The 49,599-nt window shown below is 66.2% G+C and carries 47 protein-coding genes (1 of these 47 cut by a window edge); 20 read left to right on the plus strand and 27 right to left on the minus strand.

Going from position 1 to position 49,599, the window contains the following annotated elements; translation table 11 throughout:
- The 9 genes from E0H73_RS39525 to E0H73_RS39555 form a co-directional block, all read right to left on the minus strand.
- Positions 1 to 241, minus strand: partial view of a hypothetical protein gene (locus E0H73_RS39525; RefSeq protein ID WP_131365393.1) — the 5' end (the start) only. It extends 311 nt beyond the left edge of the window; 241 of the gene's 552 nt are visible here — the first part of the coding sequence; it begins with the start codon at positions 239 to 241; its stop codon lies off the left edge, out of view.
- A gap of 87 nt (positions 242 to 328) precedes the next feature.
- Positions 329 to 1,483 carry a ComEC/Rec2 family competence protein gene (locus E0H73_RS39530; protein ID WP_165556006.1) on the minus strand — a complete coding sequence of 385 codons (1,155 nt, stop codon included), beginning with the start codon at positions 1,481 to 1,483 and terminating at the stop codon, positions 329 to 331.
- Positions 1,480 to 2,043 (minus strand): hypothetical protein, encoded by a 564-nt coding sequence (locus tag E0H73_RS39535; RefSeq protein WP_131365397.1) that lies wholly within the window; start codon positions 2,041 to 2,043, stop codon positions 1,480 to 1,482. The genes E0H73_RS39530 and E0H73_RS39535 overlap by 4 nt, the downstream gene beginning before the upstream one ends.
- A gap of 424 nt (positions 2,044 to 2,467) precedes the next feature.
- Entirely contained in the window at positions 2,468 to 2,986 is a 519-nt protein-coding gene (locus E0H73_RS46240) for an XdhC family protein (RefSeq protein WP_238164572.1), read from the minus strand.
- Complete coding sequence (locus E0H73_RS47615; RefSeq protein WP_238164568.1) at positions 2,890 to 3,096, minus strand: XdhC family protein; 207 nt, start codon at positions 3,094 to 3,096, stop codon at positions 2,890 to 2,892. The genes E0H73_RS46240 and E0H73_RS47615 overlap by 97 nt, the downstream gene beginning before the upstream one ends.
- Before the next feature lie 113 nt (positions 3,097 to 3,209).
- A complete protein-coding gene (locus tag E0H73_RS48505) occupies positions 3,210 to 3,410 on the minus strand; it encodes an XdhC family protein (RefSeq protein ID WP_165556007.1) in 201 nt (66 codons plus the stop codon).
- 6 nt (positions 3,411 to 3,416) lie between these two features.
- Positions 3,417 to 3,893 carry a (2Fe-2S)-binding protein gene (locus tag E0H73_RS39545; protein WP_131365399.1) on the minus strand — a complete coding sequence of 159 codons (477 nt, stop codon included), beginning with the start codon at positions 3,891 to 3,893 and terminating at the stop codon, positions 3,417 to 3,419.
- A 7-nt stretch (positions 3,894 to 3,900) separates the two neighbouring features.
- Positions 3,901 to 6,243 carry a molybdopterin cofactor-binding domain-containing protein gene (locus E0H73_RS39550; RefSeq protein WP_131365401.1) on the minus strand — a complete coding sequence of 781 codons (2,343 nt, stop codon included), beginning with the start codon at positions 6,241 to 6,243 and terminating at the stop codon, positions 3,901 to 3,903.
- Between the two features lie 124 nt (positions 6,244 to 6,367).
- Positions 6,368 to 7,612, minus strand: a complete 1,245-nt coding sequence (locus E0H73_RS39555) for a PucR family transcriptional regulator (RefSeq protein WP_131365403.1) — start codon at positions 7,610 to 7,612, stop codon at positions 6,368 to 6,370.
- Positions 7,613 to 7,723: 111 nt separating this feature from the next.
- Here E0H73_RS39555 and E0H73_RS39560 point away from each other — a divergent pair, with 111 nt between their 5' ends.
- Genes E0H73_RS39560 through E0H73_RS39570 form a run of 3 tightly spaced genes read left to right on the plus strand, consistent with a single transcriptional unit; the run spans position 7,724 to position 8,731 of the window.
- The gene (locus tag E0H73_RS39560) at positions 7,724 to 8,050 is read left to right on the plus strand and encodes a PadR family transcriptional regulator (RefSeq protein ID WP_131365404.1); all 327 of its coding nucleotides are present in this window, start codon (positions 7,724 to 7,726) and stop codon (positions 8,048 to 8,050) included.
- On the plus strand, positions 8,047 to 8,403 hold the full coding sequence (locus E0H73_RS39565; protein WP_131365406.1) for a DUF1048 domain-containing protein: 357 nt from the start codon (positions 8,047 to 8,049) through the stop codon (positions 8,401 to 8,403). The genes E0H73_RS39560 and E0H73_RS39565 overlap by 4 nt, the downstream gene beginning before the upstream one ends.
- A 1-nt stretch (position 8,404) precedes the next feature.
- Positions 8,405 to 8,731 carry a DUF1048 domain-containing protein gene (locus E0H73_RS39570; RefSeq protein WP_131365408.1) on the plus strand — a complete coding sequence of 109 codons (327 nt, stop codon included), beginning with the start codon at positions 8,405 to 8,407 and terminating at the stop codon, positions 8,729 to 8,731.
- A gap of 58 nt (positions 8,732 to 8,789) precedes the next feature.
- On the opposite strand, the gene E0H73_RS39575 is transcribed toward E0H73_RS39570, so the two are convergent.
- The 8 genes from E0H73_RS39575 to E0H73_RS39610 all read right to left on the minus strand — a co-directional run bounded on the left by E0H73_RS39575 (position 8,790) and on the right by E0H73_RS39610 (position 16,349).
- Entirely contained in the window at positions 8,790 to 9,119 is a 330-nt protein-coding gene (locus E0H73_RS39575; protein ID WP_131365410.1) for a histone-like nucleoid-structuring protein Lsr2, read from the minus strand.
- A gap of 77 nt (positions 9,120 to 9,196) precedes the next feature.
- Positions 9,197 to 9,610: a YybH family protein gene (locus tag E0H73_RS39580; RefSeq protein WP_131365412.1), complete on the minus strand. Its 414-nt coding sequence runs from the start codon at positions 9,608 to 9,610 to the stop codon at positions 9,197 to 9,199.
- Between the two features lie 329 nt (positions 9,611 to 9,939).
- Complete coding sequence (locus E0H73_RS39585; RefSeq protein ID WP_131365414.1) at positions 9,940 to 10,314, minus strand: hypothetical protein; 375 nt, start codon at positions 10,312 to 10,314, stop codon at positions 9,940 to 9,942.
- 5 nt (positions 10,315 to 10,319) lie between these two features.
- Entirely contained in the window at positions 10,320 to 10,724 is a 405-nt protein-coding gene (locus tag E0H73_RS39590) for a hypothetical protein (RefSeq protein WP_131365416.1), read from the minus strand.
- Positions 10,725 to 11,770: 1,046 nt separating this feature from the next.
- A complete protein-coding gene (locus E0H73_RS39595) occupies positions 11,771 to 12,211 on the minus strand; it encodes a hypothetical protein (RefSeq protein WP_131365418.1) in 441 nt (146 codons plus the stop codon).
- Between the two features lie 9 nt (positions 12,212 to 12,220).
- Positions 12,221 to 12,892: a hypothetical protein gene (locus E0H73_RS39600; protein WP_131365420.1), complete on the minus strand. Its 672-nt coding sequence runs from the start codon at positions 12,890 to 12,892 to the stop codon at positions 12,221 to 12,223.
- 854 nt (positions 12,893 to 13,746) lie between these two features.
- Positions 13,747 to 14,295, minus strand: a complete 549-nt coding sequence (locus tag E0H73_RS39605; protein ID WP_202867793.1) for a PH domain-containing protein — start codon at positions 14,293 to 14,295, stop codon at positions 13,747 to 13,749.
- A 797-nt stretch (positions 14,296 to 15,092) separates the two neighbouring features.
- On the minus strand, positions 15,093 to 16,349 hold the full coding sequence (locus E0H73_RS39610; RefSeq protein WP_131365422.1) for an MFS transporter: 1,257 nt from the start codon (positions 16,347 to 16,349) through the stop codon (positions 15,093 to 15,095).
- A 56-nt stretch (positions 16,350 to 16,405) separates the two neighbouring features.
- Between E0H73_RS39610 and E0H73_RS39615 the strand changes: the two genes are divergently transcribed.
- Positions 16,406 to 17,365 carry an ArsR/SmtB family transcription factor gene (locus tag E0H73_RS39615; RefSeq protein WP_131365424.1) on the plus strand — a complete coding sequence of 320 codons (960 nt, stop codon included), beginning with the start codon at positions 16,406 to 16,408 and terminating at the stop codon, positions 17,363 to 17,365.
- Between the two features lie 25 nt (positions 17,366 to 17,390).
- Here E0H73_RS39615 and E0H73_RS39620 read toward each other — a convergent pair whose 3' ends face one another.
- Entirely contained in the window at positions 17,391 to 18,095 is a 705-nt protein-coding gene (locus E0H73_RS39620; RefSeq protein ID WP_131365426.1) for an NUDIX hydrolase, read from the minus strand.
- Between the two features lie 68 nt (positions 18,096 to 18,163).
- On the opposite strand from E0H73_RS39620, the gene nadA reads away from it, so the two are divergent.
- Both nadA and nadB read left to right on the plus strand, forming a co-directional pair.
- Positions 18,164 to 19,144 (plus strand): quinolinate synthase NadA, encoded by a 981-nt coding sequence (gene nadA / locus E0H73_RS39625; protein ID WP_131365428.1) that lies wholly within the window; start codon positions 18,164 to 18,166, stop codon positions 19,142 to 19,144.
- Positions 19,141 to 20,652 carry an L-aspartate oxidase gene (gene nadB, locus E0H73_RS39630; RefSeq protein WP_131365430.1) on the plus strand — a complete coding sequence of 504 codons (1,512 nt, stop codon included), beginning with the start codon at positions 19,141 to 19,143 and terminating at the stop codon, positions 20,650 to 20,652. The genes nadA and nadB overlap by 4 nt, the downstream gene beginning before the upstream one ends.
- A 17-nt stretch (positions 20,653 to 20,669) precedes the next feature.
- Here nadB and E0H73_RS39635 read toward each other — a convergent pair whose 3' ends face one another.
- Genes E0H73_RS39635 through E0H73_RS39645 form a run of 3 tightly spaced genes read right to left on the minus strand, consistent with a single transcriptional unit; the run spans position 20,670 to position 24,033 of the window.
- Entirely contained in the window at positions 20,670 to 21,404 is a 735-nt protein-coding gene (locus E0H73_RS39635; RefSeq protein WP_131365432.1) for a succinate dehydrogenase/fumarate reductase iron-sulfur subunit, read from the minus strand.
- Positions 21,401 to 23,329: a fumarate reductase/succinate dehydrogenase flavoprotein subunit gene (locus E0H73_RS39640; RefSeq protein WP_131365434.1), complete on the minus strand. Its 1,929-nt coding sequence runs from the start codon at positions 23,327 to 23,329 to the stop codon at positions 21,401 to 21,403. The genes E0H73_RS39635 and E0H73_RS39640 overlap by 4 nt, the downstream gene beginning before the upstream one ends.
- Before the next feature lie 2 nt (positions 23,330 to 23,331).
- Positions 23,332 to 24,033 carry a succinate dehydrogenase cytochrome b subunit gene (locus E0H73_RS39645; protein ID WP_238164569.1) on the minus strand — a complete coding sequence of 234 codons (702 nt, stop codon included), beginning with the start codon at positions 24,031 to 24,033 and terminating at the stop codon, positions 23,332 to 23,334.
- Positions 24,034 to 24,116: 83 nt separating this feature from the next.
- On the opposite strand from E0H73_RS39645, the gene E0H73_RS39650 reads away from it, so the two are divergent.
- The 7 genes from E0H73_RS39650 to E0H73_RS39680 all read left to right on the plus strand — a co-directional run bounded on the left by E0H73_RS39650 (position 24,117) and on the right by E0H73_RS39680 (position 32,430).
- Positions 24,117 to 25,052 (plus strand): LysR family transcriptional regulator, encoded by a 936-nt coding sequence (locus E0H73_RS39650; RefSeq protein ID WP_131365438.1) that lies wholly within the window; start codon positions 24,117 to 24,119, stop codon positions 25,050 to 25,052.
- Between the two features lie 133 nt (positions 25,053 to 25,185).
- Positions 25,186 to 27,312, plus strand: coding sequence for a Xaa-Pro dipeptidyl-peptidase (locus E0H73_RS39655; RefSeq protein ID WP_165556008.1), 2,127 nt, complete (start codon positions 25,186 to 25,188; stop codon positions 27,310 to 27,312).
- Between the two features lie 567 nt (positions 27,313 to 27,879).
- A complete protein-coding gene (locus tag E0H73_RS39660; protein ID WP_131365442.1) occupies positions 27,880 to 28,443 on the plus strand; it encodes a hypothetical protein in 564 nt (187 codons plus the stop codon).
- Between the two features lie 468 nt (positions 28,444 to 28,911).
- Complete coding sequence (locus E0H73_RS39665) at positions 28,912 to 30,456, plus strand: gluzincin family metallopeptidase (protein ID WP_131365444.1); 1,545 nt, start codon at positions 28,912 to 28,914, stop codon at positions 30,454 to 30,456.
- Positions 30,449 to 31,627, plus strand: a complete 1,179-nt coding sequence (locus tag E0H73_RS39670; RefSeq protein WP_131365446.1) for a ComEC/Rec2 family competence protein — start codon at positions 30,449 to 30,451, stop codon at positions 31,625 to 31,627. Before E0H73_RS39665 ends, E0H73_RS39670 begins: the two co-directional genes overlap by 8 nt.
- A gap of 66 nt (positions 31,628 to 31,693) precedes the next feature.
- Positions 31,694 to 31,930 carry a hypothetical protein gene (locus E0H73_RS39675; RefSeq protein WP_131365448.1) on the plus strand — a complete coding sequence of 79 codons (237 nt, stop codon included), beginning with the start codon at positions 31,694 to 31,696 and terminating at the stop codon, positions 31,928 to 31,930.
- A gap of 218 nt (positions 31,931 to 32,148) precedes the next feature.
- The gene (locus E0H73_RS39680; protein ID WP_131365450.1) at positions 32,149 to 32,430 is read left to right on the plus strand and encodes a hypothetical protein; all 282 of its coding nucleotides are present in this window, start codon (positions 32,149 to 32,151) and stop codon (positions 32,428 to 32,430) included.
- 470 nt (positions 32,431 to 32,900) lie between these two features.
- Here E0H73_RS39680 and E0H73_RS39685 read toward each other — a convergent pair whose 3' ends face one another.
- Complete coding sequence (locus E0H73_RS39685; protein WP_165556009.1) at positions 32,901 to 33,674, minus strand: HD domain-containing protein; 774 nt, start codon at positions 33,672 to 33,674, stop codon at positions 32,901 to 32,903.
- 126 nt (positions 33,675 to 33,800) lie between these two features.
- Between E0H73_RS39685 and E0H73_RS39690 the strand changes: the two genes are divergently transcribed.
- Together E0H73_RS39690 and E0H73_RS39695 are read left to right on the plus strand one after the other, a co-directional pair.
- Positions 33,801 to 34,958, plus strand: a complete 1,158-nt coding sequence (locus E0H73_RS39690; RefSeq protein WP_131365454.1) for a flavin-containing monooxygenase — start codon at positions 33,801 to 33,803, stop codon at positions 34,956 to 34,958.
- A gap of 121 nt (positions 34,959 to 35,079) precedes the next feature.
- A complete protein-coding gene (locus E0H73_RS39695; protein WP_165556010.1) occupies positions 35,080 to 36,693 on the plus strand; it encodes a multicopper oxidase family protein in 1,614 nt (537 codons plus the stop codon).
- 64 nt (positions 36,694 to 36,757) lie between these two features.
- Here the strand turns inward: E0H73_RS39695 and E0H73_RS39700 are convergent, their stop codons facing one another.
- Positions 36,758 to 38,497 carry a GAF domain-containing sensor histidine kinase gene (locus E0H73_RS39700; RefSeq protein WP_131365457.1) on the minus strand — a complete coding sequence of 580 codons (1,740 nt, stop codon included), beginning with the start codon at positions 38,495 to 38,497 and terminating at the stop codon, positions 36,758 to 36,760.
- A 51-nt stretch (positions 38,498 to 38,548) separates the two neighbouring features.
- On the opposite strand from E0H73_RS39700, the gene pta reads away from it, so the two are divergent.
- The 4 genes from pta (at position 38,549) to E0H73_RS39720 (ending at position 42,707) form a co-directional block, all read left to right on the plus strand.
- On the plus strand, positions 38,549 to 40,642 hold the full coding sequence (gene pta, locus E0H73_RS39705; protein WP_131365459.1) for a phosphate acetyltransferase: 2,094 nt from the start codon (positions 38,549 to 38,551) through the stop codon (positions 40,640 to 40,642).
- On the plus strand, positions 40,639 to 41,844 hold the full coding sequence (locus E0H73_RS39710) for an acetate/propionate family kinase (protein WP_131365461.1): 1,206 nt from the start codon (positions 40,639 to 40,641) through the stop codon (positions 41,842 to 41,844). The genes pta and E0H73_RS39710 overlap by 4 nt, the downstream gene beginning before the upstream one ends.
- Positions 41,845 to 41,943: 99 nt before the next feature.
- Positions 41,944 to 42,351, plus strand: a complete 408-nt coding sequence (locus E0H73_RS39715) for a hypothetical protein (protein ID WP_165556011.1) — start codon at positions 41,944 to 41,946, stop codon at positions 42,349 to 42,351.
- Entirely contained in the window at positions 42,348 to 42,707 is a 360-nt protein-coding gene (locus E0H73_RS39720) for a hypothetical protein (RefSeq protein ID WP_131365462.1), read from the plus strand. The genes E0H73_RS39715 and E0H73_RS39720 overlap by 4 nt, the downstream gene beginning before the upstream one ends.
- 29 nt (positions 42,708 to 42,736) lie before the next feature.
- On the opposite strand, the gene E0H73_RS39725 is transcribed toward E0H73_RS39720, so the two are convergent.
- Entirely contained in the window at positions 42,737 to 45,439 is a 2,703-nt protein-coding gene (locus E0H73_RS39725) for a bifunctional acetate--CoA ligase family protein/GNAT family N-acetyltransferase (RefSeq protein ID WP_131365465.1), read from the minus strand.
- A gap of 124 nt (positions 45,440 to 45,563) precedes the next feature.
- On the opposite strand from E0H73_RS39725, the gene E0H73_RS39730 reads away from it, so the two are divergent.
- Positions 45,564 to 47,942 carry a phosphoketolase family protein gene (locus E0H73_RS39730; RefSeq protein WP_202867794.1) on the plus strand — a complete coding sequence of 793 codons (2,379 nt, stop codon included), beginning with the start codon at positions 45,564 to 45,566 and terminating at the stop codon, positions 47,940 to 47,942.
- Between the two features lie 35 nt (positions 47,943 to 47,977).
- Here the strand turns inward: E0H73_RS39730 and E0H73_RS39735 are convergent, their stop codons facing one another.
- Genes E0H73_RS39735 through E0H73_RS48510 form a run of 3 tightly spaced genes read right to left on the minus strand, consistent with a single transcriptional unit; the run spans position 47,978 to position 49,428 of the window.
- On the minus strand, positions 47,978 to 48,217 hold the full coding sequence (locus E0H73_RS39735) for an SHOCT domain-containing protein (RefSeq protein ID WP_131365469.1): 240 nt from the start codon (positions 48,215 to 48,217) through the stop codon (positions 47,978 to 47,980).
- Between the two features lie 30 nt (positions 48,218 to 48,247).
- Positions 48,248 to 49,180 carry a universal stress protein gene (locus tag E0H73_RS39740; protein WP_131365471.1) on the minus strand — a complete coding sequence of 311 codons (933 nt, stop codon included), beginning with the start codon at positions 49,178 to 49,180 and terminating at the stop codon, positions 48,248 to 48,250.
- Positions 49,177 to 49,428: a universal stress protein gene (locus E0H73_RS48510; protein WP_131365473.1), complete on the minus strand. Its 252-nt coding sequence runs from the start codon at positions 49,426 to 49,428 to the stop codon at positions 49,177 to 49,179. The genes E0H73_RS39740 and E0H73_RS48510 overlap by 4 nt, the downstream gene beginning before the upstream one ends.
- Positions 49,429 to 49,599 lie beyond the last annotated feature (171 nt).

Here is a 49,599-nt window from a genome sequence, read left to right on the forward strand (position 1 = left end):
CGCTGGCGGCCAGGTCCTCCTTCGCCTCGTTAGGGAGCCTGCCGACCACCTCCTCTGCAGCGGCCTTCTGCTGTGCGGGCGTGTCCAAGCCCTGCACAACAACCGCCGGCAGCGACTGAATCTCCGAACGCGTCAACGTCCGCGCAGCCTGATCCGCCGCCGCTCGAGCTGTGGAAAGACGACCGCGAGCCACGTCTTGATTGGATGAACCACCCAGGTCCGAATCGATCGCATCGGCCATCTCAGGCCTCCCTATCGGTCACCGAGGCCGCGTTGACGACGTCTCGGATAGTCAGGGCAACCGACACTTCGGCCGGTTGGGTCGGTGTTACTTGGTTGTCCAGCGGCGGGCTGCATTCAGGTCGACCATGTCGGCCGGCCGGTCGCCGAAACGCCAGAGTGAGCGTTTGCCCGTCGGAGAGATGACGACGCAGATTGTGCCGAGTGCCTTGTTGGTGCTGTCCTTCGCGCTGGTGTAGTGAATGCCGAGCTCATGGTCTGCCTTCCGCTTGATCTTCCCGGAGCTCACGGCCTGGAGCGCTTCACGGATCGCCTGCTGCGAAACGGTGTGCGGAAAGTTGTACTTTCCTCCACCTGCGACTGAGGAGACCAGGCTCAGTGCCGGGGCGATCTGTTCGACGAGTTCGAGGCTGAGGCCGTGCTTTGACAGGTGATGAGGGACCTTGAACACATCCGCCTTGAGAGGATCCTTGCCTAGCGCAACGCGCAAGGCCGAGGCCGCCGCAGATTCATCCGGGTGCAGTTCCGGGAAGTCCGTCAGCGCATGGGCCCATGAGACGGTTTGCGCGTCGGCACCGAGCAGAAGTCGCTGCGTTCTCGGCCTGACGAATTCGCGATCGGGAGACTGCTGGACAACGCGGCTGGCCGGGAATTCCAGGCGCATCGCGATCGACGAGTTGTTGATCTCGATGCCATAGGTGTCGAATCGGTTGCGCAGAGATATCGCGGGCGTCAGCGTCATGACCTGCACGTGGCCGATGTAGCGGGTGTACCCGGCTGTCGGCTGTGAGTGCCGCACGCTGTGACCCGCGCTGTCCAGATCCTCGATGACTCGCATCATCTCCGCGTACGCCGCCACCGTGTGGAAGTAGCCCGGCTCCCAGAACTCGCCGATTTGGTCGCCGAACTTGTCCAGGAACTCCGGCATGCCACCGATGTGATCCTGATGTGGGTGAGTAGCCACGACGAGCTCGAACAGTGGTCTGCCGGGCGGTGGCTCCTTCAACAGACCGACGCCCCCCAGCTTTGCGACCAACTGCGGAAGCTTCTTCGTCGTCGCACAATCGACCACGACGGCGTGGCGATGGCCCCCGGGTGTCTCCGGGAGGAGGATCAGTTGCGTGTCACCGTCGCCGACGTTGAGCAAGAAGTAGACCAAGTCATCTTTGTCGATCGACGTCTCGAAGCGAGTCGACGCGTCGAACGATGCCGCGTCCAGCGTCTCAACCAAGGTCTCTGTCATCGCGCCTCCCCCAGGTGCGCACGCCATTCCGCAGGCTCGGTCACTGCGGGAAGTCGACCCTGGTCATGCGATGCCGTTTCAGCGACCGATCCATCAAGTGGCGCCGCCACCGCACCGTAGAACGAGGCTCGTGCTGCGTTCCGTGCGGCCGCCGTGATGTCCACGATCGGACCGATGGGTTTCAGCAGCTGGCGCTGTGCTCGGCTGGCGAGCATCATCGCGAACGCGTCGCCGATCTGCGGCGGCCGCTCGCGCAACTCTGCGGGTACGCGCCGCTCTCGGGCCAGCGTCTGCCAAGCGTTCGTTGACACGGAGACTTCAACGACTCGACCGAGGCGATGCCGCACCCTGCCCAGGTCATCTGTTCGCGGCCATTCAGACAGGACGAACAACAGTTCGCCGGCCGGGGCATCGCGCTCATCGATGACCACGTACGTCAGCGCCGAGACCAAATCCGGAGCGACGTTTTCCAGCACTGCTGGGATCCACGGCGTGTCCCGCAACGGAATCTGAACCGCCCGGCCAGTCTTAGCCGCCGCACGGTTCTCCAGCCAGTTCACAGCTGACCTTCACAACAATGCTCGGCGCACACTTCAGCCGACCTCAATGCCCCCATCGACCCTCCCCAGAGTCGTTGAACGCAGTGTGCACCCACCGACTCGTACGAACAAGAGGCTAGCCAAATGAAACTGATGATGACTTGTGCGGTCGTGTGAATGCGCATGGCCAGCACGAGCTCCCCATCGTTGATCCAGCACTGCGCCGTATCAACTTCCATCTGCGGTGTCGCCTCGAGGCGGCCCCGGACGCACCCACCCACTCTCTTCGGTTGCCCTAGGCAATATGTGCATGAAGTTGTCCATTGCAAATCAATCCTTGTGACCAGCTCAACCACAGGCTTGATTCACTTGTTTGGGCAACCGCACCATTCGCATCGATTGCACGGACCAAAGTCTTCGGCGCCGAGAAGCGAGACCATCAAGGTCAGAGCTCGCCTTTCCCACAGCAACGTCTTGGAGGGACACTTCCTGTCCGCCCTCCCCACGTACGTCTGAGGCCTAGGCCACGCCTGCGTGCTCGCGATGGATTCGGCCCTTGGTGGTTGACAGGGGTTGGCCCGTGGCTGAGGAGCGGGTGGCGATGATTTCGGCTGCGATGGAGATTGCGGTCTCCTCGGGGGTGCGCGCCTAGGTCCAAGCCGGTGGGTGACGACAGGCGGGTGAGCTCGGCCTCGGTCACACCGGCTGCTCGCAGGCGGGACAGGCGATCCTCGTGGGTGCGGCGTGATCCCATCGCACCGATGTAGCCGGCGTCGGTGCGCAGCGCCACCTCCAGCAGCGGTACGTCGAACTTCGGGTCGTGGGTGAGCACGCACAGGACGCTGCGGCGATCCACCAAGCCTTGTTCTACGCCTCCGCGAGGAAACGGTGCGGCCAGCGCACCACGACCTCGTCCGCCTCGGGAAACCGCTGCCGAGTGGCGAACACGCCGCGCGCGTCGCACACCGTCACGTGGTGGCCGAGGAACTTGCCCACCCGAGCCACGGCGACCGCGAAATCGATCGCGCCGAAGACGAACATCCGCGGCGGAGGCGTGAACGCCTGGACGAACACCGCGACCTCGGCCCGCTGGCACTCCCCCCTGCGCTCTGTAGTACCGGATCGCGGTGGCACCTTGGTCGAGCATCGCCACGGCGTCCTCGATGACGGCGGTGTCCAAGCCCGAGTCACCGAGACTCCCGGTGACTCCGTCCGGCCAGACAATCAACCGTTGCCCCAGGCCCTCTCCGGTGGTGACCACAGTCGCCCACCGCCATCGCCGCGCCAGGTTGACGCGGCGCCGAGCGGAACGTGTCGATGACCGTCGCCACGGCGAACCGCCCGCCATCGGCGTACCACGGCCGGATGTGCGGGAGCAGATCACGCACGCTGCCTCACATGTCCTGGGCACCGGCCTTGATGGCCTCGCGGATCCGGGAGTAGGTGCCGCACCGGCAGATGTTGCGCAGTTCGTCGATGTCCGCATCGGTGATCTCGTGGCCCTCCGCGTGGGCCTGCTTCACCTTGGCCACGGCTGCCATGATCTGGCCCGGCTGGCAGTAGCCACACTGGGAGACGTCTTGGTCGAGCCAGGCCTGCTGCATCGGGTGCAGGTCCTTGCCGACGGTCGCCGGCAAGCCTTCGATCGTGGTGATCTCGTCGTCCGGCTCGATGTCCTTCACCTGCACCGAGCACGGATTGAAGGCCTTGCCGTTGATGTGCGAGGTGCACGACTTGCAGACCTCGAGCGCACATCCGTACTTCGGGCCGGTGACGCCGAGCAGGTCGCGCAGAACCCACAGCAGGCGGACGTTGCCCTCGGCCTCGACGCTGATCTGCTTGCCGTTGAGTGTGAAAGTGTGGGTGGCCATGAATTCCTCAGAACGTGTGGTCGAGACCGTCGGTCGGTGACTGCGGGGTGGACGGCTCCAGCGGCAGCGGCTCGAAGCCCAGCGTGCCGTGGTTGATCGGGAAGTACGTCGGCATCGTCCCGGTGGCACGGGCGTAGGCACACGCGACCGCGGCGAAGGCCGGGGCCACCGCCAGCTCACCGGCACCGCTGGGACTGTCGCTGGTGTTGGGCATGATGACCACCTGGACGTCCGGCGGCGTGTTCCACTGCCGGGTGTAGAAGTAGTCGTCCCAACTGCCTTCGAGCGGCATGCCGTTCTTGATGTGCAGGCTCGAGGTCAGCGCGAGCGCGATCGCGTCCTGCAGGCCACCGATCATCTGAGCTTCCAGCCCGCGTGGGTTGATGCAGAACCCGGGATCGACCACGATGACGGCCTTGGTCACGCGCGGGCCGGTTACGCCTTCCTTGATGGGGCGGTTCACAGTCTCCGGCCGGCAGTCGATCTCGACCAGTGTCGCGACCGCACCCCGGTACTCCGCGTGCACCGCGACACCCTGCGCCGTACCTTTCGGCATCGTCTTGCCCCATCGGCCGACCTCAGCCGCCTTGTTCAGCACCGCCAGCAGTCGCTTGTCCTTGAGGAAGTTGCGACGGAACCGCACCGGGTCCTGACCGAACTTCGCGGCCAGCCGGTCGACCACGAGTTCCTCGGCGCACACGACGTTCGGCGAGTAGATGTTGCGCATGCTGCCGGTGTTGAACTTCAGCGGGATCTCGTTCAGCAACTGCGTGGTGACACCGAAGTTGTACGGCGAGGACTGGCTCAGCGCGAAGATCGTCTCGGCGAACGACAGGTTGCCGCCGACCGGCAGATCCGCGGCGAACGCGGTGATCATCTCGCCGAGCCCGTGGCCGAAGTCCGTCTCCACACTGGTGTGCCGCTGCTCGTAGCTGAGCACGTTGCCGGCCAGGTAGTTGACCCGGACGCGCGACGTACACATCGGGTGGACGCGGCCCTGGCGGAAGTTGTCCGTGCGCGACCACGACAGCTTCACCGGCTTGCCCATCTTCTGGGAGATCTCCGCCGCCTCGGCCGCCACATCATGGAACAGGTGGCGGCCGAAGGAGCCGCCGCCCTGGATGACGTGCACCTTCACCGCGTCGATCGGCAGCCCGAGCTGCTTGGCGATGTCCTCCTGGGCGACGATCGGGACCTTGAGGCTGGCCCAGATCTCGGCGCTGTCCGGGGTGACATCGGCGATCGCGCAGTCCGGTTCCAGCGGGCTGTTGCTGGCGAACGCGAAGACGAACTCGGCGTCGATGGTGTTCGACAGCAGCGGCGGCACAGCCATCGGCAACTGAGCCGCACGCAGCTTCGCCAGCACCGTGGCGTCGGACTCGCCGTCCACAGTTCCGGGGCCCCAGGTCGCTTCGACGATCTGGATGGCGTCGATGCATTGGCCGAACGTCTCGCCCCGGATCGCCACACCGTGGGTGATGGGGACGACGTCGGTGATACCGGGCATCGCGCGGATGGCGGCGAGATTGTTCACCGACTTCACGGTGCCGTTGATCGTCGGCGGCCGGGCCACCATGGTCGGCTTCGCGTTCGGGACCTCCATGTCCATCCCGAACTGCTTGCGGCCGGTGACGATGTCGTGAGCGTCGACGCGGTTGTGCGGGCGCCCGAGAACGCTGAACTCGGACTGGGGTTTGAGCTCGGCGGACACCTTGATCGTCCGGGAACTGGCGGCAGCCCGGGTCAGCGACCCGTACGTCGCCGTCCGCCCACTCGGTCCACTGACCAAACCGCCGCGAGTCGTCACCTTGCCGGCCGACACGCCCCAGTGCGCAGCGGCCGTTTCCACCAGGCGCTGCCGAGTGATCGCGGCGGCCGTGCGGACCGGGAGGTACATGCTGCGCATCGAGTTCGAGCCGCCGGTCAGCTGATTCATCAGCAACTCCGGCCGCGCGTCGGCGAGCCCGATGGTGACCTTGTCCATCGGCAGGTCCAGTTCCTCGGCGACGATCATCGCGATCGCCGTGGTCATGCCCTGGCCGACCTCTGCCCTGGGTACGGCGAAGTACGCGGTGCCGTCGTCCTTCAGTTCGACCGAGATCAGACCGGAGGTCGGCGCGGCCGCGAGATTCTGCAGATCGCCGAGGTCGAAGATCTCCTCGGGCTGAGGCAGTGAGGGAACCGCGGCATCCGCCGCCCGGGGATCGGCCGAGCCGGCGATCCAGCTCACCCCGACCGCCAGGGTCGGCGCGGCGAGAATGTACCCGAGGACGCGACGGCGCCCCAGTAGGCCGCGCTCGCCGGCCGGCTGTTCTGTTGACTCGTCCGGCGACCGACGGTGTTCGGCCATGAAGATTCCTCCGTGTTTCGACCAGTGCAGGGAACGCAGTCTGACAGCGCTGAAGGCGCCGCGGCATGGCCAGAACGCCTACGTTTGGGCGGCCCGGACTGTGCACAACGCACAGCCGTGGGGCTCAGCGGCTCTGTGGCGGGAACAGCCTGATGGCGCGGATCGCGAGGCCGAGATCCAGGTGGGAGGCGGCGTCGGTGAGGTCGCGACCGGTGATCTGATGGATCCGGTGCAGCCGATTGATCACCGTGTTCCGGTGGCAGTAGGCCAACTCGGCTGTACGCCGGACGGAACCGCCTGCGGCCACCCACCGCTCGAGCGTGTCGAGCAGCAGCTCACGCTCGGCCGCCGGTACGTCCATGAGCGGCACCAGCCACGTCTGGACGAGTTGCTCGGCCAACTCCGGGGCGCTGAGCAACAATGCCTCGGGAAGCCGTTCGGTCAGCGACGCGACCCCGGTCTCGCCGCTGGGCAGGGTTCGCCGGGCCAGCGTCGCCTGACGGTAGGCGACGTCCACATCGGCAAGTCCTGAGACCACGCCTGACATGCCCGCGGGCGCGCGTACGGCGTCGCGCAACGACCGGAGTACTGCGTCCTGCGATTCCGCGCCCAAGGCAAGCAATCCGACGACCGTGTGCGTTCGCACCTGCCACGCCGAGCCGACGTGGACGCCGGCCAACCGTCGTTTGAGCGACGCGACCGTGCACTCGTCGTCGACCAGGTTGTCGATCGCCACCACGGCATACGGGCCGTTGACCGGTACGTCGAGGACTGTCGCGGCCTCCTGGACGAACGCCCGGTCCTTCGCGCGGCCGTGCAGCAAGCCTTCCCAGAGGGTCGATCTGCGTCGTTCGTCGGCGCGGACGAGTTGGCGTTCCGTGGCGTGATAGGCAGCCGCGACCTGCGACGACGTACTGTCGACGACCTCCCAGACCTTGCTCGCGATATCCAGCAGCGCATCGGAATCGACCACGCCCTGCGCCCGGGCCTCGTCGATCAACGCCTCCCACACGAGCCGACCACCGAGGCGGAACGAGCGCAGTACGTCGTCCAGCGGCATCCGTTGCTCGGCCCGGCGCCGTCCCGTTTCCCGCGCCGCATCGAAGTACTCGTCAGCCGCAGACCCACCGAGCCGGCGGTCGGTGTCGGCGATCATCTGCACGACCCGGGCGACGTTGTCATGACATGAGCGCCAGAGGTCATCCGGCGGAACCGAGTCCAGTTCGCGATAGGCAGGGTTCTGCTCGTAGATGGTCTGCACGAGGGCGTCAGTCACCGGCCGCAGGTGAAGCAGCAGGCTCTCGGCCAGCGCCTCCGCGGTCCGCGGCTCCACCGTCCGCCCGACGTATCGCCGTACCACCTCACTCATAGTCGGCACAGCATCGCACACCGTCGCCACTGCGCCACAGTTCGTGAAGCTACTCGGTGATACCGTATAGTGGTACTCGGTGCTACGGAGTACTGAGAGGAGGAACCCGCGATGGACGACCTGACGGAGATGCTGAAGGGCACGCTGGAGGGCTGCGTGCTCGAGATCATCGGCAGGGAGGAGACCTACGGGTACGCCATCACGCGCCGGCTGAACGAACTCGGCTTCGCCGACGTCATCGAGGGAACCGTCTACACCATCTTGCTGCGACTGGAGAAGAACGGGCTCGTGCAGGTGACGAAGCGACCATCCGAACTGGGGCCGCCGCGCAAGTTCTATGCACTCGGCGACGCGGGGCGCGAAGAACTCGGGCGGTTCTGGGCGAAATGGGAGTACCTCTCATCCCGGATCGACAAACTCAAGGAGGGCGGGAGATGAAGTTCTGGGAGACCATGACCGGCAGCGATCTCACCAGGGAGTACAAGGCGTTCGAAGTCCGGGCCGCGGCCTTGCCGGCCGATTACCGGGCGGGATGGGAACAGATCAAAGCTGACCTCTTGCCCTATGGGAGTTTCACGGGTCGCAATCTGATGCCGATCCTCGACGGCGCTCTCGGGCTGCTCGAGGAAACGGCGGCGGATGGGCAGAGCATTCACGACGTACTGGGAGACGACGTCCAGGGCTTCTGCGCGGCGCTGGCCGGCGGAGAAGGGGCGCGGACCTATCGCGACCGGTGGCGCGAGCAGTTGAACCGGAACGTCGCAAGGAAATTGGGCCAGCTAGGAGGCTGACGTGGGCATCCAAGACATCATCGAAGGCAAGAAGCAGTGGCGAGCGCATCTGGCGCGAGTCAAGGCGCTTCCGCCGGACTACCAGATCGTCTACAAGGAGATGCAGAAGTACTTCTTCAAGGTCGGACCGGTCGAGTTGACCGACGGGAACCTACTCGCGGAGATCGTCGACTTCTTCGAGCAGGGCGTGGCGTCCGGCAAGGGAGTCCTGGAACTCATCGGCACCGACGTCGCGGCCTTCTGCGACGACCTGATCAAGGACTCGCGCACCTATGCGGACATCTACCAAGAGTCCCTCAGCGCGAAACCCGCCAAGGCCGACGACTAGGACCGACAAGCAGGGGGCCGAGGTCGTTCAGTCCGCTCGCCGATAGCCCAAGATCCGTTCAGTTGGCTGCGTCGAATGCGTCGATGACGGCCTTGGGGATGCGCCCGCGATCCGAAACTTGGTAGCCGTTGGCTCGCGCCCATTCCTTGACGGTGCGGGGATCGGCCGCGATCCGGGTCCGGACCGGCCGCGGGCGGGAAGGCTTGACCAGGCGCCCAGCCTCGACGTACGGCCGAAGTGCCTTGCGAAGAGCATTTGCGTTCTTCGCGCCAAGGTCGATCTCGTACGTAATGCCGTCGAGGCAGAACGTGACGGTCTCGCCCTTCCCGACCGGGAGCTCCGCGCCACTGAGATCGTCGGTGAGCCGGACTACGATGCGCTGCGCCATCTCGCTCCTCCAAATGGTGTCCGATCCCACCGTACAACACCGTTGCAGACGGCAACTATCCCGCCGCGCCCAGTGCCTCAGGAGGCGTGTTCGCCCCGCGCAATCTCAGCGAACAGCCCAGAATTGATCCCATGCACGAGCGGGTCAGCATGCCGATGCATCAGCCGCCATCCCGTCTGGTCGCGACGAAACACCAGCGTGATCCGCAACGACCAGTCCTGCTCCGGCACCTCGCCGACTGTCCCAGCTTGCCGCTCAACCGCCACCACCACAGCCAGATCGCCCGACGCATACGTCTTGAAAACCTCGAGCTCAACCTGTCCACCCCGAAAGTTCGCCGCCGTCCATTCCACAGCCTCATCCGACCCATCAAACCCAGACCGAGCACCACCACCGTTCGGCGGCAGCAGCGTGTAATCCTCCGCATGCCTGGCGATCGCCGCATAACCCCGAAGATCCCCATCCAGATAAAGCTGCGCAGCCTCCCCCACCGCACAACCAACCCAGCAATGTCCTCTTCAGTGATCCCATCCGACGTCATATGCCCCTCCCCCATCAACAACCACACCCACCCCCATTGAACCGCAGTTACGCACCCCCGTGCGCCCACCGCACGAGCCAAACCCCTGCACCACAGGGCCTCGCCTGTACCACCAACGAGATCGCCACCTGTTCACCCGACTCGTCAACCACACCCGACACGGCATCCGGCACCTGCTGCACTGGTCACCATGGCGATACCGCCACCGGGCCCGCGAATGCCACGACTGCCGTCAAACAGTCCAACTCGCCTAATCCTGAACCTCGGCCGGGTCGGAGACTAGGTGGTGGCCCGGTCCGCTCTGAGGTGGTGGGCGGTCAGGAGAGGGACGATGGCCGCTGCAGCAACACCCAGCCCGACGACGGTATAGGTGGCGAGTTCGGGCTGGGCGACGAGAAGACCATCGTTCGCGAGGATCCAGAAGGCGAAGAGCCCGATCAGTCCCATCGCGCCGGCCAGCGGGAACATCCGGTCAGGTCTGGGGACGAGGCTGACGATCGCCACAACAACGAGCGGCAGAGCGAGGGCGTAGTAGGGCAGGTAGATGAAGAGGTTCACCCCGAACCGACCGCCGACCCCGAGCTCACCCCAGGCCCGGATGTCCGGCCGAGAGAAAGCCGGAGGCCTGACGCCGGCGACTGGTACGGCGATCAACTGGGCTACCGGCGTGGCGCCTCGTAGATGAGCTTGAACCGGTTGAAATCGTCGGGCCATGGCGCCTCTGCGGGCAGCACCGGGGCCAAGGCCTCGAACACCTTGCGGATCGCGCCCCCCTCGTACTCCGACAACCGCGGCGTCGCCTGCAACACCGCCCCGCCCGACGGCAACTCGATCGCGCTCGCAAACGCTCCACTCCTGCGAACCGCCTCGATACCACCCAACCGCTGCAGAACACCGGCCGACGTGACCGTCACCCACGAATAGCCCCGGACCTGGGAGTCCGACAACGGCAACGTATCGTCCGGGAATGTCGCTCTTACATCCTCGAGCGGCGTGCGCGTCCCGGAAGAAATCGCGTCATCGGCAAGGAACCCGAACACCGCCGGCCAGCGCTCGGCCTGCATGACCAGGAACTCCCGCCACGCCTCAGGCACCTCGCCGGGATCGGGGCGGTCTCGCCCAACCTCCCCACAGCGTAGGTAGCGTCCAGCCGCAGCCACTGCCGCGCTTCCGGGGAACGTTGCCGGTAGGCCGAAATCGTCAGACTCGGAGTTCCGGCATGACCAAACCTGTTCAAGGTCGAGAACTTCACCGACATCTCAACCGACACATCCGCCGCCTGCGACAAGAACCGCTCCCAGTTCTTCGGCGACCACGCACGCAGCGACTTCGACAACCCCCGCTCACCCTGGCCGATCACCAACAACGAACACCACCGCGAACCAATCGGGCCAAACGGTCCACCCTTTGGGTCGCGCAGTCCCTTCGACGGCACACCTTCCACCGGAAGCTCGGCCAGAAACTCGCCCGGCAGCCGCTCCATCGCCCCCGTGAACCACTCCACCACCCGCAGCCCCACCTCGGCCGAGCCACCCGGCAGCAGATAGTCCAGCTCCGCGCGAAACCCACGCGCCGACTTCAACCGCGTCGCCTCATCGGCCGCCGACAACCCACCAGCTAGTCCTGCGCTATCCCCCACGGCGTTCCCTTCCAGATCCCGCACCCCGCGAGCACGCCCACTGCCCGGTCACCCTAAGATCGAGCGCGCACTTCGCATCCTCGCCGGGCAGAGTCCGGGCGCGGTCGCTCTGCTGACCCAATTGGCTGTTGCCGCCTTTCCGCAGATTCGGCGGATTCAGAGGGCTGAGCCCAACGACATCGCAGTAGCTGCTTTCGCTCAGCCTCGAAAGCCATCCTCGAGATCAGCCTGAAAATCCTCTAGCCTCGAGTTCGATTCGATCGACATCGCGAACCGCTTGACCTCAGACGAAGGTATCTCGAAGACGTTCGCGACTATGTAGATTGACTCCACGATCGAGTAGCCGTCGTCTCGCAGGCAAGGAATCACATGCTCCGGCCCACCGAGCGACGCGCGCCTAGATCGAAGATCTCTACACACTCGATCCAGTGCCGCTTGATCCACGCTCACCTCCGGACGAGCAGTCCAGGTTCATAACACAACTCGCCCTACGGCATCCCGCAGCATACCCAGGTCGTCGATCGCCATCGCAGCCTCGTAGAGCCCTTCCAATGCGGCAGAACGCGCATCATCGTCTGCAGCGAAGGCCACTGAGGCGGCAGCCCTCGCACGAGAGAACGCCTCCAAGTGCTCCTCCGCAGTTGCATCACCAGCATCGACTCCGTCCTGAACGTCCCATTGGACGCCATCCAGTTCCTCCACAAGCGAGTTGACGGCCCGACGCTCGGAGCAGTCACCAACCCTGCCCTCAGCCACTGCCGCGGGTAGCGCGAGAACGCGCTCGTCATTCAAACCAGTCCACTCCCGAGTCAGAGCTACAGCCGCGGCAGCAACAGCTCGACGCGTTGCGTCGCTCGCACCGTCGACCATGGCGACGAGTCCCGGATCAACAGTCTCAAGTCGAAGCATCATGGACCTTCTTCACTGAAGTCGCTGCACCGCTGAAAACCCGACCACAAGACTCTCCACCACCTGCGCGCTCATCGAACGCGTACTGCGTGATCTCGATCCGGGATTACGAACTCTCTCCGCCGACGCCGCTGAGTACGCCGGCCCCTTCGAGCAGCTCGTCCAGCACCTCTCGATCCAACCCAGACCACCTTCCAACCTGGCACAGACCGACATGCAGTAGTCGCCAGCCGCTCGGAAACGATCGTCAGCGAGGACCTGCTCGAGCCCGTCGTCGTCCGGAAAGGCGATGTCATCAAAGAGATCGAGCGAAACCTTCTGGATCACCGGGAACAACGCATGCTCGATCCACGAACCCACACTCTTCTCCGGCTCCATCGCAATCGCCAATGGACTGCTCAGACAGACGATCACCGAGTGAAGAAGCTGGGACGCATCAGGTCCCGTCGACGCCGAGGCTTGCTCCCACACCTCCCGGACGTTGTCGCCGGCCCGACCATCGACGATGAAATCGACAGACAGATCGCTCGCCTCATCGAACCACCCGGTCCACCCAGCACTCTCAGAGTCACTCAGCCCAGCCAGCAGACCCGACCCAGCCAACCAAAACACCGCCGCCCTCCGCTGCGGCGGAAGACCATCCACCCGCTCCGCCACGGCATCGATGAGGTCGTCGTAGCCCATCTCGCCTCTCAGGACCCTCGCCCATGGAATACCAAACCCTGGACAATAGCGGTAGCAACGTCCTGTCGTCTGCCGTTGACGTCGTACTCCGTAGCCGTCGGCCGCACTGCGCCTGCCCGATCCTGTGTGCGCAGCCTCAATGAGCGCGACATCGCGGGGTCATACCCGCCAGCCATGCGCTGACCGCAGACGATTCAGCAGACGCGCGGCGTCGCCATCTGGTTCGAGACTGACTGTCGCCACCACCGTCCCATCTGACCCGAAGCGTCGACCAAGGACACGTATCCCGTACTCGTGGAAATCCTCTGCCAGTAAGCGACCGCTCTCGTCGAACTCTCGGGTCCTCCCATGGAGGACTCCTTGAACGTAGTTCGACTCAGCCTTCAGCACTCGTGACGGATACCAATCACGAGCCATGCCTTCCTGCACTCCCCGGCGATAAGTGATCTCCGACCTTCCGAGCACTGCTGAGTCCTCGAACGCAACGCCGGTGAAAGGTTCTCCGTCAAGCGTGCACACCAGATCGGAGTCATACTCCAACTCCGCGTCCCGAACGACTTTCGGCTGATTCACCGGACTAGGTCCCCTGCTCCCTTGTGGATCCGTGCACAGCTAGCAACATCGGCCATCACGGACGCAGCCTGCAAGCTACGAACGAGGCGCGCCGATGAGCCAGCACGGCCACTCGGCTGGACGGCGGAGACGACCAACTCACCCGCCTGAGTTTCCGAAGCGATGAAGTCCTCACTCGGTTGGCCTAACCGTCATGTGCCCTTGCTGGCCTGGTCCGGTGCAGCGACGGCACAGCTGCGGCAGCGACCACCTGACGCCGCTGAAGTCCGAGCAAGTCGTAGTCAGATCCTGCTCAGGAGCTCTGCCTTCTTAGTCTCGAACTCCTCGTCCGTGAGCACGCCAGCGTTCCGCAGCTCTCCCAACTTCGCCAGCTGTTCGTAGACGTCTGGCTTTCCCTCCGCACCTGTCGGAGATGGCGTTTGGTCTGGCACAGGGCTGGACTGCACGCCGTTGGTGAGTCTGGCCCGAACCGCATCGGTGATCGCCTTGCCATCGGTCTTCTGCACATTGACGATCTCCGCTTTGTTGCCAGAGGCGAAGACGATGATCTTGCCCATCAGCATCCCCGAAGACCACTGCACCGAACTGATCTTGCTCAGCGGAAAGTCCTCCGACGTCTTCGACATGACCCCGTCCTTAAGGAAGAACAGTCTCCGGTCGGTCAGGACCACGATTCCGGTGCCAGAGCCATAGGTGCCGCTGGTGATCAGGTCTACACGCTCCCCCTCCCATAGATACTCGGGCAGCTTCTTGATCTCGCGCCTGCTGCCGACCTTGGAGCTCATCTTGGACATGGCAGCGCGAATGTCTGACCGCAGTTCATCACCCATGTCACGGAGCGTAAGCCTAGATCGGCCAGCTAGCTACCGCTCGAACATGTCCGCTCCGACCAGACAATTCGGCGGACCTCTGGCCTGGCCTGTCACCGCAGCGGCGCACAGGTCGTGCACGCGATATCCGCCGACGCATCGGCGGCGAGCCGGTCCGTGGTCCCCCATTAGCAACATTGCTTACTTGAGCGGGTCTTTGTGCGCGTAGTGCATTCGCCGACTGCCACGAGAGAAGCCCAATCAACTGCTGATTTCTGTTGCGTTCGACAGTCGTGTCGGCAGGCCTCGGCACGTGAAGCGCCTCGTACAACACGAAGCGATGAATGTCGATCTGATAGCGGACTGCGCCGCCGCAGCCCTGCGCTGCAGAAGCCGTCGAGTTGCACACAGTCGCCCATCTCCACAACGGCCACCCCGCCTGACGGCTCCGACCCTAGACCACCAGGTCGCGCACGTGGTGCCCGCGACATGGACGAGTCCTCCAGTACGGCCGCGGCCCGGCGACCTAATACAGCAAGCAAAGTCGCGATGGTGGATCCGATGCTGACGCGGAAGGGCCGAAGACCTCCAACCCCACTCCCCGATGCTGAGCCGCGACAACGAGTCCCCTGACGTATCCCGCCGTACCGCCACCACGGGGCGGTCAAGGCGTGCGGCAGCGCGCAGGTCGCCGGCGGCAGCCGGCAAGGGGAAGGACGGCGATGAGCCGGGGGTGGGTGGGAGCGCGCGTAGCAGGCGCGGAAGGAGCGAAGCGACGGAGCGCCTGCGTAGCGCGCGTGGGCTGCTCACCCCGGAGATCACGCCACAGGAGTGCCGCCGACGGGTGCCTGGTATTCGCCCCTGCGCGAGGCAGCGTGATTGGCGACCACCGCGGTTGCAGTTCCGGTCGCAGCGAAGAGTGCGCCGAGTGCGATCCAACCCGGCACGCCGTGGTCGATCGCGGTTGTGGTGACGACGGTTGGGCTGAGCATCTGGGCGAGTGCGTAACCGGTTTGGCTGAGGCCTTGGTAGGCGCCCGCGCGAGCGGGGTCGGCGAGTTCGAAGGCCATGGTCCAGCCGCCGGCCTCGCCCTTTGTTTCGGCAGCGGAGGCGGCGAGTGCGGCGAGGAGCAGAACGGCTGTTGCCGCTGCGGCGCCGAGGCGCCCAGCACTCGCGAAGAGCAGGCAGGCGACGAGCAGGAACAGGCCGGCTCTGCGAACCGACTGCCCGGCGGTGCGCAGGTTCTGTGCGCCGCGGGAGGCGCGGACCTGGAAGAGAGCCACGTAGATGGTGTTGACCAGCAGGAGCGCTGACACGACGACCGTTGGGGCATCGGTGTGGTCCGCGACCCACAGCGGTATCCCGACCGACGTCAGTCCGAACTGGATCGCGAGTACGGCGTTGAGGATTGTCGACACGACGTACGTCCGATCGCGCAACGGAGAGCGTCCACGCACGGATGTCGCGGCGCCACCGCCGGCATCCATGCGATCCGCCAGTCCCGCGACCCTGCGGCGCAGACCGATCAGTGGCAGTGTGCCGAGGAATGTGATCGCGCCGACGAGAACGACCGTCAAGCGGTACGCCGATGTCGTGTCGACCATCAGAGCGAGCCCCGCGAGCAGACTGCCGCCGCCGATGAAGACGTTCATCACCACACGCAGTCTGGCGCGGACAGTGACGCGCTCCGGGCCGACATACCACCGGGCGAGCAGTGTCACCTGGGCGGTGCTCTGCAGGCCACGCGTGGCGGAGACGCAGGCCGCGATCAGGACGAAGCTGACAACGTCGCTCGCGAAGGCATACGCCAGCAGTGAGGCTCCGCTCGCGGCCAGCGTCCATTGCTGGAGCCGATCCGCGCCGTATCGGTCGCTCAGCCGCCCACCGGCGTACGACGCCAGGACGCCAACCCCTCCGGCGACGGTGAGCCCGATGCCGACGGTGGCTGCAGACAGCCCGACTCCGCGGGTGAAGTAGAGCGCGCTGACGGCGAAGAACATGCCACGAGACAACGACAGCGCGGCCACAGCGGAGGCGAGCGCGCGTTCGACGGGATCACGGAGCAGCTCAGGCACTCGACAGTTGTCGCATCCGGAGCCTGGCCGGTACCAACGATGTAGCGTATTGCTTCATGATCGAGTATGAGCTCGCGGGCAACGATCTCGGCGAGGTGCGGTTCGCGATCTCACCGCTGCACGAGTTGGTCCTGTCCCTACGAACCCTGCGCGACCCCGGCCGGTTCCCCTTGCAACTGCCCTGGCTGCGGGCCACCGAATCGGCGCGTACCGGGCTCGACCTGGAGCTGCTCCGCGCCCTGACGAACGAGTCGCTCTGGACGCCGGACTTCCTCACCCCGCGGCCCTACAGTCCGCTGGGCAGGATCGACGACGAGTTCTCGGCTCTGACGGGCACCCCGGCGAGCGTCGTACGCGCAGACCTGGCGGAGGTCCATCCGGGCACGCTGCCGTCGGCGCTTCAGGGGCGGCCGGCCGCCGTACTCGGCCGGGTGCTGGCGGCGCTGCGGGACTACTGGGAGGCCTGTTTCGAGCCGCACTGGGCGCGGATGCGGACAGTCCTCGAGGCCGACGTTGTGTACCGCGGCCGAGTCATGGCGAACGCCGGTCTCGCGGCGATGTTCGCCGGCGTCGACCCTTATGTCCGGCTCGACGGCACCGTCCTCCGGGTACGTCTGCGCAGCGAACTCTCCTATCGGGCCTCGACCGCCGGCCGCGGACTGACGCTCATTCCCTCGCTCTTCAGCCGACGCGGGGCGGTGCCGATCTCCCCCGACGAGCCGCCGTACCTCATCTATCCGGCACGCGGGCTCGGAACGCTCTGGCAGACCGAGACGAGTACGCCGGCAACCGCGCTGGTCGGCCTGATCGGCCGCGTCCGAGCCCGGCTGCTCGGACTCCTCGAGACACCGACGTCGTCGACCGAGCTCGCTGTCCGCCTGGACGTCACACCGACCGCGGTCAACCAACATCTCCGCGCACTGCGCGCTTCCGGCCTCCTCATCTCGGCCCGCCACGGCCGCTCAGTCCTCTACCGCCGCTCAGACCTCGGCGACCGCCTCATCCGCGGGACGTAACCGCAGCTACCAGTGGGAGGCAAGGTCATCGGGGCGGCCGTAGTACGGCGAAAGGGTCTGTCACGGTCAGTTCGCGGGCTACGAACTTGTAGACCGTGGCCGGGCGGCCGCCGGACTGGCCGGGCCGGGCAACACGGTCGGTCGGATCGATCACGTGCCGTCGGGTCAGGACTCGGGTCAGGTTCGTCGCGCCGAGCTCGTAGCCCAGCGCCGCGCTGAACAGGTCGCGCAGTTCCGCAATGGTGAACTCAGGTGGGGCCAGGGCGAAGCCGATGTTCGTGTACGAGAGCTTCGCGCGTAACCGCCCCACCGCCGCGTCGATGAAGAAGTGGTGGTCGAACGCCGTACGCGGCAACTCGTCCACCCGGTGCCACGTCGTGTCCGCCGGCAGATTCGGTTGTACGTCGGAGGGGACCAGCCCGAGGTAGGCAGTCGCGAGGACCCGCGCCCGTGGATCGCGATCGATCGCACTGTGGGTGGCCAACTGCTCCAGATGGGCGACATCACGGACGTCGACCTTCGCCGCGAGATGACCGGTGATCGCCTCTCTGAGCCTCTCCGTGGGCTGGACGCCGCCCCCGGGCAACGCCCACCGATGCCGGAACGGGCTCTGCCCACGCTTCCACAGCAACACGCACAGATTGTCGTCGCGAACCGACAGTACGACGGCCAGCACCTCGTGCGGGTAGCTGGGAACGTTAACCGCATCACTCTTCTTGGCGACAGGCATGTCGCCGATGGTACCGTCGTCCCTAGTTATCGCCTTTCAGGCGAAAACCCCTGACGAAGGAGCTCGTGATGCCCGTTGCGCACAGCGCGAGAACAACCTGGCAGGCAGAGGTCCACCGCCTCGCCCGCGAACGCGACGCGGTGGTGCTCGCCCACAACTATCAGGACCCGGCCATCCAGGACGTGGCTGATCATGTCGGGGACTCGCTCGAGCTCTCGCGGATCGCCGCCAGCACCGATGCGTCGACCATCGTCTTCTGCGGCGTCCACTTCATGGCCGAGACTGCGAAGCTGCTCAGCCCGGACAAGACCGTGCTGATCCCTACCGCTCAGGCCGGTTGTTCCCTGGCCGACACCATCGACGCCGATCAACTGCGGAGCTGGAAGGCCCAGCATCCCGGCGCTGCGGTGGTTGCCTATGTCAACACCAGTGCCGCGGTGAAGGCGGAGGCCGACGTTTGTTGCACCTCGTCCAACGCGGTCGACGTGGTGAACTCGATTCCGGCCGACCAGCCGGTCCTGTTCCTGCCCGACCAGTTCCTCGGCGCCCACGTACGACGGCAGACGGGCCGGGACAACGTGCACGTGTGGATGGGTGAGTGCCACGTCCACGCCGGGATCAGCGCGGCCGATCTGCGCGCTCAGGTGGCGGCCGATCCGACGGCGGAGGTCCTGGTGCACCCCGAGTGCGGTTGCGCCTCGTCGGCGATCTGGCTGGCCGGCGTAGGTGACCTTCCGGCCGATCGAACCCATATCGTCTCCACCTCCGGCATGCTCGCCACCGCTCGCGGCATGACCGCGAAGACCGCGCTCGTCGCGACGGAGATCGGCATGCTCCACCAACTGCGCAAGGTCAACCAGCAGACGACGTTCCTGCCGGTGAACCCGAAGGCCTCGTGCCGGTTCATGAAGATGATCACCCCCGAACTGCTGGTGCGGTGTCTGCGCGAGGGTCGTGACGAGATCGAAATACCGCTCGACGTGGCCGAGCGTGCGCGGCAGTCGGTCGAGCGGATGATCGCGATCGGCAGACCAGGGGGTACCCGGTGAGAAGATCCGTCGATGTCGTTGTCATCGGCGACGGTGTGGCCGGCCTGTCGACCGCGTTGGGATTGGCGGCCACCCGCGACGTACTCCTCCTCAGCGCCGGCTCCGGGAGCACACCGTGGGCCCAGGGCGGCGTCGCTGCCGCGTACGGCGACGACGATCCGCTCGATCACGCCCACGACACTGACGTCGCGGGCGCTGGATTCTGCGATCCTCGCAACCTCCGCGCACTGGTCGAGGAGGGACCACAACGCCTTGCCGAACTGATCGCGCTGGGCGCTCGTTTCGACCGCGACCCCGACGGCTCGTTGTCGAGAACCCTCGAGGGTGGTCATGACCGTCCCAGGGTCGTGCACGCGGGCGGTGATGCCAGTGGCGCCGAGGTTCATCGAACCCTTCGCGACGCGCTGCGACTCAGCGACGTTCGAACAGTGACAGGACGGGCCGTCGGCCTGATCAAGTCGGATTCCGGGCACATAGTCGGCGTGCTCGTGGAGGACGATGCCGGTGTCAGCCAGGTCGACAGTCGCGCTGTCGTGCTGGCCACAGGCGGTATCGGCAATGCCTACTTGGCAAGCACCAATCCGGCGACCGTCCGCGGCGACGGCATCGCCCTGGCCCTCAACGCAGGTGCGTCCCTGGTCGACATGGAGTTCGTGCAGTTCCACCCGACCGCGCTGTTCACCGGCAACAGCAGCGGTCAGATGCCCTTGGTCACTGAGGCCGTCCGAGGTGAAGGCGCCGTACTGCGTGACCTCCGTGGCCGAAGGATCATGGCCGACGTCCATCCGCGCGCCGACCTCGCCCCCAGGGACGTCGTCGCCCGGGCGATCGAAGCGACGATGCGCCGCGATGGTTGCGACCACGTCTGGCTGGATGCCAGATCGATCCCGGAAGACACCATTCGCCGACGATTCCCGACCGTCCTGGCGTCCTGCGCACAGATCGGCGTCGACATGCGGTCCGAGCAGATACCGGTCGCCCCTGCCGAGCACTTCCTGTGCGGTGGAGTTCGAACCAACCGGGACGGCGCAACCGACGTACCGGGCCTGTACGCCGTCGGCGAGGTCGCCGCGAGCGGCGTCCACGGCGCCAACCGCCTCGCATCCAACAGCCTGCTCGAAGGAATGGTCTTCGGGCGACGCGTTGCCACCGCACTGACCCTCGACCTTCCGCCGGCGACGATGAGCCGCTCGAGTTCACTGACGCTGGCCGAGGATCGCGAACCGGAGAGGATTCGCGCCATCCTGACCGAGCACGCGGGCATCCGGCGCGACGGCGCGGGTCTGCAAATGGCCGCGGACGAGCTCGAGACACTCGGCGACGGACCGCTGGCGACGACGGCGCGAGCCGTCATCGCGGCAGCGATCACGCGAGAGGACAGCCGCGGATGTCACTGGCGCTCGGACTATCCCCAACGCGACGAGCGATGGAACCAGCACGTCGTCGTACGTCTCGACGAAGAAGGTCGCCCGGCAGTCCGCCACCTTCACCAGTCAGCCCGGCTCTGAGCAGATCTAGTACGGCGTTATCGCGACGCGCGCAGGAACTCGCGATTCAGTCTGGCGATACTGGCGAACGGGATCCCCTTCGGGCACGCCTGCACACATTCGCCAGTGTTCGTGCACCCACCGAACCCTTCGTCATCCATCGCGGCCACCAGGCCGAGCACCCGCTGCTCCCGCTCGGGCTGACCCTGCGGCAACACGTTCAGGTGCGCGACCTTCGCCGACGTGAACAACATCGCCGACCCGTTGGGACAGGCGGCGACGCACGCACCGCAGCCGATGCAGGTCGCGTTGTCGAAGGCAACCTCGGCGTCCCGCTTCGGCACCGGCGTCGCGTGCGCTTCCGGAGCACTGCCGGTCGGCGCGGTGATGTAGCCGCCGGCCTGGATGATCCGGTCCAGCGCGGACCGATCCACGACCAGGTCCTTCACCACGGGGAAGCCCTTGGCCCGCCACGGCTCGACGTCGATCACGTCGCCGTCGCGAAACGCCCGCATGTGCAGCTGACAGGTCGTCGTCTGCTCCGGGCCGTGCGCCCTGCCGTTGATGACCACGCCGCAGGCACCACAGATGCCCTCGCGGCAGTCGTGGTCGAAGGCCACCGGATCCTGACCGTTGACGATCAGGTCCTGATTGAGTACGTCGAGCATCTCCAGGAACGACATCTCCGGGCGGATGTCCTGCACGCCGTACGAGACCATCCGTCCTTGCTCGTCGGGGCCGGACTGGCGCCAGATGCGCACGGTGAGCTTCACGTGTAACTCCGTTGGGTGGGACGAACATGGTCGAAGGTCAGCTCTTCCCGATGCAGCACGGGGCGGTCGCCGTGTTCCCAGGCCGCGACATGACTGAAGCGCGTATCGTCTCGCAGCGCTTCGCCGGCAGCGGTCTGATGCTCCTCCCGGAAGTGCCCGCCACACGATTCCTCGCGCAGCAACGCATCCAGCAGCATGAGTTCGGCCAGTTCCAGGAAGTCGGCGACCCGATTGGCCTTCTCCAGCTCCTGGTTGAGCTCCGTTCCCTCGCCCGGGACGCGCACCGAACGCCAGAACTCCGCGCGGAGCTCAGGTACGCGTTCCAACGCCGCGCGGAGACCGCTCTCGTTGCGAGACATGCCGCAGTTGTCCCACAGGAGAAGGCCCAGTTCGCGATGGAACGAGTCGACAGTGCGCGTCCCGTCGATCGAGAGCAGCCGATCCAGCCGAGCCCGGACGTCGTGCTCTGCCTGGGTGACCGCGGGATGGGTCGAGACAACCGCCTCGAAGGTGTTGCTGCCGATGTAGTCGTTGATCGTCGTCGGTACGACGAAGTAGCCGTCGGCGAGGCCTTGCATCAGTGCCGATGCACCCAGCCGGTTGGCTCCGTGATCGGAGAAGTTCGCCTCGCCGATCACGAACAGCCCGGGAACCGTACTCTGCAGGTCGTAGTCGACCCACAGGCCACCCATCGTGTAGTGGATCGCCGGGTAGATGCGCATCGGGACCTGGTACGGGTCCTCGGCGGTGATCCGCTGGTACATGTCGAACAGGTTGCCGTAACGGTCCTCGATGGCCGGCCGACCGAGCTCTTCGATCGCGTCGCCGAAGTCCAGATACACACCCATTCCGCCCGGTCCTACGCCGAACCCGGCATCACAGCGATTCTTCGCGGCCCGTGACGCGATGTCGCGCGGCACGAGGTTTCCGAAACTCGGATACATCCGTTCCAGGTAGTAGTCCCGCTCCTCCATCGGGATCTGGTCCGGCCGCCTCGTGTCACCCTGAACCTTCGGCACCCAGATCCGCCCGTCGTTGCGCAACGACTCGCTCATCAGCGTCAACTTGGACTGATGATCGCCGGAGCGAGGAATGCAGGTGGGATGGATCTGGGTGAAGCAGGGGTTCGCGAAGTAGGCGCCGCGGCGGTGTGCCCGCCAGATCGCACTCGCATTCGAGCCCTTCGCGTTGGTGGACAGGTAGAAGACGTTGCCGTAGCCACCGGTTGCCAGGACGACGCCGTCGGCGAGATGAGTCGTGATCCGGCCGGTCACCAGGTTCCGGGCGATGATTCCCCGGGCACGGCCGCCGACGACGATCAGATCCAGCATCTCCGTCCGCGCATGCAGCTCCACCCGGCCGGCATCGATCTGCCGGGAGAGCGCTTGGTACGCGCCGAGCAGCAACTGTTGTCCCGTCTGACCACGGGCGTAGAAGGTGCGCTGCACCTGCACGCCGCCGAACGAGCGCGTGTCCAGCAGACCGCCGTACTCACGTGCGAAGGGCACACCTTGTGCGACGGCTTGGTCGATGATCTGCGCTGAGATCTCCGCGAGCCTGTACACATTGCTTTCTCGTGACCGGAAGTCGCCGCCCTTGACGGTGTCGTAGAACAGCCGGTCAACCGAGTCGCCGTCGTTGCGATAGTTCTTCGCCGCATTGATGCCGCCTTGCGCAGCGACCGAGTGAGCACGGCGCGGCGAGTCCTGGAAGCAGAACTGCACCACGTCGTACCCCTGCTCGGCCAAGGTCGCGCCGGCCGAGGCACCGGCGAGACCGGTACCGACCACGATGATCCGGTGTTTGCGACGGTTGGCCGGGTTCACCAGCTTCGCCGTGAAGCGTCGTTCGTCCCAGCGTCGCTCGAGCGCTACGTCCGGCGCCTTCGTGTCGGAGATCGGAGACCCGACGAGATGCTCCATCATCCTCAGCCCACCAATCCGGTCATCACGCCGATCGGGACGGTCATGAAGCCGACGGTGATCATGACGGCCACCGTCGTACCGAGGATTCTGATCCGGCGGCCGGCCAAGCCGAGCGTGCGCGCCGCGCTCGTGAGGCCATGATCGAGATGGAGCCCGAGCATCACAAGTGCCACGAAGTAGATGACATTGACCCACCAGACACTGAAGTCGGCGACGACGTTGTGGTACGGCTCACCCTGGACGTAATCCCGGTTGGCGACACCGACGGTCAGGTCGAGCAGGTGCCAGACGACGAAGACGGCCAGCGTCGCGCCGCCCCAGCGCATCGTGCTGGGCGCAAAGCCTCGTGCGCTCCGGCTGCGACCGTGTCGGTACCGGATCGGTCGTGCGCGGCGATCTCTCAGAGTCAGCTGTGCGGCGGAGACGATGTGCAGCACCACTGCGACCATCAGTACGACGCGCGTGATCCACAAGAACACGCCGAAGGGAAGTACAGGCTCGCCGAACTCGCGCAGCCAGGCCGCGTAGTCGTTCATGGCGCCGGCGCCGAGGAAGACTTTCAGGTTGCCCAGCATGTGCGCGAACAGGTAGGCGACCAGCAGCAGGCCGGTCACCGCCATCACCGCCTTCTTCCCGATCGTCGAGGCCCAGAACCGGGTGATCGACGTACGCGTTCGCGGCTGAACAGCGAGATCCCTTGACACGCGTCCGACGGTAGGACCGCCGGCGATCAGAGGGCAAAGACAGTTTCGATCTGGCCGTCATAGCCGATGCCTATGATAGGCGGATGCAGCTCCACCAACTCGCCTATTTCGTGGCTGTCGCCGACACGCGGCATTTCACCCATGCCGCCGAACTCCTGCGCATCGCGCAGCCCTCGGTGTCGCAGCAGGTGCGCGCACTCGAGCGAGATGTCGGGGCCGAACTCTTCCACCGGATCCGGGGGAATCTGTCCCTGACCGAGGCAGGCGAGACCCTGCTGCCGATTGCCCGGCGCATCCTGGCTGACACAGAAACGGCGTACCGGTCCGTGCGGGAACTCGACGAGTTGCATCGCGGCCGCGTGCGCCTGGGCGCCACCCCCAGCCTGTGCACCGGGCTGTTGCCCACAATGCTCGCCGGGTTTCGAACTGCCTATCCTGGGATCGATCTCACACTGCGCGAGAGTGGCTCACGGGATCTGCAGAACGACGTGTCGGAAGGTCTGCTCGATCTCGCGATGATCGTCGACTCCCGGCTGCGAGACCATGGCCGACTCGCCACGCAACCACTGTTCGTCGAGGAACTCGTCGTGATCTCCGCAAAGAACCGACCGGCGCCGGTACGACGAGCCAGGATGAAGATCCTCGACCTCGAAGGCCGCCCACTGGTGATGTTCCGAGGCGGCTACGACCTCCGCGACGCCACGGTCGACGCCTGCCGCGCCGAGGGTTTCGAACCCTCCTTCGCCATCGAGGGCGGCGAGATGGACGCCGTCCTCGAGTGTGTGGACGCCGGCATGGGAATCGCGGTCGTGCCGAGCACCGTCGCGAAGGACAGGTTCCGCGTCACCCGCTTCGAAGCTCCAGGCCTCAGCCGAGTGGTTCGCCTCACGTACCGCGAAGAAATCAAACCCTCCAAGGCCGTCCTAGCCCTCCACAACACGATCACCAACCACCTGGCCAACGCCGCCCTCCTCCCCCGCGGAACCCGCCCCTTGGTCAAGCGCCCCGAGCCGGCGTGACATGGCGTCGGCGCTCGTCGAGCGTGTGGACCGTGTGTAGGCAATCGGTCCCAGACTGTTGAAGTCCGGAGCCAACCGCCGGATGATGCTGAGGGTTTTGACCCTCGGGGGAACGCGCAAGGAGACGAGACCGATGAGAAATCGACTTCTGGCGGCGGCGGGGGCAGCCGCTCTGGCCGCGGCGGTGGCAGCGAGCCCCGCGTCGGCACTGGCAGCCCGCACTCTCACGACCGCACCGACGCCTGCGGTCCCGACGTTCGTGAACGGCCTCTCCCAGGCCGTCTTCTCGACGAACGCCGCCGACTGGTACAGCGGTGAGGTCTGGGTCCAGGCACCCTTCGACAGCGACAACGACGGCAAGCTCGACCGGATCCACGCCGACTTCACCGCGCCCGGCGAGGTACGCACGACCGGTCTGAAGGTACCGGTCATCTTCGAGGACAGCCCGTACTACGCGGGTACGGCGAACGACTACTTCAACTGGGGCGTCGACCACGAGCTCGGTTCACCGCCGGCGACGCGGCCGGCGACACCGCTGTGGACGCCACGCAACACCAGTCCCACGATCAGCACCATCTACGAGTCGACCTGGGTGCCGCGCGGCTTTGCCGTCGTGCACGCGGAGTCACCGGGGACCGGTCACTCCGACGGCTGCCCGACCTCGGGCGGCACGAACGAGACGCTGGCCGCCAAGGCTGTGATCGACTGGCTCAACGGCCGGGCGCCGGCGTACACGACACAGACCGGCGACACTGCGGTGACCGCGGACTGGACGACCGGCAAGGTCGGCATGATGGGTACGTCGTACAACGGGACGATCCCGGAGGCCGTGGCGACCACCGGTGTCGAGGGGCTCGAGGCCATCGTGCCGATCTCGGCCATCTCGGACTGGTACGACTACTACCGCGCCAACGGCATGGTGCGGGCGCCACACTCCTCGTCCAACCCGACCGGTAACAACAACGCATTCCAGGGCGAGGACCTCGACGTACTCGCGGACGTCGTCTACTCACGCCTGGACGAGACCGGGCCACGGACGATCTGCCGGCCCGAGATCGACTACCTCGAGGCGCACATCGATCGGGCCACCGGCAACCGCAGCGGGTTCTGGCAGGAGCGCAACTACATGAAGGACGTCGACAACGTCCACGCTGCCGCTCTGATTGCCCATGGCAACAACGACTTCAACGTGATGACCAAGAACGCGGCGCAGTTCCTCGCGGCGCTCAAGAAGCGCGATGTGCCGCACATGTTCTACTTCCACCAGGGCGGCCACGGTGGCGCGCCGCCCGACGTACTGATCAACTACTGGTTCACCCGCTACCTGTACGGCGTACAGAACGGCGTCGAGTCGCTGCCGCGTTCATGGGTCGTCCGTGAAGCAGCGTCCTGCCCGCCGCGCCAGTCGACGGCGACCGGTGACCAGTCGAACACCGCGACGCTGACTGTGGCGGACACCAGCCCGTTCCGGATCGGCTTCGTGCTGACGGTCCCGCAGACGAACGCCGACGGCACGATCTCGAACACGACGCGGATGATCACGGACATCCCGGACTCCACGCACCTGGTGCTGGTGTCAGCGGTGGCCACGGCGGCCGGCCAGAAGGTCGCCAACGGCACAGTGGTCAACCTCGTCTGCGGCAATGCCAACCCGACCCCGTACGCCGAATGGCCTGATCCCGCCTCGAGCGACGTCGAACTGCACCCCACCCCCGGGGCCCCGGCGCGCGGCGGACTGACTCTCACTCCACAGGGCCAGAAGGGCGTGACGGAGACGCTGACCGATGATGCGTCGATCGCGGCGCTCACCTCGGCGAACACGGCCTCGTCGAACGTGCGCCTGGTCTACCAGACCCCGGCGCTCCAGCAGGCCGTCCGGATCAGCGGTACGCCGACCGTCTCGCTGGAGATGGCCTTCAGCAAGTCGAAGGCGAACCTGACCGCCGCGCTGGTCAGCTACCCACCGACCGGCAACGGCACGATTCTCACCCGCGGCTGGATCGATCCCGCCAACCGCACCACCGATCACGCCGACAACCCGGTCAGGCCGGGCCGGATGTACAAGATCGACTTCGACCTGCAGCCGAAGGACACCGTCGTACCGGCCGGGAACCGACTCGCACTGATGGTCGTCTCCAGCGACCGCGACTTCACAGTCCGCCCGGCCGCCGGCACCCAACTGACCCTCGACCTACGCAACAGCTCACTCACCATCCCAGTAGTCGGCGGCTCTTCGAAGCTACGAGGCGCCATCGGCTGAACCCGCCCAGACCTTGCCATAAGCAACCTGAACGGCCGCCTCCGCACCCGCGGAGGCGGCCGTCCATGCTGTTTCGATTCCGCGAACGCCTTGGTTGGCATCGCCCGCGACACACGAGCAGCCACGTATGGCTTGCACAGTTCCCGTCTAGGGCATCTTCCGACGAATCCAGCACCCCGCGGAACCGCTGATCGAGCTTCCTCAACTCGGCGGTCATCGACACGACTTGTTGGACGTCTGATTCGGTGATCACCGGATGCACTGCGGCCACGCTACTGGGGAACTCGGGCAGCCAGTTCCTTTCGTGGTGGGAAGGTCAGACGGCTTGGGTGACGTAGGCGGGCGCGCGGTCCATCCACTCAGTGCGTGTACGGCAGGCAGTCAAGCCAACCTCGTCTCGGAGGACCTCCGCGCGTCGGCGTCGATGTAGGTCGTCGGATGTCCCAAGAGGTCGGCGACGGCCGGCGAGAGGTACCGCGGACCGTCTCTCCGGCGGTCATATCCTCAAGACGGATCGCGAGTTTGGTCACGGTGTGTTCACGATTCCGCTCTCGCAGGGTGACGGGATTGCTCCTGGAGACCGGCGCGGTGATCCTCTGCCTATCTATTCTTGTTTCTAGGGGGCCGGAAATGAGCGAATCAAGGAGCCGCGCAATCGCGCTCGATTTCCTGGAAAGGGCAGGCTGGTCAGCCGGGCAGCTGTTCTTCGCGACGTTACTCGCGGGTGGTACCGCGGTCGCTGTCACTGATCTTCCGTGGAAGTACGCAGGGACGCTCGCAATCGGCGCAGCGGTATCGTCTCTCGTCCTCACAATCTTGCAGTACTTGGGCAAGGATCGGATGACAAACCTCGGTTTCTGGCCGGATACAGTCGTGCGCCTGCTGAAGACGTTCCTCGCCTCACTGGCGGCGTCATTCGGCGCCGGCGTCTTCAACGTCTTCACGTTCGAATGGGAGACGGCGTTGAACTTGGCGTTCCTCGCCACGATCGGGGCTCTCGGCAAGGGTCTGCTTGCCCGCGAGCCAAAGTCGGAGACCAGGGAGCCAAGTCCCTCGACGCTACCAACGGAGACATACGCGACAGCTGTCGAAGCTCCGGAACAAGCCACACCGGTACAAGCCGCTGTCTGACTGGCTACACACGTGGCATAGTCAAGATCGCTCCGCGGGTCCACTGGAAGCAGAGCCAGAAGACGAGGAGCCATAGTCTGCCCTGATACCTCAATCAAGTCGGCCAGACCACGACTCCCATCGACCAATACTCCACACTCCTTGCCAAATCCTCTCAGGGTCGGCCTTCGCGTGGTGATGCCAAAGAATCGATTGACCAATTACAACCGAATGATCGGGCAACAGCGGCATTCTTGGCAATGGTCTTGCCATCGCGAGACGAAGCGCGCACAGTTCAAGCAAGGGATGCAAGGGGGCACGGGGTGAGCACACGTCGGGGTGTTGTCAGTCTGCCATGGGGAAACGCGGCTGCCGCACGGCACCGGCCGAGGACAGCGATGCGGCGGCGACCATGGATCGACCTTGCGTCGCCGATGACGATGGTTGCAGGCACTGGCCGACTGACACTTGCGATCGGGGTGAGCGGTCATGGCTGATCCGCTGGCCAAGGTCCAGCTTCTCATCCAGGACGGCGCGGTGAGCCTCGACGACGCGACCGGTCACGGCATCGAACTCGGCAGCGAGAACAAAGTTCTACGCATAGCCGAGTTCCACAACGATCGCTTCGTTGACGGGCCCGCTTGCCGCCGGGTCGCAGTGGTCGACTTCGACCCGAAGACAGGCTTGCCGCTGCCCGCGGCCGCGCGCTTCGTCCCGTCGAAACCGGGGTCAACGCTCGGCGCATTCCCGTATGACGGTGATCCGACGTCGGCCTCGACGATCGCCGTCAACGCGTTCGGGATCGTCTTCCAGACAATCAGGATGTTCGAAGGGCCTGAAGCCTTGGGGCGCCAGGTGTCGTGGGCGTTCGGCAGCGACCAGCTGCTGATTGTTCCGCGGGCAGGCGAATGGGAGAACTCCTACTACGAACGCGCGACCCGGAGCCTCCAGTTCTTCTTTTTCCTGTCCGCCGCCAACAAGACGATCTATCTGGCCCTGAGTCGCGACATCGTCGCGCACGAGTGCGGGCATGCCTTGCTCGATGCCGTCGTACCTTCCCTCTACGACAGCTCGACTCCCCAGTCGCTCGCGATCCACGAAGCCGTTGCAGACCAGATCGCCGTACTGATGGCCTTGGACAGTGGCACCCTGCGCACTGATGTTCTGAAGCGATCCGACAACTCCCTGGACGGATCCAACGCCTTCAGCAGCATCGCCGAGGAGTTCGGCCGGTCTACCCCGGGGCCTGGCGGCATCGCGCGTACAGCGCTCAGAGACCTGGCAAACAGCGCGACCCTGCCAGATCTCGCCGGCACCGGACCGCATGAACTCAGCACCCTGCTGTCCGGGATCTTCTACGACACACTCCGCTCGATCTTCGCCACGCGCTACACCACCGAACTGAACAAGTCAGACAAAACCGGCACCAAGAGAGTCCGCGACCGGGCAGCGAACAAGGCCCTCGGGACAGCACACATCATGTTTCGTAGACTTCTGCTTCGTGGCATCGATTACCTCCCGCCTGGTGAACTCACATTCGCCGACGTGGGCCGGGCGATCATCGCCGCCGACGTAGCCGCATATGCCGACGGGAAGACCGGCGCCGCCGAGCGGGAGAGGCTCGCAGAGCGCTTCGTCACCCGGCTGGTCGTCCGGGGCGTGAAGGACCTCGACACCACTCGCCCGCCCGAGCTCGACGTGGCCACCGACAGACTCGACGAGCTGAAGGACAGCGACTGGGCAGCCTACGGGTACGTCGAGACGCACCGCGAGCTGCTGGGGATCCCGCCCGACGCATCGTTCACGGTGCTGCCTCGAGTGGACAGCACCAAGGTCACCGGGCCGATCGCGAACGGCAAGAGGCCAACGCAACGTGAACTCATCCTCAAAGTCGCCTGGAACGTCGGTGGTTCGAAACGGCCGATGCCGGCGGGGGCCACGGTCAGCCTGCGATGGGATGACGGACGGTGCCTCGCCCTCGTGGCCAGCGAGGTCGCACTCAAGACTCGTCACGAGGGGCACGACGATGGATGACCTCGTAGTACGCGCGTACAACGTCGGCTTCGGGGACGCCGTCCTCGTATCCATTCCGGAACGCTCGGTCAGCGGGCGCGAAACCACCCGGCATCTCCTCATCGACGTCGGCAATCTACTCGTCGGCGAGGCGAACGCGGACGATGTCTTCGTTGACGTCGTGCGGGACATCGTCGACCGCACAGGCGGTGTCGTCGACCTCTACGTGATGACCCACGAGCATCTCGATCACGTCCAAGGTCTGCTCGCCGCCGCCAATGCCGGCGTCAAGCTGACAGCGAAGTACGCGTGGCTCACCGGCTCTGCCCATCCGCAGTACTACGAGAACCATCCGGATGCCGAGAAGAAGCGACGCAGCCTCCTCGAGGTGATCGGGGATCCACGGAACCTCAAGCAAGCCGACAGCGACATCTGGCTCGCGATGATGGTCAAGAACAACTCGTTGACCCTCGACCGGGGACTTGCCGTCAAGACCGCCGACTACATCGACCACCTGCGGCAGCTGGCGCCGAAGGCTCGGACCCACTACGTGGACCGGACCACAGACACAGCGCGAAAACATCCATTCAAGGAGACCCGCATCCGCATCCTGGCACCGGAGGAGGACACCTCCTCGTACTACGGCCGCGTACGACGCGGTCCGTCGTTCGCAGCCACAGCCGCGGACGACGGACCACCCGGCCCAGCAGTCGAGGGCTTGCCGGACCCACCACCAGGCGTCGACCCGGGCGCCTACTTCGACCTCGTGCGGGCACGCCGGGACGGCCTACGCCAGAACATCAGAGAGATTGACAAAGCGAACAACAACACCAGCGTCGTACTGCAGATCGAGTGGAGCGGCTGGCGACTGCTGTTCACCGGCGACGCCGAGTTGAGGTCCTGGCAACAGATGCACGACCTGGGGGTTCTGCAACCGGTGCACCTCGTCAAGATCTCTCATCACGGCAGCCACAACGGCACGCTCGACGATCACATCGAGGACGTACTGCCGACGGCAGATGACGATGGACGCGAACGGCACGCCATCGTCTCCACGCACGACCACGACTGGCCGAGCATCCCCGACGAAGACACCCTCAAGCTCTACAGGGACAGAGCCACGCTCCATGACACCCGCGAGGTGGCTCGCGGGTCGCATATCGAGGTCAGGTTCCGCCGAGTCGCAAGCTGATGCGACGCTCAGGCGCCGGGAAGCCGAAGGTCCAGCGCCGCCAACTGGCAGGGGGTAGGCAACGCAATGAGCAACGATTTCGACCCGGACGATGTCAAAACGGGACCGATCCGGGGATTCAACCCGGGCCATGAGACGCCGGGCGGAGACGCCGCTGTGGTCGACAAGACCGCGGAGATCATCGACGAACTACGCGAGGAGATCCGCGAGCAGATCCAGCAGGAATTCCGTCAAGAACGCAAACCACACGGGGAGAAGACGCCAGGTGGCTCGACAGCCGATGATCCCGAGTCCGGGCGTTGAGCAACCGATGACGACTGGGGGCGATGTCTTCAGCACCTTTGTCGAGGCCGAGGTCAAACCTGAGCGCGAGCGGAGGGCTTCTCTGGACACCCGCGGTGTCGCCATTCTGACGACCTCAGGGACGCTCCTGACGCTGGTCTTCGCGATCGGTGCGATCGTCACCGCGCTCACCCCACGCCGCAACCGTCATTCTCCTGACACTTGGACTGGTCGGATTTGTGACCGCCGCCTTCTGTGGATTGATGGCCAACCGGCTCAAGAGATATGACGTCGTCACAACCGATCAGCTCCGGAAGTGGAGGAATGATCCCGCGGCCTGGCAGGCCACGGATCAGGATGCTCGCCGCGCCATCACCAAGGGAAACATCATCACGATAGAGACCCTCCGGGCGGGCAGCGACGCCAAAGCACACTGGATCGAAGTTGCACTGTGGGCACAGGTCGCCGCTCTGGCCATGGTGAGCGCCGGAATAGCAACCGCACTACTCGCCGCAATCTAGTGGACCCTCAACACCGGACCAGGTAGCAGCGGGAACGCCGCCGCCTCCGGCGCACGACCGCTTCCGGCGACCGCGCCCTCGTCCAGCACCGCACGCCCATCACCGTCCCGTGGCGAGTGCGGCGCACTTCCGCCAGCGCAGCGAGAACAGCAAGCAGTGTCGCGATGGTCGATCCGATGCTGACGAGAGGTCGACCACTTCCAGCCCCCCGACGCTGAGCCGCGGGCACGAGTCCGCTCACACATCCCGCCCTGCCTCAACCACGGGGCGGTCAATGGCGCGCGGTAGCGCGCAAGGCGCCGGCGGTAGCCGGCAACGGGGAAGGACGGCGATGAGCCGGGGGTGGGTGGGAGCGCGCGAAGCAGGCGCGGGAGGAGCGGAGCGACGGAGCGCTTGCGTAGCGTGCGTGGGCTGCTTACCTGATGCGCATGCCGGAGATGCGCTCGGCCCGGCGCCGGTCGGCGGCGTTCTTATTCGTGGAAGGGGGCGAGCCTGATTGTCACGTCGCTGAGCGCGAAGCGGTGTAGGTACCAGGCGCGACCATGCGGAACCTGCTTGGCTTCGGCTCGGAACAGCCCGGCGAACTCCCGTTTGAAGCCGACGCGTGGGTAGTCCTGGACGACTGTCTTGCGAACTGCGTCGGGTACTTCATTGCTGCGCAGCCCGAACACATCAACGGCTGCGCCGGCGGAAAGCAGGAAGGCTTCGGCACCGGATTCAACACCGACACCTGGGGTGTGGTGCATGGCAATCGCATTCGTCACGAGCTCGCGTTGGACCTCTGGTACGTCGTGGCGGTCAGTGAACTCGCGCGCCAGTGCCGCGCTCCGGACCGTGAAGTCGACGTCGGGGACCGGGCTCGGCAGGCCGGTGTCGTGAAACAGCGCGGCGACGTACAGCAATTCGTGATCGAACTCGACCCTGTCGAGTGCGGCGATGGCTGCACCCCAGGCGTACGCACGACGTGAGTGGTTGAGCAACGCCGGTGTCAGGAGGTCCTGAGCAGCAGCCTCGGCGTCTCGTGCCAGCAACGAATCCGGTGGGACCAGGGCGTCTGGTTCCACCGAGTTCCGGCGCCCCGAATGTGTTCGAGTGGCCATCGCCAGGCGGCCGACGATGATGCGGCCGTGGCTGCGCAGTAGCGGCCGGGCCAGCGAGATGCGTTCGCGGACCGTCAACACACCACCGGTGCGCTCGGTCCAACCGATGGAGCCGATTCGGGCGTCGGTCGCTGGATGGTTCATGCGAATCTCACCATTCGTCGATGGTGTCAGAGTAGAGCGTTCGGAGTCAGAGGCGCAGGCGGCCCGCGGCATACGCCGTACGCCGACGTCTCGACACCACCGACCCGTAGAGCGGAAACTGCCAGCATGGCCGAGACACCGCGCATCCCGCCTGATGATGACCGCGTGGAGGTCATCGTGGTGGGTGCGGGCCAGGCTGGGCTGGCGATCGGGTTCTTTCTGGCCCGTCAGGGTCGCCGGTTCATGATCCTGGAGGCCGCCGACACGGTGGGTGCAGCCTGGCGGGACCGGTGGGATTCGCTTGCCCTGTTCACACCGCGCCGGTATGACGCACTCCCGGGAGCGGTCTTCCCGGGGGATCCCGACGGTTACCCGACTCGTGACGAGGTGGCCTCATATCTGAAGGCGTACGCGGAGACCTACAAGCTCCCAGTGGTTCTGAACAGTGCCGTCAAGTCACTGACCCAGATCGACGATGGGTTTCAGCTCGAGTGCAACGGCAGGAGTCTGAGGGCCGACCAGGTCGTGGTGGCCACCGGTCCATTCCATCTGCCGCTAACGCCGGCGCTGGCCGGTCAGCTCGGTCCTGAGGTCTTCCAGATGCACAGCACGGGGTACCGGCGACCGCGGGACATCCCGGCGGGGACCGTGCTGGTTGTCGGTGGGGGCAATACCGGTTTCCAGATCGCGACGGAGCTCACCAGCACACATGCGGTTCACCTCTCGGTCGGCTCAAAGCAAACGCCGCTGCCCCAGAAAGTTTGGCGCCGCGACCTGTTCTGGTGGCTCACCAAGACAGGGTTACTCACCATGACTGTCGATTCACGCCTCGGGCGCCGGCTGAGCGAGCGGGACACACTCATCGGTTCAAGCCCAAGGCAGCTCAGACGTCTCGGGGTCGGCCTGCATCCGAGAGCGGTCAGCGCGTCGAACAACACCGTGAACTTCGCTGACGGTACCCAACTCAACGTCGACGCAGTCGTATGGGCAACCGGATACCAGCCCGACTACTCCTGGATCGACGCTCCGGTACTGGATTCCGGAGGACGGGTCCGCCACCGCAGAGGAGTGACCAACCTGCCGGGACTCTACTTTCTCGGCCTGTATTGGCAACACACCCGCGGCTCGGCGTTGCTCGGCTGGGTGAAGGACGACGCCGAGTACATCGCCGCACAGATCCAAATCCTGGCCGACGGCCGCAAACCGCCGCCAGATGCAGCCAATCGTGAACACCCCGAGGTCGGAGAAACTCAGGAGAAGCGCAATCATGTCGAGCCACAGTGACCACCCCGGAAGTGAGAATCACGGAAACTTCCCCGCCGACATCCGTGACCTTCCAGAATCCCGGCCATCCGAGATCGTCTCTCTCGCAAACGGAGAAGCGTTCGACCTGCGGATCGCTCCGATGGTCAAACGGCTGGGCGATGCGGCCGTGCGCATGCTTGCGTACAACGGGTCGGTGCCGGGACCAACCATGCGGGTCCAGCAGGGTTCGGAAGTGGTCATCAACGTGACCAACGAGGCCGACACCGAGGCCACCGTGCACTGGCACGGACTGCGGTTGCAGAACGCGTACGACGGGACCCACGAAACCCAGACACCGATGCAGGTGGGCCAGAGCTTCAGCTATCGACTGCAGTTCCACGATCCCGGCCTGTACTGGTACCACCCCCACATCCGCGAGGACTACGGCCAGGAGATGGGCCTGTACGGCAACATCCTGGTCGTCCCGTCGGACCCCGGCTACTGGCCCCCGGTGAACCGCGAGGAGCTGATCACCCTCGACGACGTGCTGCTCGAGAACGGCCAGATCGCGTCGTTCAGCCGCACCGAGACGACGTACGTGGCGATGGGGCGGTTCGGCGACACCATGCTCATCAACGGTGACGTCACCGTTGAACTGTCGGCCGACCTCGGGGAGGTGGTCCGCTTCTACCTCACCAATACGGCCAACACGCGGGTCTTCAATGTCGGCTTCGACACGGCCCGGATGAAGCTGGTAGGTGGTGACAGCGGCAGGGTCGAGCAGGAAGCCTTCGTGACTGAGGTGATGCTCGCGCCGTCAGAGCGGATCGTCGTCGACGTCCAGTTCGATCAGCCTGGAACGGTGACCCTCGAGCATCGGCATCCGGAGCGCACCTATCCCCTGGCGTCAGTCACTGTTCGCGAGACCGCGGCCGAGCCTGAGCTGACCAAGCAGTTCGAGGTCCTTCGCACCAACGCCGACATGACAGCCGAACGGGATCGGCTCGACCGGTACCGCGCTGTGGCGCCGGACAAGACGCTCGCGTTCGTGGCTGAAATGGACATGGGCGTACCCGACGGCCCCATCGTCTACTCCTGCCCCATGCACTCCGAAGTCATCACCTCCGACCAGGGCCGATGCCCGCATTGCGGCATGAAACTGGTTGCCGTCGCGGCCACCTACACCTGCCCGATGCATCCCGACGTCGTGAGCGACTCACCAGACCGCTGCCCCGAGTGCGGGATGAAGCTGATGCCGTCGCAACTCGTCGGCCAGGCCCAAGAACACCACGGCGACGACCCCACGCATGCACAGCATCATGCGACGGACCAGCACGGCCACGCAGGCGGTCACAGCCATGAGGCGACAGGTGGCATCGAGTGGGAAGACGACATGGTCGAGGTCAACCGGATCACGACACCGGCCAACATGCGCTGGAAGCTCGTCGACCGCAGCACCGGTGAGGAGAACCATGCGATCGACTGGCATTTCAACGTCGGCGATCAGGTGAAGATCAGGCTGGTCAACGAAATGGACTCCGACCACCCGATGCACCACCCCTTCCACATCCACGGCGCGGGCCGCTTCCTGGTCATGAGCCGCGACGACACCGTCGAGCCCAATCTCGTCTGGAAGGACACCGTTCTCGTGCGTACCGGCGAAACCGTCGACATCCTCCTCGACGTGACCAACCCCGGTCTCTGGATGGCCCACTGCCACATCGCCGAACACCACGAGAGCGGAATGATGTTCAGCTTCACCGTCGACCCCTAGCCCGTAGCAGTGCGTGGTCAGCTGCACACGTCGCCGTACGCCGAAGTGTTCGACCGGCGGTCGGTCAGATCGGGGCGCGGAGCTCGAGGACCGTGCCGTGCGGTTCGTTCGAGCCGAGGCGTACCGAACCGCGCAGGCCGGCCGCGCGCTCGCGGAAGGTCCGCAGTCCGCTGTCCCGGTCAGCGGCGCCGATGCCACCACCGTCGTCGGCGACACGCAGGAGGAGTTCCTCGCCGGTGACCGAGATGTCGACGGCCACCGAGCCGGCTCCGGCATGGCGGACGATGTTGGACAGCGCCTCCCGCAAGACGGCAAGCAGCTCGTCCCAGGCTTCGGCCGGGACGGCGGTGTCGACCGGACCTGTGACAGTGAGCTGCGGCCGGAATCCAAGGGTTTCGGCGTACTCCGCGACGAGTGCTGTGATGCCGGCGCGAAGCGACTCCCGCCCCGGATGATGGTGCAGCTCGAAGATCGCGGAGCGAAGATCCGCGATGGTGGCGTCGATGTCCTGCACCGCCCGTGCGACCCGCTCCTGGGCCTGCGGCTGAAGCGTGCGCTGCATGCCTTGCAACTGCAGACCGGTGGCGAACAGTCGCTGGATGACGAGGTCGTGCAGATCGCGGGCGATCCGATCGCGATCCTCGAGAACCGCGAGGGCGGCCTGGTCGCGCCGGGCTTGTGCACGGTCGAGCGCGACAGTGGTCTGGTTGGCGAACATCTCGAGCAGATCGGTTCCCGGCGTGACAGCCAGTGCGGTTCCCTGATCCGCGGCGACGACCAGAGCACCGCCGGCGTGGTTCAGGCCCGCCGGCAGCGGAGCGATGATCGTGCGGCCCAGACCTCCCAGCTCGGGAAGCTGGGACAGCAGGCCGCAATCCTTCAGGAACTGCGTCAGATCCTCGATGACGACCCGGTGATCGCCGTCGAGCAGATCGGCGACGATCGGGTGGTCCACCGGGATTCTGCGTTCGAGGTACGGCCCGATGACCGGGGGCGCGTCGAGTGCCTGGACGACCAGCTCGTCATCCAGGTGGAGCAGGATCGCACCGACTCGCGATGCCGACACCTCGCGGGCCCTGCGCGCGACGAGATCCAGACTTTCCTGCGGGTCGAACTCGTCGAGCATGAACTGCGTGATCTCCGCGGTGACCTCGTGCCACCGTCGGCGGCGCTCGGTATCGGCGTACAGGCGCGCGTTGTCGACCACCACACCGGCTGCCGCGGCAAGTGCCTGGACGGTACGTTCGTCGTCCTCGGTGAAGTCGCTGCCGTCGCTCTTCTCCGTCAGGTACAGATTCCCGTACGCCCGCTCCCTCGTCCGGATCGGGACGCCCAGGAACGACTTCATCGGCGGGTGGTTGGGCGGGAAGCCGTACGACCTGGGGTGACCAGCCAGGTCCGTCAGCCGCAGCGGCTCGGGATGGTCGATCAACAGCCCCAGGATGCCGTGCCCCTCGGGATAGGGACCGATCTCAGCGATCTGCTCGTCGTCGACCCCATGAGTGATGAAACGCGACAGCCGCTTGCCGTCGGGCCGGACGACTCCCAGCGCGCCGTAGCGGGCTCCGACCAGTTCGCACGCCGCGGTGACGATCCGGTCCAGTGTGCTGTTCAGGTCGAGGTCGGCACCGATGCCGACGACGGCGTCGAGGAGTGCCCGGAGCCGCTCCTGGGTGTCCATGATCTCGTCGACCCTGCCGACCAGTTCCTGCAGCAACGCCTCGAGCCGTACCCGCGACAACCCGGTGTCGCCGAGCGCGCCCCGATCCCACGACGTACCGCTGTGATCTTCGGGCACGGGCACGACCCCCAGCCTAGGGAGACCTCTCCACCGCTACCAGCTTAGGGTTCATCCATGGGGAGCAGTGTCTACATCGCCTCGGTGGAGGGGTCCACCGGCAAGTCCACCGTCGCTCTGGGCCTGCTGCAGCAGCTGTCGCGCCGGGTCGAACGTGTGGCTGTCTTCCGTCCGATCGTTCGTCCGGACACGGCGACACACGGAGGCCGTGACTATGTCCTGGACCTGCTGACCGCTCACGAGGCGGTCGAGCTGACCTACGACGACTGTCTCGGCGTGACCTACGAGCAGGTGCATGCGGATCCCGATGCCGCGCTCGATGTCATCGTGCAGCGCTATCACGAGGTGGCCGACCGCGCCGACGCCGTACTGGTGGTCGGCAGCGACTACACCGACGTGGGCACTCCGACCGAGTTCTCGTACAACGCCAAGATCGCCGCCAACCTGGGTACGCCGGTTCTGCTCGTTCTGAACGGCTATGAGCGCAACCCGCAGGACCTCCGGGCGATCGCCGACATGGCGGCCGGGGAGCTGCGGGCCAACCACGGCTCACTCGCGGCCGTGGTAGCCAATCGCGTCGCCCCGCACCGGCTGGCCGAAACCGTGGCCACGCTGGCCGGCGCCGGCGGTCAGGCCTTCGCACTCCCGGAGGAGCCGCTACTGACCCAACCCACCGTCGCCGACCTCCTGCCCGCGGTCAACGGCCGGCTGACGAGCGGCGACCCCGACCTACTGTCCCGGGAGGTCACCGGGCTCGTCGTCGCCGGAATGACGATGCCGAACGTGCTGGACAGATTGTTCGACGGCGCCGCGGTGGTGACGGCCGGCGACCGCCCGGAGGTGGTTCTCGGCGTCCTGATGGCCCACGTCTCGCTCAACTTCCCGCGCATCTCCGCCATCTTCCTGAACGGTGGATTCGTCCTACCGGAACAGGTGCAACGGCTCATCGACGGCCTGGGAGTGGCTCTGCCCATCGTCGATACCGCCCTCGACACTCAGGCCACGTCCGCAGCCTTGACCAGCGTCCGTGGCCGGCTGACCAAGGACTCGCCCCGCAAGGTCGATGCGGCCCTGTCGCTGTTCGAGCACCATGTGAACGGCGAGTCGCTGCTCGATCAACTGGACGTCTCCCGCAGCGAGACTGTCACGCCGTTGATGTTCGAGCACCAACTGGTCGACGAAGCGGTTGCCCACCCTCGGCACATCGTGCTTCCGGAGGGCGAGGAGGAGCGCATCCTGCGGGCCGCAGACGTAGTACTCCGGCGAGGTGTTGCCGACCTGACCCTGCTGGGCAACCCGGTGGCGATCGGCGTCAAGGCTGCAGGACTCGGAGTCGACATCGCCGCTGCGCGCCTGGTCGACCCCGAGCAGGACCCGCTCAGTGAGCGGCTGGCGGAAGAGCTGCACCGGCTGCGTCAGCACCGCGGAGTCGACATCGACAACGCCCGGGAGCTCGTCAAGGACGTCTCGTACTTCGGGACCATGATGGTCCAACTCGGCCTGGCCGACGGCATGGTGTCCGGTGCCGCCCATACAACAGCCCACACGATCCGCCCCGCGCTCCAGCTCGTCAAGACCGTGCCAGGCGTGTCCGTCGTGTCGTCGGTGTTCTTCATGTGCCTGCAAGACCAGGTCCTGGTCTACGGCGACTGCGCGGTCAATCCCGATCCCACCGCGGAGCAACTCGCGGACATCGCCATCTCGTCCGCCACCACGGCAGTTGCCTTCGGCATCGAGCCACGAGTGGCGATGCTGTCTTACTCCACCGGCACCTCAGGGACCGGAACCGATGTGGAGAAGGTGTCGAAGGCAACCGCCATCGTCCGCGAGCGCGCCCCCGAGCTCCCGGTCGACGGGCCGATCCAGTACGACGCGGCGATCGACAGCGCGGTGGCACGGACCAAACTTCCCGGCTCGCCGGTGGCCGGCCGGGCGACCGTGTTCGTGTTCCCCGATCTCAACACCGGCAACAACACTTACAAGGCAGTTCAGCGCTCGGCAAACGCCGTCGCGGTGGGGCCCGTTCTGCAAGGACTACGCAAGCCCGTCAACGACCTCTCCCGCGGAGCAACTGTGCGCGACATCGTCAACACCATCGCGATCACCGCCGTCCAGGCTCAGAACCGCGACGTCGAAGGCGGGATCCAATGAACGACCATGTTCTCGTCATCAACGCCGGATCGTCATCGCTCAAGTACAGCCTGGTTGACGCCTCGACCGGCAAGGCGCCCGCCGCCGGTCTGATCGAGCGAATCGGCGAGAGCCAGGGACGCCACATCCACCGCGGCCCCGGCGGCGAGGCCGAGCACACAGCGTCCATTCCCACCCACGAGGACGCACTCCGCGCGGCGATCGATGCCTTCGGCACCTACGGGCCATCGCTCGCGGAGGTCGAGATCGGGGCGATCGGCCACCGCGTCGTCCATGGCGGATCCCGGTTCGCCGCCCCGACGCTGGTCGACGACGAAGTGATCGCCGCGGTCACCGATCTGGTGCCCCTCGCACCGTTGCACAACCCGGCCAACCTCGAAGGAATCCGGGTCGCCCGCCGGCTGTTCCCCCAGTTGCCACAGGTCGCGGTGTTCGACACCGCCTTCCACCAGACGCTGCCGCCACCGGCGTACACCTACGCCGTACCGTTGAGCTGGCGCGAAGAGCACGGCGTGCGCCGGTACGGATTCCACGGCACCTCACACGCGTTCGTCTCCCAGGAGGCCGCGCGACTTCTCGGCCGGGATGCGACGAACGTGAATGTCATCGTGCTGCACCTCGGCAACGGCTGTTCGGCATCGGCGGTCGAGGCCGGCCGATCGGTCGAGACCTCGATGGGACTGACTCCATTGGAAGGCCTCGTGATGGGCACCCGCTCCGGAGATATCGACCCTGCCGTCCCCGCATATCTGTCCCGCAAGCTGGGTCTCACGGCCGAGGAGATCGAGCACGACCTCAACTCCGCATCAGGGCTCAAGGGCCTCGCCGGCGAGAACGACTTCCGCGAACTGGCGCGACTGCGCGCGAACGGAGACGAGGGTGCCGGGCTGGCCTTCGACGTCTACTGCCACCGGATCCGCAAGTACGTCGGCGCGTACTACGCAGTCCTGGGAACCGTCGACGCCGTCGTCTTCACTGCCGGCGTGGGAGAACACTCACCCGAGGTGCGAGCCGCGTCGCTCCGGGGCCTGGAACGCCTCGGCATCGTCCTCGACAACGACCGCAATGTCGCCCGATCGACCGAAGCCCGCCGCATCTCCACCGACGACAGTGAGGTGTCGGTCTTCGTCGTCCCGACCAACGAGGAGTGGCAGATAGCCCGCGAGGCACTCGGCCTCGTGCGCTCCCGCCACGGCGACTGACAGTCGAAAGGCCCGGCAAAGCGGGACTCTTGCCTGCAGCGCGGGCGTCCTCCCGCCGGTCACGCTGAAGTCAAGGCGTACCAGTGGGAGGAGCCTCCGGTGTCCGAGCAACAGTTGTCGGCAGAACACATCGACGTCCTGCTCACAGCGGCCGTCGCCGCACCGAGCATGCACAACACCCAGCCCTGGCGGTTCGAGGTCAGCGGCCACGTCATCGACCTGTTCCTCGACGGCTCCCGCACGCTACCCGCCGAAGACCCGACCGGCCGAGCGATGCGTATCGCCGCCGGCGCAGCCACCTTCAATCTCCGCTGCGCCGCCGCATCCCTCGGCTACGGAACCTGGCTCGGCGAACCTGAGGTTCACGCCGTACTCGACCTCGTCCTCGACTCCGACCTGCGCGAGATCCACGACTGGCACCGCCGGGCCGAACGCGCCCGCCGGCCCGACAGCGGCACCGCTCGTCGGCCGGTCGCCGAATTCCTGTCCACCAAGGAGCAGTCATGACCACCTCGCTGCAGCAAGAGATCGAGCGGTGGGAGGCCCAGCTCGACACCATCGCGGAGACCAACGTCGCCGAGAACTGGTTCCTCGAAGAGCGCCGCCTCGCCGAAGCGTCCCGCACGATCACCGCCTTCCGCGTCCGCATCCTGCCGAGTCTCACGAACGCGCGCCCGTACGAGGCAATCGTGGGAGACGAAATCGTGCACCGCATCGACCGGCTCCAGGACCTCCGCGACGACCTCCTCAGAACGGTCCACCCGGACACCTGTCGCCAGGAGATCAGCGAGACGCTGGCCGAGCTCCACGCTCTCGCTCGTCTCGCCCTCCGCTTCGAGCGGACCGCCGACGCCGTCCGATAGCCAGTCTCACCCCCTGAGCACCGCGCTGATCACCCATCGGTGCGCATCCGGCGTGCGTACCAGTCGGGTTCGGGCGTTGCCGGTGCGAGCCGCATCCGGACGTCGACCGCGAACGCACCGGAGGGCGCGGCGATCAACGGGTTGATGTCGAGCTCGGCGAGCTCGGGAACGAGGGCCGCGAGCCAGGCGATGCGATGGATCACGTCCAGGACCGCAGCCTCGTCGGCGGCCTTCGCACCGCGGTAGCCGGCCAGCAGCGGAGCAGACCGCAACGACCGAACCATGTCGCCCGCGTCGAAGTCGGTCAGCGGCAGACCTCGCCACTGACGATCGGCGAGCAGGTCGGTCAGGACTCCACCGCTGCCCGCCATCAGCAGCGGGCCGAACAGCCTGTCCCGGACCACGCCGATGACCAGCTCGGTCCCAGTCGGCGCCATCGCTTGAACGACGACCCTCGGATCGCCGGCCGCTGCGGTGACCTCGTCGTACGCCGTTGCGCACTGCAACGGACCGGCCAGCCCGGTGCGCACAGCACCGATGTCGGTCTTGTGGAGGACGCCGGGTGCAGCGGTCTTCAATGCCACCGGACAGCCGGCCGCGTCCGCCGCCGCGATCGCCTGCTCCCGGTTCGACGCGGCGACGACCGGAATCACCGGGACACCCGCGCATCGGAGCAACTGCTCGGCGTGCAAAGGCTCCAGCCAGCCACCCTCAGGATGCTGTCCGAGAAGGCGCCGGACCACGGCACGCGCACCGGCAGTATCCACGCGGCCCACAGCTGGTACGACGCCTTGCGGACGGGCTCGCCACTCCGCATATCCAACCGCGTGGGCCAGCGCTCGCACAGCGCTCTCCGGGAAGGGAAACACCGGCAGGCGACGGCCGTCGGTCAGTGGTATCTCCGGTGTGGGCTTGCTCGACCCGACGCAGTTCACGATGATCGGCAGCTCGGCATCGACTGCGGCCCCCGCGATCGACTCGTAGATGTCCTCGACCCGGCCGGCTCGCGTGGCTGCGTAGCACACGAGCACACAGTCGACCTCACCGCTGTCGACGATCGTCCGGAGCGCGTGTGCCAGGCTCGTGGGCGAGGCCGCGGCTCCGAGATCGACAGGATTTCCACTGCCTACCGCCCCGGCACCCGTGAGCTCACGCTGCACCGGCTCGCTGAGCTCCGGCAGCTCCAGCCCGAGTCGACCTGCCGCGTCCGCCGCGAGCACTCCGGCGCCACCGGCGTTCCCGACCACGGCGAGCCGGCGGCCGGCAGGCAGCGGGCGCGCGGCCAGTACCCGGGCGGTCTCGACGAGTTCTTCGACGGTGTCCATCCGGAGGACTCCCGACTGTGCGAACAGCGCATCCACTGCTGTCTCGGGAGTCGCCGCGGCAGCCGTGTGCGAGGCGCCGGCCCTCCGTCCGCTCGCCGAGCGGCCACCCTTCACCACCAGGATCGGCTTCGTCCGGCCGACCAATCGGGCCAGTCCGCCGAACTTCCGCGGGTTCCCGAACGACTCCAGGTACAGCCCGATCACCGACGTACGCCGGTCACCCCACCAGTGCAGCAGCATGTCGTTGCCGCTGACATCGACTTTGTTGCCCAGCGAGACGAACTCCGAGATCCCCAGGCCGGTCCGTCCGGCCTGGTCCAGCACCGCCACTCCGACGGCACCGGACTGTGCCGCGATCGCGAGTGAACCGGGCGTCGGCGACACCTCGGCGAAGGTGGCGTTCAGACTGATCGAGGGGTCGGTGTTCACCAGGCCGAGGCAGTTCGGCCCGACCAGCCGGATGCTGTGCCGGCGGGCGATCTCCAGGATGTCCAACTGGTCCTTCCGGCCGGCCGCACCGAGCTCCGAGAATCCCGCCGTCAGCACCACGGCGCCCGAGACCCCCTTGGCCCCGCACTCACTCAGCACCTGCCGGACCTGGTCGGTGGGAACCGCGATCACCGCGAGATCAACCACACCGGGCACGTCCACCACCGACGGGTACGCCGGCAGGTCCGCCACCCGGTCCGCGTGGGGATTGACGGCGTACACCGCTCCGGTGAAGCTGCCGTTGACGATGTTGCGGACGACCTCGTGCCCGATCCCGCCGGGCTTGCGGCCGGCACCGATCACCGCGACCCCGCGAGGGGAGAACATGCCGTGCAGTGACCGCTCCTCGGCGGCCCGCTCCCGATCAGCCATCCGCTCCAGGGTCGACGGTCCGTACGCCGTGTCCAGCACCAGCTCGACAACGCCACTGTCGAGCCTGCGAACCTGGTCGAACCCAGAGTCCGCGAACACCCTCAGCATTCCGGCGTTCTCGGCCAGCGTGTCCGCTCGCAGCTTCTCGATGCCGTTTTCGCGCGCGACCGCAGCGAGCTGCTCGAGCAGTAGGGTGCCGATCCCCCGGCCGTGCACGGAGTCCTCCAGCAGGAAGGCCATCTCCGCCTCGCCGGGGCGCAGTAGCTCGTAGCTCGCCACCCCGACCACCCGGTCGCCGTACTCCGCCACCAGGGCGACATGATCGTCGTGGGCTGTCGCGAGGTGATGCGTGTGCTCGGATGCCAGCGACCGGCTGATCCCGAAGAACCGCAGATAGATCGATCGGTCCGACACGCGCTCGTTCATGGCGTTCAGCGCCGGTTCGTCGTTGTCCCGAACGGGACGAATCCGGACCACCGACCCGTCCGACGCCAGCACGTCCCAGCCCGAGCCGGACCGTACACCCGTCTGTCCGACCGCCGTCATCACGTCTCCCTCCGACACCTACAAGCCCATAGCGGACGGGCCGACCGGTCCAGAGTCGTTGGGGCCCGCCGGGCAGGCCCTTTGCCTCTGGACTGACCGCCGGCCGGCGGCGAAGCTGAAGGCCATGGATGAACTGACCGGAAAGCCGCTGTCCGCCGGGGAACTGTCCGATCTCGATGCCTACTGGCGGGCGGCCAACTATCTGTCCGTCGGGCAGATCTACCTCCTCACCAACCCACTGCTCCAGGAGCCGTTGCGGCCGGAGCACGTCAAGCCGCGCCTCCTCGGGCACTGGGGTACGACGCCCGGTCTCAATTTGCTTTACGTCCACCTGAACCGGGCCATCCGGCGCCGCGACCTGACCATGGTGTACGTCATCGGTCCCGGCCACGGCGGACCGGCCATCGCGGCCAACACCTGGCTCGAAGGCAGCTACAGCGAGACCTATCCGGACGTCTCGCGCGACGCGAGCGGCATGGAGCGGCTGTTCCGCCAGTTCTCCTTTCCTGGCGGCATTCCGAGCCATGTCGCGCCTGAACTGCCCGGCTCGATCCACGAAGGCGGCGAGCTGGGCTACTCGCTCAGCCACGCGTACGGCGCCGTTCTCGACAACCCCGAACTCGTGGTCGCCTGCGTGATCGGCGACGGCGAGGCCGAGACCGGGCCGCTGGCCACGTCGTGGCACTCCAACAAGTTCCTCGACCCACGTACCGACGGCGCCGTGCTCCCGATCCTGCACCTCAACGGGTACAAGATCGCGAACCCCGCGGTGCTGGCGCGCATCGGCGACGACGAACTGACCCGGCTGCTCGAGGGCTACGGCTACACGCCGTACCTCGTCGAGGGCGACGAACCCGAGCACGTCCACCAAGCCCTGGCGCTGACCCTCGACCGGGCTCTCGACGAGATCGCCTCCATCCAGGCCGAGGCCCGCGCCCAGACGGGAACGCCCCGCCGCCGCTGGCCCATGATCGTTCTGCGCACCCCCAAGGGCTGGACCGGTCCACGCGAGGTGGACGGCGTACCCGTCGAAGGGACGTGGCGATCACATCAGGTCCCGCTCGCAGGGGTACGGACGTCGCCCGAGCACCTGCGTCTGCTCGAGGACTGGCTCCAGAGCTACCGGCCGGACGAACTGTTCGATGCCGAGGGTCGCCCGGTGGATCAGCTGCTGGCACAGGTGCCGTCCCGGGACCGCCGGATGGGATCCAGTCCGCACAGCAACGGTGGACTGCTCAGCCAGGACCTCGAGCTGCCCGAACTCGGCGAGTACTTCGTGCCGGTGCCGGCTCCCGGCCGCTCCGACCATGAGCCGACCCGGATCCTCGGTGACTACCTGCGTGACGTCATGCGCAACAACCTTGCCCATCGCAACTTCCGGGTCTTCGGCCCGGACGAGACCGCCTCCAACCGGCTCGACGCGCTCTACGACGTCACCGGCAAGGCCTGGAACGCCGACGTGCTGCCGACCGACGAACACCTGGCGGTCGACGGCCGGGTGATGGAGATCCTCAGCGAGCACACCTGCCAGGGCTGGCTGGAGGGATACCTCCTCACCGGCCGGCACGGCTGGTTCTCCTGCTACGAGGCCTTCGTCCACATCGTCGACTCGATGGTCAATCAGCATGCCAAATGGCTCAAGGTCACCCGGACGCTACCCTGGCGACGGCCGATCCCGTCCCTCAACTACCTCTTGACCTCCCACGTCTGGCGGCAGGATCACAACGGCTTCTCGCACCAGGATCCAGGCTTCATCGATCACGTGGTGAACAAGAAGGCCGAGGTCATTCGCGTCTACCTGCCGCCGGACACCAACACGCTCCTGTCGACCGCCGAGCACTGCCTGCGCAGCCGCGACTACATCAATGTCATTGTCGCCGGCAAGCAGCCCCAGGCCGACTGGCTGGACGCCGAAGCCGCCGCGCTGCACTGCGCTCGTGGTGTCGGCATCTGGGACTTCGCCTCGAACGACGACGGTACGCCGGATGTGGTGATGGCGTGCGCCGGCGACGTACCGACCCTGGAGACGCTCGCCGCCGCCAGTCTGCTGCGCGAGCATCTGCCGTCGGTGAAGATCCGGGTCGTCAATGTGGTCGACCTGATGCGGCTCCAGCCGTCGTCGGAGCACCCGCATGGTCTGTCCGACGCGGACTTCGACGCGCTCTTCACGACCGACAAGCCGATCATCTTCGCGTACCACGGTTACCCATGGCTGATCCACCGCCTGACCTACCGGCGAACCAACCACCACAACCTGCACGTCCGCGGCTACAAGGAGGAGGGCACGACCACCACGCCGTTCGACATGGTCGTGCGCAACGACCTGGACCGCTACCACCTCGCCCTGGACGCCATCGACCGGATCCCGGGTCTCGGTCAGCGAGCGGCCGACGTACGGCAATGGCTGACCGACCAGCGAGCCCGGCACCACGCCTACATCCTCGCCCACGGCGAGGACCTGCCCGAGGTCCGCGACTGGCGCTGGAACGGCCCGACCTCATGACCGGACGGAAGTTGCCCCTTCGGCTGTCATCCCCGTCAGAGGTCCAGTTCGTGCTCCCGCAGGCGGGCACGGGCCTCGTCGAACTGCTCGTGGGTGATGGCGCCTGCCGCGAGACGACGCTCCAGCAGATCCAAGGGTGACGGGAGGCTCGCCGGACGCGGGTGGTCCTGGTTGATCACCCGAACCGCGACCCCTACGGCAGTCGCGACAACCAGTGCCCACAGCGCGAACCCGAGCGCGATCCATCCTGCGCCGAGACCCATCGAGTGCATCATTGACCTGTCCTCCTTACCTCCGTCTCCTGGTCAGTAGGTCGGTACGAGCAGTTCGCCGCGGCGGTCGTCGCGCAGCTTCTCGAGCCGCCTCTGCTCCGCGGCGTTCAGGTGGTGCGGCACGATCGCGACCGGGCAGGTCATCGCTGCGACCGAACGGCGCGCCACCGGATCGACCGGCAACGGACCCGCGTGGGAGCCGACGACGACCAGGCCGACCTCGCTGCTCTCGTGCACCAGGGCGGCGGCCGGTTGGCGGCTGCTCAGGAACCGGGTGACCCGGACGTTCGGGTACTTGCTCGTCCACGGCGACAGGGTCTCCGACAACACGTGGTCAGCCCGGCTGATCCACGAGTGATCCGGATCCTCATCGTTCCAGGAGTGCTCGGCAGGTAGACCGGCGTGGACGACGATCAGGTCCCCCTCCCGCCCAGCCGCCGTACCGAACGCGAACTCCAGCGCCTCGGACGACAGCGCCGTACCGTCGATGCCGACGGCAACCTTGCGATCCAGCAGACACGGCTTCCACGACGCCGGTACGACGACCACCGGGCAGCCGGCCCGGCTCGCCAGTGTGAGGGTGGTGTGGGTATGCATGAGCCGCTGCGGACCACGACTGCGTGATCGGCCGACCACCAGCATCCTCGCGTCTCGCGCGGCGTGCGCCAAGACCCGCACCCGCGAACCCTCCCCGGTGACAGCGGCCATGTCCATTGCGTAGCCCTGCCGATGCCGCACATGCGCCACAGCACGCCGCAAGGCGTCGTCCGCCTGCCCGGCCGGCGACTTCGGCGCATAGCCCGGCATCATCGGCGAGAACGAGCCGTGCGCCGAGTACGGCGCGATCAGCACGAGCTCGGCACCGCACCGCAACGCCTCGGCGGACGCGTAGTCCACGATCCGCAGATTCTCCGCGCTCCCGTCGACCTCGACCACAACCGGTCCGGTCCTGTTCCAGGTACTCATTTCTCCCTACCTCTCTCACTGCAGACCTGTGCCGAACGCCCGCGACGTTCATGGCGTCCCAGCTGTAGATCACGGGCAGGTCCCACACGTGAACCATCCGCTGGTGCGTGCCGGACCCGCTCGTCGATCACGTGCACCACATGGAGGGGCTCTCGCCTGAGCAAGGACTCCTGCAAGGCCCACTCCAGGGCACCGGTGTCACGCCAGGAGCCATCGACTCCCACGTGGACAACCGGTCTGACGGTCATTGTGGTCACCGCAGCCACGGGTAGCGGCGGACGATGTCGAGCTTGCCCCACCAGCCACCGAAGCCCCACACGTTGCCAGCAGCAACGAGCGCGAGAGCGACGAGGGTGATCGCGCCGAGGATGTGCTCGTCCAGCACCGGGTTGTTCTCCGGCGGCAGGTTCGCCGACCAC

The organism is Kribbella pittospori, assembly GCF_004331465.1.
Lineage (GTDB): Bacteria > Actinomycetota > Actinomycetes > Propionibacteriales > Kribbellaceae > Kribbella > Kribbella pittospori.

Bases quoted from the DNA above. Each gene is read 5' to 3' on its own strand.
- E0H73_RS39740 (WP_131365471.1), bottom strand. From the start codon at position 49,180: ATGAGTACCTGGAACAGGACCGGACCGGTTGTGGTCGAGGTCGACGGG.
- pta (WP_131365459.1), top strand. From the start codon at position 38,549: ATGGGGAGCAGTGTCTACATCGCCTCGGTGGAGGGGTCCACCGGCAAG.
- E0H73_RS39655 (WP_165556008.1), top strand. From the start codon at position 25,186: ATGAGAAATCGACTTCTGGCGGCGGCGGGGGCAGCCGCTCTGGCCGCG.
- E0H73_RS39675 (WP_131365448.1), top strand. From the start codon at position 31,694: ATGAGCAACGATTTCGACCCGGACGATGTCAAAACGGGACCGATCCGG.
- E0H73_RS39605 (WP_202867793.1), bottom strand. From the start codon at position 14,295: ATGGGTGATGAACTGCGGTCAGACATTCGCGCTGCCATGTCCAAGATG.
- E0H73_RS39695 (WP_165556010.1), top strand. From the start codon at position 35,080: ATGGTCAAACGGCTGGGCGATGCGGCCGTGCGCATGCTTGCGTACAAC.
- E0H73_RS39685 (WP_165556009.1), bottom strand. From the start codon at position 33,674: ATGAACCATCCAGCGACCGACGCCCGAATCGGCTCCATCGGTTGGACC.
- E0H73_RS39560 (WP_131365404.1), top strand. From the start codon at position 7,724: ATGGACGACCTGACGGAGATGCTGAAGGGCACGCTGGAGGGCTGCGTG.
- E0H73_RS39565 (WP_131365406.1), top strand. From the start codon at position 8,047: ATGAAGTTCTGGGAGACCATGACCGGCAGCGATCTCACCAGGGAGTAC.
- E0H73_RS39545 (WP_131365399.1), bottom strand. From the start codon at position 3,893: ATGGCCACCCACACTTTCACACTCAACGGCAAGCAGATCAGCGTCGAG.
- E0H73_RS39720 (WP_131365462.1), top strand. From the start codon at position 42,348: ATGACCACCTCGCTGCAGCAAGAGATCGAGCGGTGGGAGGCCCAGCTC.
- E0H73_RS48510 (WP_131365473.1), bottom strand. From the start codon at position 49,428: ATGACCGTCAGACCGGTTGTCCACGTGGGAGTCGATGGCTCCTGGCGT.
- E0H73_RS39665 (WP_131365444.1), top strand. From the start codon at position 28,912: ATGGCTGATCCGCTGGCCAAGGTCCAGCTTCTCATCCAGGACGGCGCG.
- nadA (WP_131365428.1), top strand. From the start codon at position 18,164: ATGCCCGTTGCGCACAGCGCGAGAACAACCTGGCAGGCAGAGGTCCAC.
- E0H73_RS39670 (WP_131365446.1), top strand. From the start codon at position 30,449: ATGGATGACCTCGTAGTACGCGCGTACAACGTCGGCTTCGGGGACGCC.
- E0H73_RS39555 (WP_131365403.1), bottom strand. From the start codon at position 7,612: ATGAGTGAGGTGGTACGGCGATACGTCGGGCGGACGGTGGAGCCGCGG.
- E0H73_RS39615 (WP_131365424.1), top strand. From the start codon at position 16,406: ATGATCGAGTATGAGCTCGCGGGCAACGATCTCGGCGAGGTGCGGTTC.
- E0H73_RS39690 (WP_131365454.1), top strand. From the start codon at position 33,801: ATGGCCGAGACACCGCGCATCCCGCCTGATGATGACCGCGTGGAGGTC.
- E0H73_RS39530 (WP_165556006.1), bottom strand. From the start codon at position 1,483: ATGACAGAGACCTTGGTTGAGACGCTGGACGCGGCATCGTTCGACGCG.
- E0H73_RS39575 (WP_131365410.1), bottom strand. From the start codon at position 9,119: ATGGCGCAGCGCATCGTAGTCCGGCTCACCGACGATCTCAGTGGCGCG.
- E0H73_RS39590 (WP_131365416.1), bottom strand. From the start codon at position 10,724: ATGCAGGCCGAGCGCTGGCCGGCGGTGTTCGGGTTCCTTGCCGATGAC.
- E0H73_RS39725 (WP_131365465.1), bottom strand. From the start codon at position 45,439: ATGACGGCGGTCGGACAGACGGGTGTACGGTCCGGCTCGGGCTGGGAC.
- E0H73_RS39595 (WP_131365418.1), bottom strand. From the start codon at position 12,211: ATGATGCTTCGACTTGAGACTGTTGATCCGGGACTCGTCGCCATGGTC.
- E0H73_RS39600 (WP_131365420.1), bottom strand. From the start codon at position 12,892: ATGGGCTACGACGACCTCATCGATGCCGTGGCGGAGCGGGTGGATGGT.
- E0H73_RS39550 (WP_131365401.1), bottom strand. From the start codon at position 6,243: ATGGCCGAACACCGTCGGTCGCCGGACGAGTCAACAGAACAGCCGGCC.
- E0H73_RS39710 (WP_131365461.1), top strand. From the start codon at position 40,639: ATGAACGACCATGTTCTCGTCATCAACGCCGGATCGTCATCGCTCAAG.
- E0H73_RS39730 (WP_202867794.1), top strand. From the start codon at position 45,564: ATGGATGAACTGACCGGAAAGCCGCTGTCCGCCGGGGAACTGTCCGAT.
- E0H73_RS39620 (WP_131365426.1), bottom strand. From the start codon at position 18,095: ATGCCTGTCGCCAAGAAGAGTGATGCGGTTAACGTTCCCAGCTACCCG.
- E0H73_RS39640 (WP_131365434.1), bottom strand. From the start codon at position 23,329: ATGATGGAGCATCTCGTCGGGTCTCCGATCTCCGACACGAAGGCGCCG.
- E0H73_RS39650 (WP_131365438.1), top strand. From the start codon at position 24,117: ATGCAGCTCCACCAACTCGCCTATTTCGTGGCTGTCGCCGACACGCGG.
- E0H73_RS39735 (WP_131365469.1), bottom strand. From the start codon at position 48,217: ATGATGCACTCGATGGGTCTCGGCGCAGGATGGATCGCGCTCGGGTTC.